The following is a 54,567-nucleotide window of genomic DNA, read 5'->3' on the forward strand; positions in this document are numbered from 1 at the left end:
TGGCCATTGGGTCGCAGGCGCTGGGTTTAATGCTGATTATTACATTGGAAACCGTAATGGGCGATGCAGCACGCCCCTGGCAAGGGGGTGTGCTGGCTGTCATGGTCGCTGCCGCACTGACGATCGCGTTAATAAGGCTGTACCGAAATAAGCGTTACCAAAAACAGATGGCTGAGCGTCGCCAAAGTGCTGATGAGACGGAGGAACGTTAGAAAGCGTTGCTTGTGTTTTTGGCGTTACGGTTCCAGATTAAGAGGAGTCCCGCGCTGGACAGTCGGGGCACTTAACATACTGGGAGCGACCAATAATATGATTAATAAGCGCGCATTAGCCACCGCCGTTGCGGCCTCGTCACTCGCTTTAGCGGGTATGGCTCAGGCGGAGGTCAAAGTTGGCTTCTTGGGCGGCTTTACCGGGGGAATTGAAAGCCTGACGCCACCCATTTTTGCGGGTGCTCAGCTTGCCGTTGAGCAGATAAATGAGCAGGGCGGTATCTTAGGTGGACAAACACTGGAGATGCCTTCAGGGGATACCACCTGTTCGGACGCATCAGCTGCGTCTAACGCCGCGGATCGTATGGTGAACTCTGAGCAAGTCACCGCGATTGTCGGCGCTTTATGTACAGGAGCAACGATTGCTGCTGCTAATAACGCAGCAATTCCAGGCGGTGTGTTGATGGTCTCACCCGCGTCAACGGCGCCCGCCGTTTCTGAGTTGGATGATAACGACTTGGTTTTCCGTACCGTGCCATCGGATGCCTTCCAGGGCGAAATGCTTGCCAAGCTATTGCTTGATAAAGGTATCGACTTTGTTGCGGTGACCTACGTTAACAACGACTATGGCCGTGGCTTGTCGGATGCCTTCAGTGACGCCTTTGAAGCGGGCGGTGGCGAAATAGCAGAAAACCTCGCACATGAAGATAACCGTGCCGACTACCGCTCTGAGCTTGGCTCGCTTTCTTCGAGTGGTGCAGACACGCTGGTCGTGCTGGCCTATGCCGATACCTCCGGCCAGACGGTACTGCGCCAAGCCTACGAAAGCGGCATGTTCACCCAGTATGTGGGTGCCGATGGCATGGTCGGTGATAGCTTAGTAGAAGCGATTGGCGCAGATGTACTAGATGGAATGATCGCCACACGTCCTGGCAGCCCTGACCTCCCCGGCACGGACATTTTCAATGAAGCGGCTGAAGCAGCGGGCATTGACCCTAGCGCTGTATTCGCTGCCCAGGCTTATGACGCGGCCTTCCTAGTAGCGTTGGCTATTGAGCAAAATGGCAGTGCCGAGCGTGAGGGGCTTTCTGAAGCGCTACGCAGTGTTTCCAGCGCGCCAGGTGAAGTAATACTACCGGGCGAGTGGGAAAAAGCGGTTGAGTTGATCGCAGCCGGTACAGAGATCAACTACGAAGGCGCTTCTGGCTCTCATGAATTTGATGAAAACGGCGACGTGCCCGGCGTTGTTGTGGAAATGGTGGTAGAAGAGGGCTCGTTCACTAGCAAAGGTTTGGTTGAACTCTAGTCAAATGGCGGTACTTGAGAAGTAACCAAAACGCCCCAGGCAGCGAGCTTGGGGCGTTTTTTAGCACTGTGAGTTTTTAGCACTGTGAGGACGTTAACCGTGGGTTTTAATTTTCTCTGGCAGCAGACCTTTCGGAGCAAAGCGCAGTACCAGGGTAATCAACATACCGATTACCAGAACCCTCGCTTGCAGTGCGCGACTATCCATATTGCTAGGCGCTTCCCAGCCGAAAGCGTTCTCCCCTAGCGTGACCACTAGTTGCATTAAAAATAGAGCCAGCGGTTCTGACATAATCCAAATGATATAAACCGCGACCGCCCCAAAAATGGTGCCAAGGTTATTACCTGGGCCACCTAAAATAACCATGACCAGCACCAGGAAGGTGTGATTGAGAGGCAAGTAGCCTTGAGGGTCAAACAGGCTGTTAAAAGTGCCCAGCATGCCGCCGCCAAGGCCCATCAAAATGCAGCCTAATACGAAAATCTCCAAGCGCCGCTTGTTGATATCTTTACCCATGGCCGCTGACGAGACTTCGTTATCGCGAATCGCACGAATCATTCTTCCCCAGGGGGCGTGGTAAGCCCGATGGAGTAAAAAGAAAATCACTGCGATCACGACAGCCGTCACTGAAAGATAAATCGCTCGGGAAAGCGTAAAGCCGAGTTCAGCTGGGCCGGGGGTAGGCCAAGGGAGAGGCGATACCGTGGCTGTGCCGCGTGTCAGCCAGTCGGAATTTTTCAAAAAAGCTTTGATGATTTCCGCGATACCTAGTGTGGCAATGGCGAGGTAGTCACTGCGTAGGCCAAGGCAAACGTGGCCAATAAAGTAGCCAACGCCGCCCGCCAACGCACCACCCACAATCCAGCCTACCCAGGCAGGTAAGCCAAATCCGCCAATAAAGCCCGCCTGAGACTGTATTTGGCTGGTCACTTCGCGAAGCAGGCTGATGACAATCAAATAGAGCACGATCCCGATCACGATGGCGAGCACGGTGCGTAGCCTTTTCGGTACGCCGAATCGGTCAAGCTTCGTCACTCCGACGACGATCAGGGTTGCCGCAATGCCATACAGCAGAACTTGGCCAAGTTCTCCCGGTAGCTCTGTCCCCCAGAATGCGTCATTCACCGGGACGCTAAATAGCATGGCGCAGAAACCGCCGAGCGCGACGAAGCCCATGACGCCAGCATTAAACTGCCCGGCATAGCCCCATTGAATCGTTAGGCCCAGGGCAAGAATGGCGTAACAAGCAGCCTCTACCAGCATACGCGTGCTGTACGCTGCGCCCATGGTGGCGTAAACCGCTAGCACAGCAGCTAATAGAGCGCCAAATAGCACTAGCTCGCGCAACGGAAAGCGCCGTTCAGGAGTGGCATCTTTGGGCGTGTAAGCAGGATTACGGTTTTTTGTGGAATGGTTCATTAGATCACCTTGCCTTTAAACAGGCCGGTAGGACGCCACACTAAGATGGCTACCAAAATAAAGAACGGCACCACAATTTTGTATTCAGTGCCTACAAAGGCGAGATTAGAGGGGAGCTCGAGCCAGGTAGGTAGACTGTCGCGGAACGGGCGCAGGAGAACATTCCAATTAAATACTGCCAGGGTTTCTGCAAAGCCGACGACAAAACCTCCTGCAATGGCCCCGTACGGGTGGCCTACGCCTCCGACAATAGCCGCCGCGAAAATAGGCAGTAGCAGGAAGAAACTTAGGTCGGGTTTAAACGTGACATCTAGTGACAACAGGGTGCCCGCAATTGCCGCCAGTGCGCCTGCAATCACCCATGTGACGGCCACAATGGTGTTGGTATTAATACCAGATGCCTGAGCAAGTTCCGGGTTGTCTGACATGGCGCGCATGGCTTTGCCAAGTCGCGAGCGATTGAGGAATAGGTGTAGGGCGACCACTGCCACTAACGTAATCACAAACAAATAAATCTGAGGCTCGGTAATCACGATGGGGGCTCGAACTCCCTCGAAAGGTAGCGCGATGCGGAAAATTTCCTTGCGGTCATCGACGTACAAGCTTTGACCACCGGTACCGGAAAATAGCCGGATAAATCCTTGGAGCATAAGTGTCACGCCCAGCGAGCCAATGACCATCACAATAGGCTTTACTCCATGGGCGCGTAGCGGCTTATAGAACGCCTTATCAATGCCCACTGCCAGTGCTGCAGTAAGCAGCATCGCTAACGGCAGCATGACGAGCGCTGTAGGTACTCCGATACTAGCGCCCACCGCTGGGAATGCGGTCGTTAGGAGCAGCACCATGAAGGCACCAAACGTCATTATGTCGGCATGGGCAAAGTGGGCAAAGCGCATAATGCTAAAAATTAACGTGACGCCAATGGCACCAATGGCATAAATAGAGCCAGTGACGCTACCTGCAATCACTACGTTATTGATAAAAAAGACCAGTTCGTTCACGCGTTTCTCTCCCGGGCTAGCCGCCCAAAAAGCTTTTGGCGACGTCAGGGTCAGCTAGCAACGCAGCCCCAGTGTCTGTAAAGCGGTTTTGTCCCGCCGCCAGCACAAAGCCTTTATCGGCAATGGCTAAAGCCTGTTTAGCATTCTGTTCCACCATCAAAATGCCCACGCCTGCGGCGTTAATTTTTTTAACCCGGTCAAAAATTTCATTCATATAAAGGGGCGACAAGCCAGCGGTTGGCTCATCCAGCAGCAGCAGGCTAGGTTCAGCCATTAGCGCACGGCCCATGGCGACCATTTGGCGCTGGCCACCGGAAAGCTCACCCGCGGGTTGGTGGCGCTTCTCAACGAGAGGGGGGAAGAAGTCGTAAACTTGCTCCAGCATGCGCTTTACGTTTTGAGGTTTAAGGTAGGCGCCCATCTCTAGGTTTTCTTTAACTGTGAGACTGGGGAAAACGTTTTTCTCCTGGGGGACAAAGCCCATACCACGCTCAACCAACTGATTAGGCGGGAGGTTATGGATCGGCTGGCCGTTAAGCAAAATCTCGCCCTGATTAACGTTCAACAGTCCAAATACTGCTTTTAGCATAGTGGATTTGCCAGCGCCGTTAGGGCCAACAATGACACCGACTTCATCGGCATACAGGGTCATATTGACCCCGTTAAGGATATTCATACTGCCATAGCCGCCGTGCACATCGCGTGCCTCGAGCAGTGGCTTTGGGGATGACGGTGTGGATGACATAGACGCGTCTCAGCTGGGCCGCACCGTGGTGAACAATGGCGACCATGTTGTTGTGGCTATTATTTAGGTGACAAACTCAGCGTTATCAAGCGGCATCAGTGCCGAAATAGGCTTCTATAACGGCTGGATTGTTTTGTATTTCTTCAATTGAACCCTCAACCATGACGCTGCCTTGTGCCAGTACAATCACTGGATCGCAGAGCCGCGAAATCATGTCCATATCGTGCTCAATCACCAGAAAGGTATAGCCCATTTCGCGGTTTAAACGTTCGATGTTGCCCATTAAGTCGCCGAGTAGTGTGCGGTTTACACCGGCGGCGATTTCGTCTAATAGCACGACTTTGGCATCGGTCATCATCGTGCGGCCAAGTTCTAGCAATTTTTTCTGACCACCCGACAAGTTGCCCGCAAGCTCGTTCCGTACATGATGCAAACCAACAAACTCAATGACTTCGAGTGCGCGGCGGCGCACCTCTGCCTCCTGGCTACGTACCAGAGCAGGCTTGAACCACGTGTTAAATAGACGTTCCCCTGCTTGATTGGGTGGCACCATCATCAAATTTTCCAACGCGCTCATTTGGCTGAACTCATGGGCGATTTGGAAGGTGCGTAGCAAGCCTTTGTGGAAACGTTGATCAGCGCTTAGCGACGTAATGTCCTCACCATCCAATAGAATGCGGCCACTATCTGGCGTCAGTGCGCCCGCAATTAAATTGAAAAGCGTGGACTTGCCTGCGCCGTTGGGGCCGATCATGCCGGTAATCGAACCTTTTTCAACCCGGATTGAGCAGTCATTGATAACGTGCAATCCGCCGAAGGCTTTGTTGACGTGTTGTACCTCAATAAGGGGAGTCATCGTGTCCTCGCGCCTTAGGCGACCTTGGCCGCCCGCGTTATTAGCATTATATTAAGTAGACTTACGTAGCCGCTGACTCAAGGCAAATGCACCCACAATGAGCAGCGCGCCGAGGCTTGGGATAACGTAACCTTCCACCTGTGGAATAGTGCGTAAAAATACAAACGACACCGCAGCAGGGCCAACAAAGCGCACCAGGAACCGCCAAGTTTTGAACCAAGTGATGTTGGTGCCAAGCTCTTTCATGACTTCACTTTGAGTCAGTGCCCAGCCTGCGAATAGAGCGATCAATAACCCGCCCAGCGGCATAAAGATATTGGTCAAAAGCTCAATAAATTCAAAAGCGCTGCGTCCAAATAGAGCGTGGGAAATCGTACCTTCTGCCCACACATTGAAGCTCACCACTGTCAGTAAGCCCATCGCCCAAGCAGCGACGACCATGATAGTGACCGCCTGGGGGCGCGTCATATCAAAACGTTCGACTAAGAAGGCCGCAACCGGCTCTATTAATGAAATAGATGAGCTAACTGCGGCCCCTAGCACCAGAATAAAGAAGACGCCGCCTACCAGAGCACCAAACGGCATGTCAGCAAATGCTAGCGGCAGAGTAACAAACATCAGTCCCGGGCCTTGGCCGGTTTCTAGCCCTGCACCAAATACCAGCGAGAAAATTGCTAACCCTGCCACCATGGCAACCGCAGTATCTACAAATGCCACGGCGATAGCGGTTCGGGTGAGAGAAGCTTCGCTGGACATATAAGCGCCGTAGGCCATGATGGCACCCATCCCAAGGCTCAGGGTGAAGAAGGATTGCCCCATCGCCTGTAACCAGCCTTCTAAGCTGAGATCAGCAATATTGAACGTAAACAGGAAGCTTGCTGCCGCTCTTACGTCTCCATTGATGACGCCGTAGATAAGTACCACGATGAGTATCACAAACAGCGCTGGCATCATGATGCGCAGCCCTGACTCGATCCCTTTATGAATCCCCATGCCGACAATTAACGCCGAGAAGGCGATAAACAGTGTGTGATAAAGCGTCATCAGGCCCGGAGACGCCAGCAACGCATCAAACCCAGCGCTAATCGTTGCTGCATCGGCACCGACTAATGAGCCGGTTAGCATCAGCCACGTGTAGTGCAATGCCCAGCCAGCAATGACAGAATAAAAACTCAAAATTAAAAAGGCGGAAGCAGCCCCCAGCCAGCCAATGGATTCCCAGGCACGGGAGGTCTTGTGTGTTTTAGTTAAGTGACGCATCCCCATGATAGGGCTTTGTCGACTGGTTCGACCAAGCATGGTTTCCGCAATCAAAATGGGGATGCCGACAGCAAAAATGGTCAGTGCGTAAATTAAAATAAACGCGCCGCCGCCGTTTTCCCCAGTCAGATAGGGGAAGCGCCAGAGGTTTCCTAAGCCGACGGCTGAGCCAACCGCTGCCAGCAAAAATGTGCCTTTGTGAGTCCAGACGTTATGACCGCTCATGTGGAGGAGTGTCCGTGTGGTAGTGAAAGGATGGGGATAAGCATCCAAACACTTGTATGAATTGTAGGTTGCCAGCGGCCCTAGGACGCACTGTTAATAGCGCTACTTTGCGATAGAACGCCTACGCTTACCAGCCTGCTAGCGTTAAGGCTGCGTTTATGAAGCCGCTTGGCGCAGGGGGCGGGGCGTGTGGGGTAATGCGAAGGCGGGAAATGAGCGAAGGAAGATCGTTATCGCACGTCATAAAAGAAGCCCGCACATGGCGGGCTTTCGGGGACTTGCTAGCGAGCATTGACTGGCGAGTGCTTACTTCTTGCTAGAACGCTTGCGCTCGTTTTCGGTCAGGTGCTTCTTGCGTAGACGAATATGGCTGGGAGTAACTTCAACCAGTTCATCGGAATCCAAGAATTCGATGGCCTGCTCAAGAGTGAACTTGATCGGCGGCGTCAACACGATGTTTTCATCGTTACCCGTTGAGCGCATGTTATCGAGCTTTTTGCCTTTGGTCGGGTTAACGACCATGTCATTGGCACGATTATTAATGCCAATCAGCATGCCTTCGTATACTTCAGTCGCGTGATCAATGATTAGCTTGCCACGTTCCTGCAAGGCGTAAAGTGCATAAGCAAGGGCTTTTCCACCGACCATGGAGACCAATACGCCATTGCGACGCTCGATAGAAGCATCGGGCTTTAGCGGGCCGTAGTGGTCAAAGCGGCTAGTCAGGATGCCGGTGCCTGAGGTCAAGGTTAAGAACTGACCACGGAAACCGATCAAGCCACGCGCCGGAATAATAAAGTCTAAACGAACACGACCCTTGCCATCAGGATTCATGTTAGTTAGCTCGCCCTTACGGTAGCCAAGCTCTTCCATGATGGAGCCTTGATGCTGCTCTTCACAGTCGATAATGACCTCTTCATAGGGCTCTTGCTTAACGCCGTCGATCTCTTTAATGATAACTTCTGGGCGGCCAACTGCCAGCTCGAAACCTTCGCGGCGCATGGTTTCAATCAATACCGACAAGTGCAGCTCACCACGGCCAGAAACTTTGAATTTCTCAGGAGTTTCGCCCTGTTCAACGCGCAGTGCCACGTTGTGGATCAGTTCTTGTTCCAAACGATCTTTAATATTACGGCTGGTGACGAACTTGCCTTCTTTGCCAGCGAACGGCGAGTCATTGACCTGGAACGTCATTGAAACGGTCGGTTCGTCAACAGACAGTGGCGGCAATGCTTCAATGGCACTGGGGTCACACAGCGTGTCAGAGATCGATAGATCTTCAATGCCAGTAACGCAGACGATATCACCTGCCGTCGCTTCCGTCGTTTGGACGCGCTCAAGACCCATATGAGTCATGACCTGACCGATTTTACCCTTGCGAGTAGAGCCATCAACGCTGATGACCGAAATTTGCTGGTTAGGCTTCACCGAGCCACGCTTGATGCGGCCAAGGCCGATTACGCCGACGTAGCTATTGTAATCCAGCGCGGAGATTTGCATCTGGAATGGACCGTCAATCTCAACTGCGGGAGGCTCAACGATATCGACAATTGCCTGGAACATGGGGTCCATGTTGTCAGCCAGCTCTTCTGGATCCATGCCAGCAATGCCGTTCAGCGCCGAGCAGTAGATGATCGGGAAATCAAGCTGATCGTCGGAAGCTCCCAAGTTATCAAACAGATCAAAAATCTGATCAATAACCCAGTCCGGGCGTGCGCCGGGACGGTCAATTTTATTGACGACGACGATCGGCTTCAGCCCCTGGGCAAATGCTTTTTGAGTAACGAAGCGAGTCTGCGGCATAGGGCCGTCAACGGCGTCTACCAGAAGCAGTACCGAGTCCACCATGGACATAACCCGCTCAACCTCGCCACCAAAGTCGGCGTGTCCAGGGGTGTCCACGATGTTGATGTGGTAATCCTTACCATTGCCATCTTGCCACTGAATAGCAGTGTTTTTGGCCAGGATGGTAATACCACGCTCTTTCTCCTGGTCATTGGAGTCCATGATGCGCTCTTGGCCTTCGGCCTTACGGTCGAGCGTTCCAGACTGGCTTAACAGCTTGTCTACCAAGGTAGTTTTACCATGGTCAACGTGGGCGATGATGGCAATGTTGCGAAGATTCTCGATCACGACGCGATCCTGCTAGAAAAATAGGGCGGCATTATAGGGTCTGGGCGCGGTCCACTACCAGTGCTGTCTTAAATAAAGGTGCAAGTCAATAACCTAAATATGGCAGTTTTCGCTCCAGCAGTGCTTCCGTTAAGATAGGCGTTTTCCCAGTTGGGGCAAGCACATGACCATCGGTAACCTGATGCGTTTGTTAAGCGATGGCGAGGTTCATTCCGGTGAACAATTAGGTGAAGCGCTGGGCGTTTCCCGAGCCGCCGTATGGAAACAACTAAAAAAATTAGACGCGCTGGGCGTTGAACTGGTGGCTGTGAAAGGTCGAGGTTATCGACTTGCCTATCCGTTAGAGCCGCTGGATGGCGCAAAAATTGTGGAGCGTTTGCCCGCTAGTGCTCGCCATCTCTTGGCCAGGCTATTCATTGAAGATCAACTGCCATCGAGCAATGAATATGTGCGCGAGCGCTTTGCGCAGGGAGCGGGGCACGGTGAGGTATGCTTTGCTGAGTTACAAACCGCAGGTCGTGGTCGGCGCGGGCGCGTATGGTCTACGCCTTGGGGGCAGAGCTTGATGCTTTCGCTTGGCTGGCGTTTTGAATCAGGGGTTAATGCCCTAGAAGGGTTGAGTCTTGCGGTTGGCGTGGTGGTTGCTCAAGTGCTGGAGCAGTATGAGGTTTCACCCAAATTAAAATGGCCTAACGATATATTACTGGCAGAAAAAGGTAGTGAGCTTGGCAAGCTGGCCGGTATTTTGATTGAAGTCACTGGGGATGCAGCAGGGCCCTGTGAAGTAGTCATTGGAATTGGCATGAATCTGTCGCTACCCGATAGTCTGCGTGCCACTATTGATCAGCCTGTGGCAGCGCTGTTTGATGCAAAAACGGGCATTTCACGCAATCAGTTAGCCGCAGATATGGTATCTGGGTTATTGGATATGCTGGCAGGCTTCGAAAGCGAAGGATTTTCCCGTTGGCGAGACGAATGGAACAGTCGCCATGCCTATGCAGGGTTACCGATTCGTATTATTCAGGGTGAGCGCTCAAGCGATGCAGTGGCTAGAGAGGTAGATGAGAGTGGTAATCTTTGGGTTACCGAAAATGATCACTCGCGACGCCTGTCGGGCGGTGAGATCAGTGTACGCAGGCGCCTATGATTTTGGATTTGGATATCGGCAATACGCTATCGAAATGGCGTTTAAAAGATGCCGAAAGTAGTGAAATACGTTCACGAGGTGCTGTGTGGACACGAGAAGAATGGCGGCCTGGGGCAGATATTCCGAATCTTGACGTAGTAGAGGCGGTACGCATTTCCAGTGTCGCTAGAGCTGCCGTGCTAGAGGAGACCGTAGCCTTACTGCGTCGCCAGGTGCGCCAAGTATATGTTGCGCGTTCAACCCCTGAAGCATTGGGTGTTGTTAACGGCTATGAAGAGGCCGGACGGCTGGGTGTAGATCGTTGGATGGGCGCGCTGGCAGGCTATCAATTGGCGGGCGGTTGCTGTGCAGTCGATTGCGGTAGTGCGATCACTATTGATTTTGTATTGCCTGGCGGTGTCCATCTCGGAGGGTTTATTGTACCCGGATTACGATTAATGAAAGAGAGCCTCAAATTAGGCACCCGCAACGTAGCAATTGACCCAGAAAGTGAAGCTGATGCGTTACTGGAGCCGGGGAGGCGCACGGTAGACGCTGTCAATCACGGTATCTATATGGCGGCGGTCAGTGCGATTAACAGAATTTACAGTGAAGTATGCGATCAGCAGGGGATTGCACTGCCGATGCTATTGACCGGTGGTGATGCCAGAGTGATTTCGCGCGGTGTTCAAGTGCCCCATGCGGTATGGCCGGATATGGTGTACGGGGGGTTGGAAGCTAGCTTTCCGCTGACCTTTGCGGAGCGTGCTGGGAAAATGTCGGGTGCACCTGGAGTGCCTGAGCCTGTTTCGTTAGAAAAAATTCGCGCAGGTCTTGCATTCTCAATGCTGCTTTGACAGAATGCAGCGCGTTCCAAGGCACAAGCCACGTTAAATATTAGTGTGCAAGTGTTGATAGGCTCACAAGCTTTGATAAATAAAAGGTTTGCAAGCTTGACACTGCTTTGGAGGCTGGCATAATGTGCCGCCACAGCTGGAGAGGTTCCCGAGTGGCCAAAGGGAGCAGACTGTAAATCTGCCGCGAAAGCTTCGAAGGTTCGAATCCTTCCCTCTCCACCAGTTTTATCGAGCAGTGGCTATGTCATTGCTTGGGAATGAAAGGTCGGTAAGCGGGCTTAGCTACTGTATCTCGTGCAGCGGACTGTCATTCCAAAGGCAAGTTCGGCGGGCGTAGTTCAATGGTAGAACCTCAGCCTTCCAAGCTGATGGTGCGGGTTCGATTCCCGCCGCCCGCTCCAGTTTGATGTATTTGGCTCATGTAGCTCAGGGGTAGAGCACACCCTTGGTAAGGGTGAGGTCGACGGTTCAATTCCGTCCATGAGCTCCATATTGCAGAAAAGCGAGCTAAGCTCGCTTTTTTTGTTTTCACTTGTCAGTTTTGATGAGTGTTGAGGGTTGTCAGGCGGGAAGTTATCCGCTAATATGGCGCCCGCTGTTGCGCAGGCATTTTTTGCGCACATGACGATACAGGCCAGTAGCTCAATTGGCAGAGCAGCGGTCTCCAAAACCGCAGGTTGGGGGTTCGATTCCCTCCTGGCCTGCCAACCTTCCCCAGGTTGGTATGTCTTTTTCTAGAATTCCTTTGTCGCTCGCTGCACCCTTGGGAGTCTCGTTTTTATGAAGCCTAGTTCCGTAAAACATGGCGAAGAGGTGCAACAGTCGCGCCATGACGGGCTCAAGTGGGCGGCGGTTGTGGCGCTGCTTGTCGTTGCAGTTGTTGGTAACACCTATTTCGCTGATATTGGCCTGCTCTACCGCGTATTGGGTGTGGTGGTGTTGTGTGCGATTGCGGGTTTGATCGCGCTGACCACTGCTAAAGGTCGCGATTTAGTAGAGCTTGCCGTCAGCGCCAAGAAAGAGATACAGCGCGTTGTATGGCCGACTCGCCCCGAAACCATTCAGACCACAGCTATTGTGCTGGCGGCCGTTGTGGTGGTGGGTCTGATGCTGTGGTTGATCGATACTCTTCTTGGCTGGGCGATGTCCGGCGTCATTGGTTAGGAGCTTTCATGTCCAAACGTTGGTATGTCGTCCACGCTTATTCCGGCTTTGAAAAGCATGTCATGCGCTCGCTTATTGAGCGTGTGAAGATGTATGGCATGGAAGATCGCTTTGGCGAAATTCTAGTGCCAACGGAAGAAGTCGTCGAAGTGCGTGACGGTAAGCGCCGTAAGAGTGAGCGCAAATTCTATCCAGGCTACGTGTTGGTCGAGATGGAAATGGCCGACGAAACCTGGCATCTCGTCAATGAAACTCCGCGTGTAATGGGGTTCATTGGTGGCACGAAAGAGAAGCCTGCACCTATTACTTCGCGCGAAGCAGACGCTATTTTGCGTCGCGTGAAAGACGGTACTGACAAGCCGCGGCCTAAAACCATGTTTGAGCCGGGTCAGTCAGTTCGTGTTGTTGATGGTCCGTTTGCTGACTTCAACGGTGTTGTTGAAGAAGTGAACTATGACAAGAGCCGTTTGCAGGTCAGCGTGTTGATCTTCGGGCGTGCAACACCTGTGGAGCTTGAGTTCTCCCAGGTGGAAAAAGAGTAAGCTTAATTAAGAGGCGGGGTGGCGTGCATTGCATGCCATCCCTGCATTATGTGAAGCAGCTAAGCGCTGCTTTATATGTACCGGGGAGCCGTAAGGCGCTATCACCCAACTGGAGTAATTATCATGGCCAAGAAAGTACAGGCTTATATCAAACTGCAGGTTGCTGCAGGTAAAGCCAATCCTAGTCCGCCCGTCGGCCCTGCGCTGGGTCAGCACGGCGTGAACATCATGGAATTCTGTAAGGCGTTCAACGCGGCTACTCAAGAGATTGAGCCTGGTCTGCCGACGCCTGTCGTGATCACCGTTTACTCTGACCGTAGCTTCACGTTCGTCACCAAGACGCCACCTGCTGCCGTACTGCTGAAAAAAGCAGCGGGCATCAAGTCCGGTTCTGGTGAGCCGAACAAGAAGAAGGTTGGTACCGTGACGCGTGAGCAGCTTGAAGAGATCGCTAAAACGAAAGAGCCAGATATGACGGCTTCTGATCTCGATGCCGCGGTGCGCACCATCGCTGGCAGCGCTCGTAGCATGGGCCTAAATGTGGAGGGTCTCTGATCATGGCTAAACTAACTAAGCGCGCGAAAGTTATTCGCGAGAAAGTAGACCCGAACAAAGCTTACTCTCTTGAAGAAGCGGTTGCGCTGCTCGCTGAGCTGTCCACTGTTAAATTCAAAGAGTCCTTGGATGTGGCGATCAACCTTGGTGTTGATCCGCGTAAATCTGACCAAGTTGTACGTGGTGCTACTGTCATGCCTAACGGTACTGGCAAAGACGTACGCGTGGCGGTTTTCACCCAGGGTGCTAATGCCGATGCTGCTAAAGAAGCAGGCGCTGACATCGTAGGTATGGAAGATTTGGCTGAGCAAGTCAAAAAAGGCGTAATGGATTTTGACGTCGTGATTGCTTCTCCAGATGCTATGCGTGTTGTCGGTCAGTTGGGTCAGATTCTTGGTCCACGCGGCCTGATGCCTAACCCGAAAGTTGGCACCGTTACACCTGACGTTGCCACGGCGGTTAAAAATGCTAAGGCAGGCCAGGTGCGTTTCCGTACAGACAAAAATGGCATTATCCATACAACATTGGGTAAGGCTGATTTTGAAGCCTCTGCTGTTCTGGGTAACCTGGAAGCGTTGGTCGCTGACCTTAAGAGGCTCAAGCCGAGCTCTTCTAAAGGTATCTACTTTAAGAAAGTCACCCTGTCCACTACCATGGGTCCAGGTTTGACTATCGACCATTCTGCGTTGGTATAAGCAGGTAGTTGTACGTTTTTTGTTAGAACCGAGCAAGAACTTTGCGGTCCCCTGTTAATGCGTAAGCCAGGCAGGGCACCGTCAAAGACCGCAGGTGCCGCACCTTTTAAGAGTGCGGCTTAATCGCCCTAAAGGCGCCTGCGCAGATGGTGTGGCCGCCAGTTGGTTGAGGTTTTTAGCCAAACCGCTTTCTGGTGAGCACCATCCCCTAAGGCTTCCAGCGTTGTTTTCGCTGGAAGAGATGGTAACCACCGGGGCCTGTTGTGGGTTCCGGCACGAAGGAGTGATCACTGTGCCACTAGCACTTGAAGGCAAGAAAGCGATTGTTGCCGAGGTCAGTGAAGCGGCCAAGGGCGCACTCTCCGTCGTAGTTGCCGATTCTCGCGGCGTTACAGTCGGTAAAATGACCGACCTGCGTAAGCAAGCGCGTGAGAATGGCGTCCAGCTGCGTGTTGTTCGCAACACTCTGGCACGCCGCGCCCTCGAAGGTACTCAGTGGGAGTGCCTGAACGAGAGCTTTGTTGGTCCTACTCTGCTGGCTTTCTCTACTGAGCACCCGGGCGCTGCCGCTCGTTTGTTCAAAGAGTTTGCGAAGCAAGATCAGAACTTCGAAGTGAAGGCGCTGGCCTACGAAGGTGAGCTGATTCCGGCTGCTGACATCGATCGTCTGGCAACCCTACCGACTTACGACGAAGCAATTGCTAAGTTGATGTCGGTAATGAAAGAAGCCTCCGCTGGCAAGCTGGTTCGTACTCTGGCCGCCCTGCGCGACCAGAAGCAAGAAGAAGCTGCATAAGCAGGCCTTTTTGCAAGCAGTCTGCGCTGCATAAGCAGAGCGCTGCTTGGACCATGCAATGAATCCTGAGCACTCGGTAGACCGAGGCTCCCGCAAAGTTAGGAATGAGACAATGGCACTGACCAAAGACGATATCATCAATGCTGTAGCCGACATGTCCGTAATGGAAGTTGTCGAGCTGATCGAAGCAATGGAAGAGAAATTCGGCGTTTCTGCAGCAGCAGCCGTAATGGCTGGCCCGGCTGCAGGCGGCGAAGCAGCTGCTGAAGAACAGACTGAATTTGATCTGGTACTGACCTCTGCTGGTGACAAGAAAGTTAACGTCATCAAAGCAGTTCGTGAAATCACTGGTCTTGGCCTGAAAGAAGCCAAAGGTGCAGTTGATGGCGCGCCGGCTACCATCAAAGAAGCAATGTCTAAAGAAGACGCTGAAGCAGCTAAGACCAAGCTGGAAGAAGCGGGCGCAAGCGTCGAGCTCAAGTAATTCTTGTGCTGACGGCTTTACGCGCTGCGTAAGCTTCCACGGCTGGCGGCGGGCTTATCCCGCTGCCGGCCTTTTTCTGTTGTATCATGTTGCTCGGCAGCATTGCAGCAGAAAGGCTGCGGTAAGAAGCAGCAAAACAGTAAGACCGTTGTTGTGAAGCGTAAGTTGTGAAGCGTAAGTTGTGAAGCGCGAGTGATAACGAAGCGCTAGCAGCACTACTGTAACACTGTTATCTATCAAGATTTTTGACGGCGAGCTACCGATTTAGGAGCTTGCTGTCTGCGTCTGAAACGCCCGCGGGGCAGATGACCACGCATCGGTCACCCATGGTGAACAAGCTGGGGAATACAGATGGCTTACTCATATACTGAGAAAAAACGCATCCGCAAGGATTTCGGCAAACTGCCCCAAGTGATGGATGTGCCTTACTTGCTGGCCATCCAGCTTGATTCCTACTACGACTTTCTCCAGCAGGATCGTTCGCCCGACGAGCGCCACGAGATTGGTCTGCACGCGGCGTTCAAGTCCGTGTTTCCGATTGAAAGCTTCTCTGGGAATGCGGCGCTGGAGTATGTCAGCTACCGTTTCGGCACGCCGGCGTTCGATGTAAAGGAGTGTCAGCTGCGTGGCGTGACCTATTCCGCCCCGCTGCGTGTCAAGGTTCGCTTGATCATCTATGATCGCGACTCCTCGAACAAGGCAATCAAGGATATTAAAGAGCAGGAAGTCTACATGGGGGAAATCCCCCTGATGACCGAGAATGGTACCTTTGTCATCAATGGTACTGAGCGGGTTATCGTTTCTCAGCTCCACCGTTCGCCCGGTGTGTTCTTCGATCACGATAAAGGCAAGAGTCACTCCTCTGGTAAGCTGCTCTATTCTGCCCGAGTGATTCCTTATCGTGGTTCCTGGCTGGACTTCGAGTTCGATCCTAAAGACAACGTCTTTGTACGTATTGACCGTCGCCGGAAGCTTCCAGCGTCGGTGTTGATGCGTGCCCTGGGAATGAGCACCGAAGAGATCCTTGAAGAGTTTTTCGAGACCAGCAAATTTAGTATTGAAAAAACTGGCTTCTTCGTAGAGCTGGTACCGTCACGCCTGCGCGGTGAAACAGCTACTTTCGACATTAAAGATGGCGAAGGTAATGTCATTGTTGAAGAAGGGCGTCGTATTACCCAGAAGCACATCCGTCAGCTTGAAAAAGCTGGCCTAGAGCGACTGGAAATACCGATGGAGTACCTGTTTGGTAAAACGTTGGCCAAAGATCAGATCGATACTAAAACTGGCGAGCTGATCTGTCCGTGTAATACCGAAATTACGCCAGAAGTACTTGAGCGTATGGCTCAGGGTGGCATCACCCACATCGAAACGCTCTACACGAATGATCTCGACTGTGGTTCGTTTATTTCCGATACGCTTAAACTGGATGCCACAGGCTCCGCGCTTGAAGCGTTGGTCGAAATTTATCGCATGATGCGCCCTGGTGAGCCGCCCACCAAAGAAGCTGCTGAGACGCTATTTAATAACCTGTTCTTCAGCGAAGATCGCTACGACCTGTCAGGCGTTGGTCGTATGAAGTTTAACCGCCGTCTGCGTCGTGATACCGACACGGGCTCTGGCGTACTGGATCGCAAAGACATCCTCGATGTTCTGCGTGAGCTGATCAATATCCGTAACGGCTTTGGCGACGTTGATGATATCGATCACCTGGGCAACCGCCGTATTCGCTGTGTTGGTGAAATGGCTGAAAACCAGTTCCGCGTTGGCTTGGTTCGCGTAGAGCGTGCAGTGAAAGAACGTCTTTCCATGGCGGAAAGCGAAGGCCTGATGCCGCAGGATCTGATCAACGCTAAGCCGGTGGCGGCAGCGGTGAAAGAGTTCTTCGGTTCTAGCCAGTTATCTCAGTTTATGGATCAGAACAACCCGCTTTCCGAGGTTACCCACAAGCGTCGTGTGTCTGCACTCGGCCCAGGTGGTTTGACCCGTGAGCGTGCCGGTTTCGAAGTGCGCGACGTACATGCCACGCACTACGGTCGCTTGTGTCCGATCGAAACGCCGGAAGGCCCGAACATCGGTCTGATCAACTCGTTGGCGACATACAGTCACACCAACAGCTACGGCTTCCTCGAAACGCCGTACCGTAAGGTTAATTCCTGTCAAGTGACTGACGATATCGTTCACCTGTCGGCGATCGAAGAGGGTGATTTCGTTATTGCCCAGGCGTCAGCTACTGTGGATGAGTCCAACAGGCTGAGTGACGACTTGGTTCAGGTGCGTCATCGTGGTGAAACCACGTTTATGCGTCCTGAGCAAGTGACGCTAATGGACGTTTCACCGCGTCAGGTTGTTTCGGTAGCGGCCGCACTGATTCCGTTCCTGGAGCACGATGATGCTAACCGCGCCTTGATGGGGGCGAACATGCAGCGTCAGGCGGTACCGACCTTGCGCGCTGACAAGCCGCTAGTGGGTACTGGTATGGAGCGCTTCGTTGCACGTGACTCCGGTGTTTGTGCCGTCGCACGTCGTGGTGGTGTGATCGACTCCGTTGACGCACGTCGTGTCGTGGTACGGGTACATGAAGATGAGATCATCGGCGGTGAAGCCGGTGTTGATATCTACAACCTGACCAAGTACACCCGTTCAAACCAGAACACCTGTATGAATCAGCGCCCCATTGTGCGGCCTGGTGACAACGTAGCTCGTGGCGATATTCTTGCCGACGGCCCGTCTGTTGATATGGGTGATTTGGCGCTAGGCCAGAACATGCGCATCGCGTTCATGCCCTGGAATGGTTATAACTTTGAGGACTCTATCCTGCTGTCTGAGCGGGTGGTTCAAGAAGACCGCTTTACCACGATTCATATTCAGGAACTGACCTGCGTATCTCGCGATACCAAGTTAGGGCCGGAAGAGATCACCGCCGATATTCCTAACGTTGGTGAGTCCGCGCTGGGTAAGTTGGACGAAGCGGGTGTTGTTTACATCGGTGCTGAAGTTGGCCCCGGCGATATCCTGGTCGGTAAGGTAACACCGAAAGGTGAAACCCAGCTGACGCCGGAAGAGAAACTGCTGCGTGCTATCTTCGGTGAGAAAGCATCTGACGTTAAAGATACCTCGCTGCGCGCGCCGACCGGCATGAAGGGTACCGTCATCGACGTCCAGGTATTTACCCGTGACGGCGTTGAAAAAGACTCTCGTGCGCTTGCTATCGAACAGATGCAGCTGGACGAAGTGCGTAAAGATCTTCAGGAAACCTATCGTATCGCTGAAGACGCTACCTTTGAGCGCCTGAAACGCACGTTGGAAGGTCAGGCTGTTAATGGCGGCCCGAATCTGAAGAAAGGCGATGTACTTGACGAGGCTTACCTCGACGAGCTACCGCGTCAGCAGTGGTTCAAGCTGCGCATGCAGGATGAGGCTTACAACGAACTGTTGGCCCAGGCTGATGAGCAGCTCGAAAACCGTCGTAAAGAGATGGACGAGCGCTTTGAAGATAAGAAGCGCAAGCTGACCCAGGGCGATGATCTCGCACCGGGCGTGCTTAAAATCGTCAAGGTTTACATGGCGGTTAAGCGTCGCATTCAGCCCGGCGACAAGATGGCTGGTCGTCACGGTAACAAAGGTGTTATCTCGGCAATCATGCCCATCGAAGATATGCCGTTCGATGAGAAGGGCGAGCCGGTTGATGTGGTGTTGAACCCGCTGGGTGTACCGTCGCGGATGAACGTCGGTCAGATTTTGGAAACACACTTGGGTATGGCTGCCCGTGGTTTGGGTGTCAAAATCGACGCGATGTTGCGTGATGCCCGTGGTCAGCAAGTTGCTGAAATTCGCGACTTCCTGGGCCAGATATATAACACGCCGGGAACCCGTGTTGAGGATATCGATTCGTTAAGCGATGAAGAAATCATTGCACTAGCGAAAAACCTCAAAGGCGGTGTGCCTATGGCAACGCCGGTGTTCGATGGTGCTAAAGAGCATGAGATCAAACACCTGCTGAAGCTTGCTGACATTCCTGAGTCTGGCCAGATGACGCTGTACGATGGCCGTACTGGCGATGCGTTTGACCGCTCGGTGACCGTTGGCTACATGTATATGCTCAAGCTGAACCACTTGGTAGACGACAAGATGCACGCGCGCTCTACCGGTTCTTACTCGCTAGTGACTCAGCAGCCGCTGGGTGGTAAGGCGCAGTTCGGTGGTCAGCGCTTTGGTGAGATGGAAGTGTGGGCGCTGGAAGCTTACGGTGCCGCGTATACGCTGCAAGAGATGCTCACCGTCAAGTCGGACGACGTCGAAGGCCGCACCAAGATGTATAAAAACATCGTGGATGGCGACCACACCATGCAGGCAGGCATGCCGGAATCCTTCAACGTACTCGTGAAGGAAATCCGCTCGCTGGGCATCGATATCGAGTTAGAGAGCTAGGAGCCGTCCCATGAAAGATTTGGTGAAAGTACTCAAATCGCAATCTCAGTCCGAAGAGTTTGACGCGATCAAGATTACCCTGGCGTCGCCGGACATGATTCGCTCCTGGTCGTTTGGCGAGGTGAAGAAGCCCGAGACCATCAACTACCGTACCTTTAAACCGGAGCGGGATGGTCTGTTCTGCGCCAAGATTTTCGGCCCAGTCAAAGACTACGAGTGTTTGTGCGGTAAGTATAAGCGCATGAAGCACCGCGGCATCATCTGTGAGAAGTGTGGCGTCGAAGTCACCAAGGCTGCCGTGCGCCGTGAGCGGATGGGCCACATTGAGCTGGCATCGCCAGTTGCTCACATTTGGTTTTTGAAGTCACTGCCGTCCCGTATCGGCATGTTCCTCGATATGACCCTGCGTGATATCGAGCGCGTGCTGTACTTCGAAAGCTTTGTCGTCATCGATCCCGGTATGACTACGCTGGAGCGTGGTCAGTTACTCAACGATGAGCAGTACTTTGAAGCGCTAGAAGAGTTCGGTGATGACTTCGACGCCCGCATGGGTGCCGAAGCTGTCCAAGAACTGCTGAAAGATATTGATCTGGAAGAAGAGATTAATCACCTGCGTGAAGAGATTCCGCAGACTAACTCTGAAACTAAGATTAAGAAGCTTTCAAAGCGCTTGAAGCTACTTGAAGCGTTCTACCACTCCGGCAACGCGCCGGCGTGGATGGTCATGGAAGTGCTGCCTGTGCTGCCGCCGGATCTTCGTCCGTTGGTACCGCTGGACGGCGGCCGCTTCGCGACTTCAGATCTGAACGACCTTTACCGTCGCGTCATCAACCGTAACAACCGCCTGAAGCGTCTGCTTGATCTTAATGCGCCGGATATTATCGTGCGCAACGAGAAGCGTATGCTGCAGGAGGCGGTGGATGCGCTGTTGGATAACGGCCGTCGTGGTCGTGCCATTACAGGTTCTAACAAGCGTCCGCTGAAATCCCTTGCCGATATGATCAAAGGTAAGCAGGGTCGTTTCCGTCAGAACTTGCTAGGTAAGCGTGTTGACTACTCTGGCCGTTCGGTTATCACCGTGGGGCCGACCTTGCGTCTGCACCAGTGTGGCTTGCCGAAGAAAATGGCACTGGAGCTGTTCAAGCCGTTTATCTACTCCAAGCTGCAGTCGTTGGGCTACGCCTCAACGATCAAAGCAGCGAAGAAGATGGTTGAGCGTGAATTGCCTGAGGTGTGGGACATCCTTGCCGATGTTATCCGCGAGCACCCGGTACTGCTTAACCGCGCACCGACGCTCCACCGTCTTGGTATCCAAGCGTTTGAGCCGCTGTTGATCGAAGGTAAAGCGATCCAGCTGCACCCGCTGGTATGTGCCGCCTACAACGCCGACTTTGACGGTGACCAGATGGCGGTACACGTACCGCTGACCCTGGAAGCCCAGCTTGAAGCGCGTGCGCTGATGATGGCCACCAATAACGTGCTGTCGCCCGCCAACGGCGAGCCGATTATCGTGCCGTCGCAAGACGTTGTTCTGGGTCTGTATTACATGACCCGCGAAAAGATCAACGCCAAGGGCGAAGGCATGGTGTTCTCTGACCTTAATGAGGTAGAGCGCGCCTTTGGTACTCAGTCAGTATCGCTGCACGCTCGCGTGAAAGTGCGTCTGGACGAAGTCGATGTCGAAGAAGAGACCGGCGAGCGTAGTTTCCATCGCCGCATCTACGACACGACGGTTGGCCGTGCGCTACTGTTCCGCATTCTGCCGGAAGGTGTGCCGTTCTCGCTAATCGATCAGCCGATGAAGAAAAAGGCGATCTCTAGCTTGATCAATGAGGTGTACCGTCGTGCGGGCTTGAAGCCGACGGTTATCTTCGCTGACCAATTGATGTACACCGGTTTCCGTTTGGCAACGTGGTCGGGCGCCTCTATCGGTGTTAACGACTTCGTTATTCCTGATGCGAAAACCGAGATTGTTGACGCTGCAGAAGCCGAAGTTAAAGAGATCGAAGATCAGTTCTCTTCTGGCCTGGTAACCGCCGGTGAGAAGTACAACAAGGTTATCGATATCTGGTCGAAGGCCAACGATAAAGTTGCCAAAGCGATGATGGTGGGTATCTCTAAAGAGACCGTTATCGATCGTGAAGGCAACGAAGTTGAGCAAGACTCGTTCAACAGCGTCTTTATCATGGCTGACTCTGGTGCGCGTGGTTCTGCCGCCCAGATCCGCCAGCTGGCGGGTATGCGTGGTTTGATGGCTAAGCCGGATGGCTCGATCATCGAAACGCCGATCGTCGCCAACTTCCGTGAAGGTCTGAACGTACTCCAGTACTTCATCTCGACCCACGGTGCTCGTAAAGGTCTTGCGGATACGGCTCTGAAAACGGCTAACTCCGGTTACCTGACCCGTCGTCTAGTTGACGTTGCCCAGGACTTGGTCATCACTGAGACCGACTGTGGCACCGAAAACGGCCTGACCCTGCACCCGATCATCGAGGGTGGCGACATCATTGTACCGCTGTCTCAGCGTGTACTTGGTCGTGTCGTTGCGATTGATGTTATTGATCCAAGTAATGATGAAGTGCTTATTCCGCGCGGCACATTGCTGGACGAAAAATGGTGTGCATCGCTAGACACCATGGGTGTCGACGAGATTATTGTTCGTTCTACCATTACTTGTGACACTGCCCACGGCGTGTGTGCCTCCTGTTACGGGCGTGACTTGGCGCGCGGCCATCAGGTCAACATTGGTGAGTCTGTCGGTGTTATCGCCGCACAGTCCATCGGTGAGCCGGGTACCCAGCTGACCATGCGTACGTTCCACATCGGTGGTGCGGCATCGCGTTCATCGGCAGTCGACAGCGTTCAGGTCAAGCATGGCGGTAAAGTGCGTCTCCACAACATCAAGCATGTAGAGCGGGCCGACGGCAAGTTGGTCGTTGTCTCTCGTTCCAGTGCACTTGCTGTTGCTGATGACCATGGCCGCGAGCGTGAGTACTACAAGCTACCTTACGGTGCCGAGCTGTCTGTTCGTGACGGTGATGTCGTTGATGGCGGTGCGATTGTCGCGAAGTGGGATCCGCACACTCACCCGATCATTGCCGAAGTAGAAGGTAAGGCGCAGTTTATCGACCTTGACGAAGGTGTCACCATGCACCGTAGCGTCGACGAAATGACTGGTCTGTCGTCTATTGAGGTTATCGAGTCGGCAGCCCGTCCGATGGCAGGCCGCGATAAGCGCCCGATGGTGATGCTGAAAGATGCTGCTGGCGAGTACGTGTCGGTGTCTGGATCGAATACGCCGGTACAGTACCTGCTGCCGGGCAACTCGATTATCTCCGTCGATGATGGCTCTACCATTGGTGTAGGTGAGGTTGTTGCACGTATTCCGGTAGAGGCGTCTGGTAACAAAGATATTACCGGTGGTCTGCCGCGTGTTGCCGACTTGTTTGAGGCGCGCAAGCCGAAAGAGTCGTCGATCTTGGCGGAAATCAGTGGTGTTATCAGCTTTGGCAAAGAGACAAAAGGTAAGCGTCGTTTGACGATTACGCCGGAATCTGGCGATCCGTTTGAAGCGTTGATCCCGAAATGGCGTCAAATCGCTGTCTTCGAGGGTGAAACCGTTGAGAAGGGTGAAGTAATCTCGGATGGTCCGAGCAACCCCCACGATATCCTGCGGTTATTGGGCGTGGCGGAACTGGCCAAATACATCACCGCCGAAGTGCAAGATGTATACCGCCTCCAGGGTGTAGGCATCAACGATAAGCATATCGAAGTCATTGTTCGCCAGATGCTGCGTAAGGTAGAGATCTCTGATTCAGGCGACTCTGACTTTATTACTGGCGATCAAGCTGAACTCGTCCGCGTGCTAGAACAGAATGCGCGTCTCGAGAAAGAAGGTAAATTCCCGGCCAAGTATCAACGCTTGCTGCTGGGTATCACTAAGGCCAGCTTGGCCACTGAGTCGTTCATTTCAGCGGCGTCGTTCCAGGAAACGACACGTGTACTGACCGAGGCAGCGGTAACCGGCAAGCGCGATTATCTGCGCGGCCTGAAAGAAAACGTGGTGGTTGGACGTCTGATTCCGGCAGGTACCGGTCTGACTCACCACGCAGAGCGTCGTCGCAAGCGCGAAGACGTTGAGCGTCTGTTCAATCCATCGGCTACCGAAGTTGAACAGGAGCTTGGTGCTCAGTTAACCGCCCTTGATTCAGATGATGAGCTGTAATCGACGGTAAGGAAAACGAGTAACAACGAGTCGCTGGCCCTTATGGTGCAGTCTTGCTGGTTAAACCGCCAGCAAGACTTGACGCCACCTAGGGTCAGCCTTTAGAATGCGCAGCCTTTAACAGTGGGGTGGGTGCGCCCGCATCCGCTGCCCGTATTTGTTGAAAGGCTAGGCAACCATTGGAGTCAGCTAAACACCATGGCAACGATTAATCAGCTAGTGCGCAAGCCGCGCAAGCGCCCCGTCACTAAGAGTGACGTACCTGCGCTACAGGCATGCCCGCAAAAGCGTGGCGTTTGTACGCGCGTTTATACTACTACCCCTAAGAAGCCGAACTCGGCCTTGCGTAAGGTTTGCCGTGTGCGCCTTACCAACGGTTTCGAAGTGTCTTCTTACATCGGTGGTGAAGGTCACAACCTGCAAGAGCACTCTGTTGTTCTGATTCGCGGCGGCCGTGTAAAGGATTTGCCAGGTGTGCGTTATCACACTGTTCGTGGCGCACTTGACACCTCCGGCGTACAGAACCGTAAGCAGGGTCGTTCTAAGTACGGTACCAAGCGTCCGAAGTCCTAAGGCGTCTTGTTGCAGCGTCTTGGGGCGCTTGCGTTGTTACCTTAATATGAATATGACGGTCTGATAAGAGTAAGGTCGGGCGGCGCTAATAGCGCAATTGGTCCCGGGTTTACCTGAAGGATCCTTAATTGAGGGCTTATCATGCCTAGAAGAAGAGTTGTAGCTAAACGCGAAATCCTGCCGGATCCTAAGTTCGGAAGTGAGCGTCTGGCGAAGTTCATGAACCACCTGATGGTCAGCGGCAAGAAGTCCATAGCTGAGCGCATCGTCTACGGTGCGTTGGACAAGGTTGCCGAGCGTAGTAATGAAGAGCCGCTGGAAATCTTCGACAAAGCGCTGGAAACCATCCAGCCGATGGTCGAAGTAAAGTCGCGCCGTGTTGGTGGTGCGACCTATCAGGTGCCGGTCGAAGTTCGTCCTTCGCGTCGCCAAGCCTTAGCAATGCGCTGGTTGGTGGACGCTGCGCGTCGCCGCGGTGAAAAAACGATGGTTCAGCGCCTGGCAGGTGAGATGCTGGATGCCGCTGAAGGCAAAGGCTCGGCTGTTAAGAAGCGTGAAGATGTGCACCGTATGGCAGAAGCCAACAAGGCCTTCTCTCACTATCGTTTCTAAACTCGGCGTTTCTGAGTTTGTGTTTGTTTTTGCTGGTTGTGCTGCGCTAAAAGTTTTTTTCGCCATGCTGCAACACACTGCCGCTATCGTTGTCGATGGCGGCGGTGGAATACGCAAAATAAACACTGCTGAATTAACGAGCATCGCCAACTAACGGGAGCTTCACCGTGGCACGCAAGACTCCACTTAATCGTTATCGCAATATCGGTATCGTCGCTCACGTTGACGCGGGTAAAACCACGACAACTGAGCGCGTACTGTTCTATACCGGTCTTTCCCACAAAGTGGGTGAAGTACACGACGGTGCTGCGACGACAGACTGGATGGAGCAGGAGCAGGAGCGTGGTATTACTATCACCTCTGCTGCTGTAACCACCTTCTGGCAGGGTATGAGCAAGCAGTTTGACGAGCATCGTATCAATATCATTGATACGCCAGGGCACGTTGACTTCACTATCGAAGTTGAGCGTTCTCTGCGTGTTCTTGATGGTGCGGTCGTTGTGCTGTGTGGCTCTTCCGGTGTTCAGCCGCAGACTGAAACTGTATGGCGTCAGGCCAATAAGTATGAAGTTCCGCGCATGGTCTTCGTTAACAAGATGGACCGCACTGGCGCTGATTTCTTCATGGTTGTTGACCAGCTGAAGGAGCGCCTTGGCGCTAACGCTGTGCCGATCCAGATTAACTGGGGCACAGAGGAAGACTTCAAAGGCGTTATCGACCTGATTCAGATGAAGGCCATCCTGTGGGATGAGGCCAGTCTGGGTATGAATTTTGATCTTGTTGATATTCCGGCAGAGCTGCAAGAAACTGCTGAGAAATATCGCGAGCAAATGATCGAAGCTGCTGCCGAAGGCTCTGAAGAGCTGATGGACAAGTACTTGGAAGGCGGTGAGCTGACGGTTGAAGAGATCAAGGCTGGTCTTCGCGCGCGTACGTTAGCGAACGACATTGTTCTGGTTACCTGTGGTTCTGCATTTAAGAACAAGGGTGTTCAGGCAGTGCTCGACGGCATTATCGAATACATGCCTTCGCCGACTGAAGTTAAAGCGATCGAAGGTGAGCTAGACGATAAAGACGGTACCATCGATACTCGTGTAGCCGATGACAGCGCTCCATTTGCGGCGTTGGCGTTTAAGATTGCTACCGACCCCTTCGTCGGTACTTTGACCTTTATTCGCGTCTATTCGGGCGTTCTTAAATCTGGTGACGGCGTTTATAACTCCGTTAAACAGAAGAAAGAGCGTGTTGGCCGTATCGTTCAGATGCACGCCAACTCCCGCGAAGAGATTAAAGAGATTCTGGCGGGTGATATCGCGGCGTGTATCGGTCTGAAAGACGTGACCACGGGCGACACTCTGTGCGATATCGATAACAAAATTGTTCTCGAGCGTATGGAATTCCCTGACCCGGTTATCTCGGTGGCTGTTGAGCCGAAGTCGAAGGCTGATCAGGAAAAGATGGGTATCGCACTGGGTAAATTGGCCCAGGAAGATCCTTCCTTCCAGGTGAAGACCGACGAAGAGACCGGCCAGACCATCATTTCTGGTATGGGTGAGCTGCACCTCGATATTATCGTTGACCGTATGCGTCGCGAGTTCAAGGTTGAAGCCAATATCGGTAAGCCTCAGGTCGCCTATCGTGAAACTATTCGCGGCAGTGTTGAGCAGGAAGGTAAGTTTGTACGTCAGTCGGGTGGTCGTGGTCAGTATGGTCACGTTTGGCTGCGAATTGAGCCGCTGACTGGTGCAGAAAAGGGTGAAGGCGAAGACGAACTGTTCTTCAAGTTCAACTCTGAAATCGTAGGTGGTGCGGTTCCCAAGGAATACGTGCCTGCGGTTGAGAAGGGTGCCTACGAACAGCTCAAAAACGGTGTCATCGCGGGTTACCCGATGATCGACGTTAAAGTAACGCTGTTTGATGGTTCCTTCCACGACGTGGACTCTAACGAGACTGCGTTCAAGATTGCTTCTTCTATGGCAGTGAAAGAAGGTGCCAGGAAGGCCAAGGCCGTGCTGCTGGAGCCGGTGATGAAGGTCGAAATCGTGACCCCCGAAGAGTTTATGGGTGACGTCATGGGCGACCTGAGCCGTCGTCGCGGTCTGGTGCAGGGTATGGATGACTCTTCCGCAGGTAAAGTCATTCGTGCAACGGTGCCACTGGGTGAGATGTTCGGTTATGCAACCGATCTGCGCTCACAAACCCAGGGCCGCGCGAGCTACTCTATGGAGTTCGCGAAGTACGAGGAGGCGCCCTCCAGCGTCGTTGAAGCCGTCATCAATCAAAACGGTTAACCGTTAGCTAACGTAAAGAGGTTATAGCAGTGGCTAAGGAAAAATTTGAACGTTCCAAACCGCACGTCAACGTCGGCACCATCGGTCACGTCGACCACGGTAAAACGACCCTGACAGCGGCCCTGACCCGTGTGTCTGCTGAGGTTTTCGGCGGCGACTGGCGTGAGTTTGATACCATCGATAACGCTCCTGAAGAGCGCGAGCGCGGTATCACCATCGCGACGTCTCACGTTGAGTATCAGTCTGAAGAGCGCCACTACGCGCACGTTGACTGCCCAGGACACGCTGACTACGTCAAGAACATGATCACCGGTGCTGCGCAGATGGACGGCGCAATCCTGGTATGTTCTGCTGCTGACGGCCCGATGCCGCAGACGCGTGAGCACATCCTGCTGTCTCGTCAGGTTGGCGTTCCGTACATCGTTGTGTTCCTGAACAAAGCGGACATGGTCGATGATGAAGAGCTGCTTGAGCTGGTTGAGATGGAAGTTCGCGAACTCCTCGACGAGTACGACTTCCCGGGTGACGACACGCCGATCATCACTGGTTCTGCGCTGATGGCTCTGAACGGTGAAGATGAGAACGGCATGGGTACTACTGCTGTTGCGAATCTGATCAAAGCTCTGGATGAGTACATCCCTGAGCCGGAGCGTGCTATCGACCAGCCGTTCCTGATGCCGATCGAAGACGTGTTCTCTATCTCTGGCCGCGGTACTGTTGTTACCGGTCGTGTAGAGCGCGGTATCGTTAAAGCAGGCGAAGAAGTGGAAATCGTGGGTATCCGCGATACCACTAAAACTATCGTTACCGGTGTTGAAATGTTCCGTAAGCTGCTCGACGAAGGTCGTGCAGGTGAGAACGTTGGCGCCCTGCTGCGTGGTACTAAGCGTGATGACGTCGAGCGTGGCCAGGTTCTGGCTAAGCCGGGCACCATCAACCCGCACACTACCTTCGAAGCAGAAGTTTACGTACTGTCCAAAGAAGAAGGTGGTCGTCACACGCCTTTCTTCAAGGGCTACCGTCCCCAGTTCTACTTCCGTACCACTGATGTAACGGGTACTTGTGAACTGCCGGAAGGTGTTGAAATGGTAATGCCGGGCGACAACGTTAAGATGGTTGTTACCCTGATCGCTCCGATCGCTATGGACGACGGTCTGCGCTTCGCAATTCGCGAAGGTGGTCGTACCGTTGGTGCTGGCGTTGTTGCAAAAATCATCAAGTAAGCTTACTTGATTGATTGATCAAGGGGGCTCTTGCGAGCCCCCTTTTCTGCGCACCAATAGCAAATGTTTGACATGGGCTTTTGGCGTGCCTATAATGCGCATCCTTTGAATGCGTGGGTAGACGGCTCGCGCCGTCGACATCCATTGGAGTTTAGGGCAAATGCAGAACCAAAAGATTCGCATTCGGTTGAAAGCGTTCGACCATCGCCTGATTGATCAGTCCACAGCGGAAATCGTTGAAACCGCTAAGCGTACTGGTGCTCAGGTTCGTGGTCCGATCCCGCTGCCGACCAACCGCGAGCGTTACACCATTCTGATTTCACCGCACGTCAACAAAGATGCGCGTGACCAGTATGAGATTCGTACGCACAAGCGTGTGCTCGATATTGTTGAGCCAACCGAGAAAACTGTTGATGCATTGATGAAGCTCGATCTCGCCGCTGGCGTAGACGTGCAAATCAAGCTCGACTAATTACACTAGACACTCGCGGCCCAGCGCTCATTAATTTTTAGAATGAGCAGCAGCCGCCGCGCCGTGAGGCGCCACACAATGTGCTAGTGGAATGCTCTGGAAAGGGCAGCCATAGCGGGTGATAGCCCCGTACACTATAGGAGACTGAGTATGACTATCGGTTTAGTCGGTAAAAAGGCCGGGATGACCCGTGTCTTTACCGAAGATGGCGCTTCCGTGCCCGTGACCGTTATTGAAGTTGATCCTAACCGTGTAACGCGCGTTAAGACTCTCGAGTCTGACGGTTACGCAGCGGTTCAGGTCACCACAGGTTCTCGTAAAGCCAAGCACCTAACCAAGGCGCAAGCTGGTCAGTTTGCCAAGGCGGGTGTTGAGGCTGGTCGTTCACTAATGGAATTTCGTCTTGCAGAAGGCGAAGAATCTCCAGAAGTGGGTGGCGAACTCACCGTATCCCTCTTCGAAGCTGGTCAAATGATTGATGTGACCGGCACCTCTAAGGGTAAAGGCTTCCAGGGTGCTGTTAAGCGCTGGAATTTCCGTACCCAAGACAACACGCATGGTAACTCCCTGTCGCACCGCGCGCCGGGTTCTATCGGCATGTGTCAGACTCCGGGTCGCGTATTTAAAGGCAAGAAAATGGCCGGTCAAATGGGTAATGCCCGTTGCACCGTACAGAGCCTTGAAATCGTCCGTGTCGACGCCGAGCGTAACCTGCTGCTGATCAAAGGTGCTGTTCCGGGCGCGACCGGTAGCGATGTTATCGTTCGCAGCGCCGTGAAAGCTCGCTGAAGGGGATAATTACCAATGAATCTGAATCTTGCTGCAGGCACGGGTACCGTTGAAGTAGCCGATGCCACTTTTGGCAAAGAATTCAACGAAGCGCTGGTTCACCAGGTGGTAACCGCCTATTTGGCTGGTGGCCGTCAAGGTACTCGCGCTCAAAAGAACCGTTCCGACGTACGTGGTGGTGGTAAGAAGCCGTGGCGTCAGAAGGGTACCGGTCGTGCACGTGCCGGTACTATCCGCTCTCCGCTATGGCGCAGCGGCGGCGTAACTTTCGCGGCGCGTCCTCAGGACCATAGCCAGAAAGTAAACCGCAAAATGTACCGTGCGGCGATGCGTTCCATCCTGTCTGAACTCGTTCGTCAAGAGCGTCTTATCGCTGTTGAAGAGTTCAGCGTTGAAGCGCCGAAGACCAAGCAGGTAGCTGCCAAGCTGAAAGAGCTCAACCTTGAGAAAGTGTTGATCGTCACTGAAGAAATTGACGAGAAGCTCTATCTGGCCGCACGCAACCTTCCCCACGTTGACGTGGTGGATGTCGCTGCAGCTGATCCGGTGAGCCTAGTGGCCTTTGATAAGGTTCTGGTCACCGTCTCCGCCCTGCGTAAATTCGAGGAGAAGCTGGCATGAACCAGGAGCGCGTATTTAAGGTTCTGCTTGGACCGCACGTGACCGAAAAGGCCGCGATGGCAGCCGAGCGCAACCAGTACGTTTTCAAAGTGGCATCTGATGCTACTAAGCCCGAGATCAAGAAAGCCGTTGAAGCACTATTCGGCAAGAAGGTCGGCAGCGTTCAAGTATTGAACGTGAAGGGTAAAACTAAGCGTACTGCTCACGGCGTTGGCCTGCGTAAGGGTTACCGCAAAGCGTATGTGACCCTGGCTGCGGGTGAAACGCTCGAAGACTTCTCTGGCGCCGAATAAGGGCAGGAGTACGGATAATGGCAATCGTCAAGACCAAACCCACATCCGCCGGTCGTCGCCACGTCGTTAAGATCGTTGGTGAGGAACTGTACAAAGGCCGTGCTTATGCACCGCTTTTGGAGAAACAGTCCAAGTCCGGTGGCCGTAACAACTACGGTCGCATCACCACCCGCCACGTGGGCGGTGGTCACCGTCAGCACTACCGGTTGATCGACTTCAAACGCACCAAAGATGGCATTCCAGCCACCGTTGAGCGTCTTGAGCACGATCCGAACCGTAGTGCGCATATTGCACTACTGAAATATGCAGATGGTGAGCGTCGTTACATCATTGCACCGAAAGGTGTCAGCGCGGGTGACGTGCTGGAATCTGGTGTAAACGCGCCCATCAAAAAAGGCAATGCTTTGCCGCTGCGCAATATTCCGCTTGGTTCTACCGTTCACGGTATCGAACTGAAGCCGGGTAAAGGCGCGCAGATTGCTCGCAGTGCCGGTACTAGCGCTCAGCTGGTTGCTCGTGAAGGTAACTACGCCACCTTACGTCTTCGCTCTGGCGAAATGCGCAAAGTGTTGGCTGAGTGCCGCGCAACTCTGGGCGAAGTGAGCAACTCCGAGCACAGCCTGCGTCAACTTGGCAAGGCCGGTGCGAAGCGCTGGAGAGGCGTGCGTCCGACTGTTCGCGGTGTCGCGATGAACCCGGTGGATCACCCGCACGGTGGTGGTGAAGGCCGCACCAGTGGTGGTCGTCACCCGGTATCCCCATGGGGTGTGCCGACTAAGGGTCACAAGACGCGTAAGAACAAGCGCACCGACAAGCTGATTATCCGTCGTCGTAACAAGACGCGTTAATCGAAATTGCCAAGAACTTAAGAGGTAACGGCTGTGCCACGTTCACTAAAGAAAGGTCCCTTCATTGACCTTCATCTTTTGAAGAAGGTAGAGGCTGCAGTGGAGAAGAACGATCGCAAACCAATCAAGACTTGGTCGCGTCGTTCGATGATCCTGCCCAACATGGTAGGTCTGACTATTGCGGTCCATAACGGACGCCAGCATGTCCCGGTGCACGTCTCCGAGGAAATGGTGGGTCATAAACTTGGCGAATTCGCTGCTACTCGCACATATCGCGGGCATGCTGCGGATAAGAAAGCCAAACGGTAAGCCAGAGAGGATTAAGAGATGGAAGTCACAGCTAAGCTGAGTGGCGCTGCTTTATCCGCACAGAAGGCCCGTTTGGTGGCTGACCAGGTGCGCGGTAAACCGGTCGCCGAAGCTATTGACCTGCTGACCTTCTCACCGAAGAAGGCTGCCAAACTGGTCAAGAAAGTGCTTCAGTCCGCCATCGCGAATGCGGAAGAAAATAACGGCATGGACATCGACGAGCTGCGTGTCTCGACCATCTGTGTCGATGAGGGCGTGACGCTCAAGCGTATCAAGCCGCGCGCCAAAGGCCGTGCGGATCGTATCTTGAAGCGCACCTGCCACATCACCGTCAAGGTAGCCGAGAAGTAGGAGTCGACCAGATGGGTCAGAAAGTCAATCCAACAGGCATTCGACTGGGCATCGTCAAAGACCATGCTTCTGTCTGGTATGCCGAGCGCGGCGCTTATGCCGATAAGCTCAATAATGATCTCGAAGTGCGCAGCTTCCTGGATCAGCGTTTAAAGAACGCTTCCGTAAGCCGCATTCACATCGAGCGTCCGGCTAACAATGCCCGCATCACCATTCACACTGCCCGTCCGGGTATCGTGATTGGCAAAAAAGGTGAAGATGTCGACCGTTTACGTCGCGATCTAACCGAGATGATGGGTGTTCCGGTCCATGTGAACATCGAAGAAGTTCGCAAGCCGGAGCTGGATGCCAAGCTAGTCGCTGCTAACGTAGCGGGTCAGCTTGAGCGTCGCGTAATGTTCCGTCGTGCTATGAAGCGCGCGGTACAGAACGCAATGCGTCTTGGCGCTGGCGGCATTAAGATTCAGCTGTCAGGTCGTCTGGGTGGTGCCGAAATCGCACGTACCGAATGGTACCGCGAAGGTCGCGTTCCGTTGCACACGTTGCGTGCGGATATCGACTACGCCACTTACGAAGCTCACACCACCTACGGCGTCATCGGCGTCAAAGTGTGGATCTTCAAGGGTGAAATCCTCGGTGGTATTGAGGAAGTACGTGCCAAGGCTAAGCAACAGCAGCCTGCCGGCAACGCGCCCAAGAAGAAAGGTTCCAGGTAAGGGGAGAGCGAGTCGATGTTACAGCCCAAGCGTATGAAATTCCGTAAGATGATGAAAGGCCGCAACCGTGGCCTGGCGCATCGCGGAAGCAAAATCAGCTTCGGGGAGTACGGTCTCAAAGCAACGGGTCGTGGCCGCATCACTGCGCGCCAGATCGAAGCAGGCCGTCGTGCGATCACACGTCACGTTAAACGTGGCGGTAAAATTTGGATCCGCGTCTTCCCTGATAAGCCGATCTCTAAGAAGCCGCTCGAAGTTCGTATGGGTAAAGGTAAAGGTTCCGTTGAGTACTGGGTAGCCCAGATCCAACCGGGTCGGGTCCTGTACGAAATTGAAGGTGTATCTGAAGAGCTGGCCCGTGAAGCATTTGAATTGGCCGCACAGAAGATGCCCTTGTCCACCACCTTTGCTAAACGGACGGTGATGTGATGAAAGCCCAGGAAATTCGTGAAAAGTCCGTAGGAGAGCTGCAAGAGCAACTCCTCGAACTACTCCGCGAGCAGTTTAACCTGCGCATGCAGAAGGCCACTGGCCAACTGAGCCAGACTCATCTGCTCAAGCAGGTCCGCCGGGATATCGCCCGTGTGAAGACTATGCTCAACGAGAAGGCAGGTGAATAAGATGGCCGAAGAGAAAAAAACACGTACGCTCACCGGCAAGGTGGTGAGCGATAAGATGGATAAATCCATCGTCGTTATGATCGAGCGTCGTGAGCGTCACCCGATCTACGGAAAATACGTCAAGCGCTCCACCAAGCTGCACGCCCATGATGAGGCGAACCAGGCTAAGGCAGGCGATACGGTTTCCATTCAGGAGTGCCGTCCGCTTTCCAAGAAGAAAGCTTGGACGCTGGTCGAGGTGGTTGAACAAGCTAAGGGTTAATCCCCCTAGCCTGTTCTACCAGTGCAGTCAGATTAGGTTTGGAGAAAACCGATGATTCAGACTCAGACAATGCTGGATGTCGCCGACAACAGCGGAGCGCGCCGGGTGCAATGCATCAAGGTGTTAGGCGGTTCACACCGTCGCTACGCTCGCGTTGGTGACGTCATTAAGGTAACGGTGAAGGAAGCGATTCCGCGCGGTAAGGTCAAAAAAGGCCAAGTGCTGAAAGCGGTAGTCGTTCGCACCCGTAGTGGCGTCCGTCGTAGTGACGGTTCGCTGATCCGTTTCGATGGAAATGCGGCAGTTTTGTTGAATAACACCAACGAACAGCCGATCGGCACGCGTATCTTCGGGCCGGTAACTCGTGAGCTTCGTAATGAGAAGTTCATGAAGATCATTTCCCTAGCGCCTGAAGTGCTGTAAGGAGCGAGGCGGATATGCAAAAGATCAAACGTGACGATGAAGTCATCGTCATCGCCGGGAAGGATAAAGGCAAACGTGGCACTGTTAAGCGGGTACTAGAAAACCGCTTCGTGGTGTCCGGTGTGAATATGATTAAACGTCACACCAAGCCTAATCCCATGGCGGGAAATCAGGGCGGTATCGTCGAGCGTGAGGCTCCGATTCACGCGTCCAACGTAGCCATCTTCAATTCGGAGACCGGTAAGGCGGATCGCGTCGGCTTCCAAGTTAAGGAAGACGGTACCAAGGTACGTATCTACAAGTCGACGCAGACGCAGATCGACGCCTAACGCGAGTCGGGTAGCAAAATGGCGAACTTGAAAGAACGTTATCAAAACGAGGTCGTGGCACAGCTCAAAGAGCAGTTCAGCTACGCCAACGTAATGCAGGTACCCCGGATCACGAAAGTGACTCTGAACATGGGTATCGGCGAAGCGGTCAGCGATAAAAAGTTGATCGACAATGCCATCGGCGACCTGGAGAAACTCTCCGGTCAAAAACCGTTGGTGACCAAGGCACGCAAGTCCATCGCGGGCTTCAAGGTGCGTGAAGGTTGGCCGATCGGTGTCAAAGTTACACTGCGCTCAGCGCGTATGTGGGACTTCCTGGACCGTTTGGTGAACATTGCGATTCCCCGCGTGCGTGACTTCCGTGGTCTCAATCCGAAGTCTTTTGACGGTCGCGGCAATTACTCAATGGGTGTGCGTGAGCAGATCATCTTCCCAGAGATCGAGTATGATAAGATCGATCGCATCCGGGGGCTGGACGTCACTATCACTACTACCGCCAACACCGACGAGGAAGGTCGTGCGCTACTAGCGGCACTGAACTTCCCGTTTAAGAAATAAGGGTTGGATCATGGCTAAGAAAAGTATGATAGAGCGCGAGCTCAAGCGTACTCAGCTAGTCGAGAAGTATGCGGCTAAGCGCGCAGAGCTCAAGAAAATCATCTCGGACGTGAACGCTTCTGAAGAAGAACGTTTCGAGGCGACGCTGAAGCTGCAGCAACTGCCGCGCGACTCAAGCCCGGTGCGTCAGCGTAACCGCTGCCGCGTGACTGGCCGTCCGCACGGTTTTTACAACAAGTTCGGCCTTGGCCGTAACAAGCTGCGTGAAGCCGCCATGCGTGGCGACGTCCCTGGCCTGAAAAAGTCCAGCTGGTAACGTCACGTCGAATCATCAGGAGCGCACATTAAATGAGCATGCAAGACACTCTGGCGGATATGTTTACTCGTATCCGCAATGCGCAGATGGCCACCAAGGAGACGGCTACCATGCCGTCCTCCAAGCTGAAAGTGGAAGTGGCCCGCGTGTTAAAGGAAGAAGGCTACATTACCGACTTTACGGTGGCTGAAGGCGTTAAACCCGAGCTGACCGTTACTCTCAAGTACTTTGAGGGTAAGCCGGTTATTGAGCACATTCAGCGGGTTTCCAAGCCGTCTCTGCGCCAGTACAAGGGCAAGGACAACCTGCCTAAGGTCGCCGATGGTCTGGGTATCGCGATTGTCACCACCTCTAATGGTGTCATGACCGATCGTGCCGCGCGCCAAGCAGGCGTCGGTGGCGAAGTCATCTGCACCGTATTCTAGGAGGCTGGAATGTCCCGCATAGCGAAATATCCGGTTAAAGTGCCTGCTGGTGTCGAGATTAAAATCGACGCTGGCCAGCTGACCGCCAAAGGCGGCCAGGGCACGCTATCTATGCCCATTCACCAGGACGTGGTGATTGGTCAAGAAGATGGCCAGCTGACCTTCGCCCCGAGTGAGTCTGCCAAGAGCTGGGCAATGGCCGGTACTACCCGCGCCTTGGTTCAGAACCTGGTAACGGGCGTATCAGAGGGTTTCACAAAAACTCTCGAAATTGTAGGCGTCGGTTATCGTGCCCAAGCTAAGGGCCAGACGCTCAATCTTTCACTGGGCTTCTCGCACCCGGTCGACTATGAACTGCCTAAGGGTGTCTCAGCGGAAACGCCGAAGAACACCGTGATCGTGCTGAAAAGCGCGGACAAGCAGATGCTCGGCCAGTGCGCCGCGGAAATCCGCGCCTTCCGTCCCCCTGAGCCGTATAAAGGCAAGGGTGTTCGGTACGCCGACGAGCAGGTGCGTCGCAAAGAAGCCAAGAAGAAGTAAGGCAGGGTTATGAACGCGAAGAAAGAATCTCGTCTCCGTCGTGCCCGCCGCGCTCGCGCAAAGATCCGCGAGCTGGGCGTGTATCGCCTGTGCGTCAACCGTACCCCGCGTCACATCTATGCGCAGATTATCTCGCCGGATGGTGGCAAAGTGCTAGCCAGTGCTTCTACGCTGGACAAAGCACTGCGCGAGGGTGCGACCGGCAACGCAGAAGCCGCCTCTAAGGTTGGCGCTCTGATTGCTGAACGCGCTAAAGAAGCAGGCATCACCCAGGTGGCCTTCGATCGTGCTGGCTTTAAGTATCACGGTCGCGTTAAGGCTCTGGCCGACGCCGCTCGTGAAGGCGGCCTGGAATTCTAAAGGGTTTTACGATGGCGAAGAACGAACAGCAAAGCGGTGATCTGCAAGAGAAGTTAGTGCAGGTTAACCGCGTCGCCAAGGTGGTCAAAGGTGGTCGTATTTTCGGCTTCACCGCGCTGACCGTCGTTGGTGATGGTAAAGGTCGTGTCGGTTTTGGTCGTGGCAAGGCGCGTGAAGTGCCTGTTGCGATTCAGAAAGCGATGGATCAAGCTCGTCGCAACATGGTCAAGGTTAACCTTGCAGGCCATACGCTTCAGTACCCGATAAAAGCCCGTCACGGTGCTTCTAAGGTGTACATGCAGCCGGCCTCTGAAGGTACCGGTATCATCGCTGGCGGTGCCATGCGCTCTGTACTAGAGCTCGCTGGTGTCCATGATGTACTGGCCAAGTGCTACGGTTCCACCAACCCGGTTAACGTGGTACGAGCGACTGTTAAAGGTCTCTCCTCCATGCAAGCACCGGAAGACATTGCCGCTAAGCGCGGTCTGTCTGTCGAAGCGATCACGGGGTAAGGCACCATGGCAGCAACGATCAAGGTTACCCAGATCCGCAGCACCATCGGCGTTTTGCCCAAGCACAAGGCTACTATGAAGGGCCTGGGTCTGCGTCGCATCGGTCATACGGTTGAGCTGGAAGACACCCCTGCCGTACGCGGCATGATCCACAAGGTTAACTACCTTGTGCGCGTTGAGGGAGAGTAATCCATGAAACTCAATACCCTGAGCCCAGCACCGGGCTCCAAACACGCTGAAAAGCGCGTTGGTCGTGGTATCGGCTCCGGTCTTGGTAAGACCGGTGGCCGTGGCCACAAAGGTCAGAAATCTCGCAGTGGCGGCAGCGTCAAGCCTGGTTTCGAAGGCGGTCAGATGCCATTACAGCGTCGTTTGCCGAAGTTTGGCTTTACGTCTGCTAAGTCTTTGGTATCTGAAGAAGTACGTCTGGCTGAACTTGCCAAGGTTGCCGGTGACGAAGTCACTATGGAAACTCTGAAGCAAGCCAACGTGCTAAAGGATGCGACGCTTCACGCGAAGATCATCCTTTCTGGCGAACTGAACAAGGCGGTTACCGTTCGTGGTATCAAGGTCACCAAAGGTGCCCGTGAAGCGATCGAAGCCGCCGGCGGCAAGGTAGAGGACTAAATGGCCAAGTCAGGAAATATGCCGGCGATGGGCAGCGGTCTGAGTGAACTGTGGGCGCGTTTGCGCTTCGTGCTCCTCGCCATCGTGGTGTACCGTATTGGTGCCCACATTCCCGTTCCCGGTATCAATCCTGACCAGCTTGCTGCCTTGTTTAGGGAGCAACAGGGCACCATTCTAGGCATGTTCAACATGTTCTCGGGTGGCGCCCTGGAGCGCATGAGCGTCCTCGCCCTGGGTATAATGCCCTACATTTCGGCGTCGATTATCATGCAGCTCATGACTGCGGTCTCCCCTCATCTTGAGCAGCTCAAGAAAGAGGGTGAGGCCGGCCGCCGCAAGATTAGCCAGTACACGCGCTACGGCACGGTGATACTGGCTTTCGTCCAGGCTACCGGTATGTCCGTCGGTCTGGCTAGCCAAGGCATCGCATACAGCGCTGACTTTAGCTTCTTTTTCACCGCCGTGATTACATTTGTATCAGGCGCGGTGTTTATGATGTGGCTAGGTGAGCAGATCACCGAGAAGGGCATCGGCAATGGTATTTCGCTGCTGATCTTCGCGGGGATTGTCGCTGGGCTGCCCAGTGCCGTTGGGCAAGCGTTCGAGCTTGCTCGTAATGAAGGTGCCTGGAATGTTCTTCCGCTGTTAGCGCTGTCAGTGCTAGGTATTGCTACCGTTGCGTTTGTGGTGTTCATTGAGCGCGGTCAACGCCGCTTGAAAGTGAACTATCCCAGGCGACAGGTCGGCAATAAGATGTATGCAGGCCAAAGCAGCTACCTGCCTTTGAAAGTGAATATGGCTGGTGTTATTCCAGCAATCTTCGCCTCCAGTATTTTGCTCTTCCCGGCCTCTATTGGTCAGTGGGTAGGTGCTGGCGAAGGAATGGAGTGGTTACAGCGTGCATCACAAGCGTTAGGTCCCGGCCAACCGCTTTACATCTTGCTTTTCGCGGCGGCAGTGGTATTCTTCTGCTTCTTTTACACAGCGCTGGTCTTCAACCCCAAGGATGTGGCTGACAATCTTAAAAAGTCAGGCGCCTTCCTGCCGGGCATTCGCCCCGGCGAGCAGACCGCTCGCTATATCGATAAAGTAATGACTCGTCTTACTTTGTTCGGTGCCTTGTATATCACTGCGGTTTCCTTGATGCCCCAGTTCTTGATTGTTGCGTGGAACGTACCGTTTTTCTTCGGTGGAACTTCGCTTCTGATCGTGGTTGTGGTCATCATGGACTTCATGGCCCAGGTGCAGTCGCATCTCATGTCGCATCAATATGACTCGGTGATGAAGAAGTCCAACCTGAAAGGCTACGGTAGCGGCGGCATTATGCGCTGAGGCGCGCCGTTGCGATTTGGAGAGAACGATGAAAGTTCGAGCTTCCGTAAAGAAGATGTGCCGTAATTGTAAGATCATTCGTCGCAATGGCGCTGTCCGCGTCATTTGCATCGAACCGCGGCACAAGCAGCGCCAGGGTTAATACCTGGGTTGTTTTTAAGCGGGTGCCGGCATACCCCTTGCCATAAGGCTTATAAAGGGGTATGCTGTTGCGCCTTTTGTAGATGAATAAACGAGCAAGCCGCTCAAATTTCGGAGTAAGCTGATGGCCCGTATTGCAGGCGTCAATATCCCGGACAACAAGCATGCGGCGATCTCGCTGACCTATATCTTCGGGATTGGCCGTACCCGCGCTCAGCACGTTTGTGCTGCTGCCGGTATCGCGCCTACTACCAAGATCCAGGATCTGTCTAGCGATGAGCTGGATACCCTGCGTTCTGAAGTTGGTAAGTACACCGTAGAAGGCGACCTTCGTCGTGATGTTACGCTTAACATTAAGCGTCTCATGGACTTAGGCTGCTACCGTGGTCTGCGTCATCGTCGTAGTCTTCCGCTGCGTGGTCAGCGGACTAAGACTAACGCGCGTACCCGTAAGGGCCCGCGTAAGCCGATCCGCAAATAACACGCAGGCTCTTTAATAGAGAGCTGACGTTAAGACAGGAATAGACATCAACATGGCTAACCCGCGTAGTAACCGTAAAAAGGTTAAAAAGCAGGTAGTGGACGCCGTAGCGCATATCCACGCCTCTTTTAACAACACGATCGTGACGATCACAGACCGCCAGGGCAACGCTCTTTCTTGGGCGACAGCCGGTGGTTCGGGTTTTCGTGGTTCTCGCAAGAGCACCCCGTTCGCTGCTCAAGTGGCAAGCGAGCGTGCAGCAACTGCTGCAGCCGAGTATGGTGTGAAAAACGTAGACGTGCTGGTCAAAGGCCCCGGTCCCGGCCGTGAATCCGCCGTGCGCGCTCTCAATGCCGCCGGCTTCCGCGTGCAAAGCATCACTGACGCGACGCCCATTCCCCATAATGGCTGCCGTCCGCCTAAGAAACGCCGCGTTTAAGGAGACAGATTCATGGCTCGTTATATTGGACCGAAGTGCAAACTGTCTCGTCGTGAAGGCACCGACCTCTTTTTAAAGAGCGGTGTTACTCCCTTCGAGAAAAAGTGTAAATCCGAGCAAATCCCGGGTGTACACGGCCAGCGTCGTCAGCGTCTTTCCGACTACGGCTTGCAGCTTCGTGAGAAGCAAAAAGTACGCCGTATGTATGGCGTACTCGAAAAGCAGTTCCGCAACTACTACAAAGAAGCCGCTCGCCTGAAAGGTGCGACTGGTGAAGTATTGTTGCAGTTGCTTGAATCCCGACTGGATAACGTCGTCTACCGCATGGGCTTTGGCTCGACTCGCTCTGAAGCGCGTCAGCTGGTCAGCCACAAGGCGATTTCCGTGAACGGCCGCACCGTTAACGTTGCTTCCTACCAAGTGAAGCCCGGTGACGTTGTTTCTGTTCGCGAAAAGGCGAAGAACCAAGCACGTATTCAACACTCGTTGACCATTGCGGCCAACCGTGGCGATATCGCTTGGATCGAAATCGACGCCAAGAAGATGGAAGGCACTTTCAAGGCTCTGCCTGAACGCGGTGACCTGACTGCCGACATCAACGAAAACCTGATCGTCGAGCTGTACTCCAAGTAAGCAGTTTGATTTACATTTCTGCTTCTTGAGACCTGGGCGGGGTAGCAAAGCTAACCGCCCAGATGCTCTTGAGTAGTGTGCTCTAGAGTACTCAGTATCCGTTTGGCAGCCTGAAAGGTGTTCATATGCAGCGTTCAGTGACAGAGTTTCTTCGTCCTCGTGACATCAAGGTCGAAGAAATCAGCGCACATCATGCCAAAATCGTTCTCGAACCGTTCGAGCGCGGCTTTGGTCACACCCTGGGGAATGCACTTCGTCGCATTCTGCTTTCGTCCATGCCCGGCGCTGCCGTGGTAGAGGCTGAAATTGCCGGTGTAGAGCACGAATACAGTGCGCTCGAAGGGGTGCAGGAAGATGTCATCGAAATCCTCCTGAACTTGAAAGATGTTGCGATCAAGATGCACAGCCGCGATGAGGCGGTGCTCTCGCTGAACAAGCAGGGCCCAGCTGTCGTCACCGCTGGCGACATTGCGCTTGATCATAGCGTCGAAATCGTCAACCCGGATCACGTCATTGCTCATGTCAATGAAGGTGCCGAGCTGAAAATTCAGCTTAAGGTAGCGCTGGGTCGTGGTTACGAACCGGCTGACGCTCGTGGCTCTGATGAAGAGACACGTGCAATTGGCCGCCTGCAGCTGGATGCCACCTTCAGCCCTGTTCGCCGTGTTTCCTATTCGGTTGAAGCCGCTCGTGTTGAGCAGCGCACCGACCTCGATAAGCTAATTATCGATCTGGAAACCGACGGTACACTGGATCCGGAAGAGGCTATCCGTCGCAGTGCGACCATTCTGCAAGAGCAGCTGGCCGCCTTCGTCGACCTGGAAGCTGATAAAGAGCAGGAAGTCGAAGAGGAAGAGGATCTTGTTGATCCTATCCTATTGCGCCCCGTAGACGATCTTGAGTTGACAGTTCGCAGCGCTAACTGCCTAAAAGCCGAGAATATTTACTATATTGGTGATCTTATCCAGCGCACTGAAGTTGAGCTGCTGAAGACGCCTAATCTTGGTAAAAAGTCTTTGAATGAAATCAAAGACGTATTGGCAGCGCGCGGCTTGTCCCTCGGCATGCGGTTGGAAAATTGGCCACCCGCTAGCCTGAAGGACGACAAGGCCTCCGCGTGAGTGTCGACTCGAGTCCCAGTTTGGTAAGGAATTACAACCATGCGTCATCGTAAGAGTGGTCGTCATCTGAATCGTACCAGCTCGCATCGTCAGGCCATGTTTAAGAACATGTCTGTCTCGCTGGTCGAACATGAAGTCATTAAGACAACCCTGCCTAAGGCCAAGGAATTGCGTCGCGTTATCGAGCCGCTAATTACCCTAGCCAAGCAGGATAGCGTTGCAAATCGTCGTTTGGCGTTTGCCCGTACGCGCTCCAAAGAAGCCGTCGGTAAACTGTTTAACGAGCTAGGTCCGCGTTATGCCGAGCGTCCGGGTGGTTATATCCGTATTCTCAAGTGCGGTTACCGCACAGGCGACAACGCGCCTATGGCGTTCGTTGAGCTAGTTGACCGTCCGGTTGTTGAAGAAGCAGCTGCAGAAGAGTAAGTCTTTGCGTTGTTGCTCAACAAAAATGAAAGCCGACCCGTTAGGGTCGGTTTTTTTTGGTCTATTCATTGCGTTTTCAACTTATATACTGCTTTCTTAATTCACTTGCCGAGTTACCGTGCTAGTCTTAGATTTCTTAGTATGGCAAGTAGATTGATGGTTGGTAGTGTGACATCACAGCAAAACAAGAAAGGGGCATGTATGGCAACAAGGGGAATATGCGCAACGATAGTCACGCGTTGGTGGCTTCCGCTGTCTTTAATGGTAGTGCTGCTAGGCGCGATATCGAGTGCTCATGCAAATCCGCGTTATGCTGGCATGGTTGTGGATTTGGAAAACGGAGAGGTCTTGTACGCCGAGAATGCCGATGAGCGTCGCTACCCCGCATCGTTAACCAAAATGATGACGCTTTATCTTATGTTTGAAGCATTGGAAAGTGGTCAGCTTAGTCTTAATCAGCCGCTTCCTGTGTCTGCTCAAGCTGCCGCCATGCCTGCTGTAAAACTGTGGCTTTCTGCAGGAAGTACGATTCCTGTTGATTCTGCTATTCGTGCGTTGGCGGTGCGTTCTGCGAATGATGTTGCTGTCGTGGTTGCTGAGGCGTTAGGTGGTAGTGAGCAACGCTTTGCTCAGTTGATGACCGCAAAAGCTCGCGAGCTAGGCATGAATGCCACTACATTCCGCAATGCCTCTGGTCTACCTGATGACCAGCAAGTCACCACGGCACGGGATATGGTGACGCTCTCTGTACGCGTGATGCAGGATTTTCCACAGTATTACCACTACTTTGGGCTGCAGGAGTTCACCTATCGTGGAACCCGGCACACCAGCCATAATCGCTTAGTGAAAAACTACCCCGGTGCAGATGGCCTTAAAACTGGCTTTATTCGCGCGTCAGGTTTCAACGTGGCGACAACGGCTGTTCACGGGGATCGCCGCTTAGTAGGCATCGTAATGGGTGGTTTTAGTGGAGCTTCTCGTGACACTCATATGGCGAATTTGTTAGACCGTAGCTTTGCTCGTGCAGCGCTGCGTGACCAGCAAACGTGGCTGGCGAATACTAATTTTTCTAGCGAGTTTATGGCTTTTTCTGGCACGCCTAGCCAACGTCCCGTACCGACACCGCCAGCCTCTAATCGTCCTGTCATGGCGAGTAATGAATCGGCTGTGAATAATTTAACGGCTTCCAATCATTTGGCAGCGACAACACTTTCTCCTTCACCAGCGTCTGCCCCAGCTGTTGAAATTGAAGATCGTCTTGCGCGTTCCATGGAGGCACCGACAGAAACTTCTGTCACCCGTACACCAGATCCGGTGAATGCTTTTATTGAACGTGAGCGCGAGTTGGCGGCTACGCCACAGCGGTCTGTTACCGCTGGTGGCTGGGGTATCCAGGTAGGAGCCTTTAGCCAAGCGGCGCGAGCAGAGCAGTTGGCACGGCAGGCTGCCCAACGCCTCCCTCATGAAGTGGGTGGACGGGTTGCTATCGATACCTTAGGTGGTCAAACGCCGGTATTCCGTGCTCGTGTTGTCGCTTTGGATGAAGCGCGCGCCAGACGCGCCTGTAGAACGCTCCAAGCGCAGGGGATGGAGTGCATGGTGGTCAACGCAAGCTTGTAAAGCCACGTTAGATACGCAACCCCGCCAGTGACACATTGGCGGGGTTTTTTATTAGTTATTTAATCCCGGCTGATAAAGTGTCTGTAGGGTAAAGGAGAGCGTCGTGACAACGTCGTTAAAAGGTATCCTGTGCATGTGTTTAGGGGTTCTGTTCTTAGCGCTTGGTGACGCTGTATCGAAGTGGCTAGGCGAAGTACATTCGCCACTACAGATTATTTTCTTTCGTACACTCGTGTCATTACCGCTCATTGCCCTGTTAGCGCATTTTGCGGGAGGGTTGCGCAAGTTGTATACCAAACGTCCCCGTGTACACCTTTTAAGAGGATTAATTTATACCGCTACAATGGTGTGTTTTGTCTGGGGACTAACCCTATTGCCACTCGCAGAGGCTACGGCAATCGCTTTTGTGGCACCTTTGTTTGTAACGTTGCTTTCAGTGCCGTTACTTGGCGAGCGGATTGATCCACCCGTATTAATAGCGTCGTTAGTTGGCTTTGCAGGCGTGCTGATTGTGGTTCGCCCCGGTGGTGATGCTTTCCAGCTCGGTACGCTAACCCTCTTGGGAGCCGCTTTCTTTTATGCGCTAATGATGATTACTGCGCGGCGCTATGGCGCTCGGGAGCACCTGTGGGCAATGGTGTTCTATATGACGTTAGTGCCCTTTATCGTCACTACGTTGAGTTTGCCCTGGGTTTGGCAAACCCCAGAGCCTTGGCACTGGCTTGGTTTTTTGGCTGCCGGTGTTTTGGGTATTGGAGCGACTGCGTTTATTACGCTGGCATTTCGCTTTGCCCCTGCGGCGATTGCCGCTCCATTTGATTACACGGCGATGCTGTGGGCGGTGCTGCTCGGCTGGTGGTTCTGGGGAGAGCTGCCCGATTTGTGGGTATGGGTGGGCAGCGTGCTGATTATGGGTAGCGGATTAGCAATTGCTTACCATGACCGTCGCACGACGCTGAAACCCCGCCCAACGGCTTAAAACGCGGCTGTTACTAATCGTCGTATGCGTCAAAAGAGGCTTGTGGTCATTACTTTTTGATCTGGGTCAGCAAAGTAGATAGCTGAGCAAGACAGGCTGTTTGAGCTGGTTATAATCCGGCACTTTCATCACTGCGCCCGTGCGCCATCGTCCTGATAACGGTGACTGTCTATGCAAGCTCCCGAATTACTTTCGCCTGCCGGTACCTTTAAAAATATGCGTTACGCGTTTGCCTATGGGGCAGATGCCGTTTATGCAGGTCAGCCGCGCTACTCCCTCCGGGTGCGTAACAACGATTTTAAAATTGATAATCTGCATCGTGGCATTGAGTATGCACATGCCCGAGGCAAGAAATTCTATGTTGCTTCCAACATTGCTCCGCACAATAGCAAACTGACAACGTACCTACGGGATATGGAGCCTGTCATTGAGGCCGAACCCGATGCGTTGATCATGTCAGACCCAGGTCTGATTATGATGGTTCGCGATCGTTGGCCAGATCAAGAAATCCACCTATCGGTGCAGTCCAATGTCGTCAATTGGGCCGCCGCTCAATTCTGGCAGCGCCAAGGTATTCGCCGCATTATTTTGTCGAGGGAGCTATCCCTTGAAGAAATTGGCGAAATACGCGCAGAGTGCCCTGGCTTAGAAATAGAAACCTTCGTTCATGGTGCGCTATGCATTGCCTACTCAGGGCGCTGCCTGCTGTCAGGCTATTTTAATCACCGCGACCCCAATCAAGGCACTTGTACGAATGCATGTCGTTGGAAATATAACACCATAGCAGCCACCCAAGATGATACGGGTGACCTGTTGCCGGCTCAGCATGGAGGTGAAACGACGGTAGCTGACCAGGACGAGCTCTCAGCGTTGATTGAAGATGTCACTCGCCCTGGCAAGCTGATGCCTGTGTATGAAGATGAGCACGGCACCTACATTATGAATTCTAAGGATTTGCGTGCAGTACAGCATGTAGCGCGTCTGACAAAAATGGGGGTAGCATCGCTTAAGATCGAAGGACGAACAAAGTCTCATTACTACGTCGCACGAACCGCACAGGTTTACCGCCGCGCCATCGATGACGCCGTTGCTGGCCGCCCCTTTAATATGGGGTTAATGGATGAGCTGGAGAACTTAGCGAACAGAGGGTATACCGAAGGCTTCTATCGCCGCCATGTGCACGATGAATTTCAAAGTTATCAGCAGGGTAGCTCCATCGGTGTGCACCAACAGTTTGTCGGTGAAGTGCTGGGCTACGATCCTGTTCGTGGCTGGTTGGACATCGAGGTCAAAAACCGCTTTGAAGTGGGGGACAGCATGGAGCTCATGCTGCCAGGTGGAAATCACCGCTTCGTGCTTGAACATATGGAGAACGTTCGCGGTGAAGCCCAGCGTGCTGCACCTGGCTCAGGGCACCGAGTTCGCCTCCCCGTGCCAGGTATTAGCATTGGCCCTGAACAGAGTGAATTTGCGCTTTTAATGCGCGATCTGGGGTCGCCCCGAAAAAACCAATCCGTATCATTAGGCACTGCTATTAGCTAAACGCGTAGACATTCATCGCCAGTACGCCATGTTCCACGCTGTGGTGTAACTGAGTTCCATCTCCGCCTGCCCCCATGGCCACCAGTAAGGGCTGGAAGTGTTCTGGGGTCGGGTGGTTTTCCTGCGCTTTTGGAGCACGCTCCCAGTGGAGCAACGCTTGGCGATCATTGGCTTCAATATGTTCGCTAACCCACTGGGAAAACTCATTTACCCAGGCGGGAGCGGGGCTCCCTTGGGGAAGAATTTCATATAAATTATGGGTTAGGCTGCCCGAACCAATAATCAGAACCCCTTGTTTTCGTAAGGTAGATAGACGCTCGCCTAGCGTGACTAGCGCATCATTTTCCCAACGCACAGGTAGCGATAGTGAAACGACGGGGATATTGGCCTCTGGAAACATCAGCGAAAGTGGTACCCAGGCGCCGTGATCAAGGCCGCGCTCAACGCGCTCAGCACCCAATAATACTGCAATTTGTTCCGCCAATTCAGGGTTGCCAGGGACTGGATACTGGCATTCAAAAAGGGCTTGTGGAAACCCGCCAAAATCATGAATCGTTTCTGGTTGTGCGCTAGTACTGACCTTGAGCGTGAGGCTCTCCCAGTGGGCTGATACGACGACCACCGCGCGAGGGGAAAGGCGCTTCCCCAGTTCGCGTAGGAAAGCGTGGGCCGGCGTTTTATTCAGTGCCAGCATGGGTGAGCCATGAGAAATAAACAGGCTGGGTAGCATCTTAGTACCTCCGTTAGCCTATAGCGGTCTAATGATGCCCGCACAAGCCGAAGCCAATGCGGGCAGAGCGGTTAAGCGAGTTTGCGGCTGACAACAGCGCTACCGCCACCTAAGCCTGCCTGTACCACGAGAGCAATCGTCCAGAAAATTGGGAATTCCCAGCCTCCACCCGCGTTCGAGAACAGCCAACCGTTGCCCACGTGTACCGTGGCTGCACCTAGCAACACGGGCACTAGAGCAAGGCTTATCCAGCGAGTATAGATCCCCAGTAAAAGCGCAAGGCCACCCCCTATTTCGGCAGCAATAGTGAAGTACGCAAGAACACCCGGTAAGCCCAAAGATTCAAAATAGCCGACGGTGCCTGGCAGGGTGAAGACAAATACCTTAAGCAAGCCGTGAGCTAAGGCCATCACGCCCAAGCTGATGCGCAGCAAGGCGGTGGCATGGAGAGTAAGGGGTGAAGTGTTAACAGTGGTCATTGCCGTCTCTCTTAGTTGCGAGCATCACGTTGGATGCGATAGCGCTACTTTACGGATAAAAGACACTGAGATAATCCACTGTTACTGCACTTCACTGTTGCGATAAAGGCGACAATCCGAGCTCGATTTCCCATGCTGGTGGGTCACCCCATGCTGCCGTTAATAACTCAATAAAGCGCTCTACTTTGGCAGGTAAATAGCGTCGGGCTGGGTAAATCGCATGGATATCTAGCAAAGCAGGGGTTAAATTCTGCAAGATGGGTACTAGGCGCCCGTTCGTAATGCTATCAGTCACTAAAAAGCTGGGCTGTTGCGCTATCCCTAAGCCTGCTTCAGCAGCATGCGTCAGCATATCCCCATTATTACTCTCTAGGGGGCCAGAAACACTAAGTAGTTGATGACCAATCCTCCAATCGCCACTGTTTTGGCCGCTTCGGTAGCGAAGGCAGCGGTGAGATGCCAAGTCGTTACTAGTCAGCGGCGTGCCATGCTGAGCGAGGTAATCAGGTGACGCGCAAAACAGCATCCGGCACTTGGTGAGCCGCCGCGCCACTAAGCTAGAGTCGGGTAGGTTGCCAATGCGAATGGCGACATCGTAGCCCTCTTCCAGCAAATCAACGCGGCGGTCGTTTAGATCCAAACGCACCTCAAGCCCTGGGTGCGTCTGCATAAACTGTGCAACCAGCGGCGAAAGATAGCGTGTGCCGAAGCTCATCGGGCCATTGATGCGCAACTGCCCGCTTACCGTACTGGTGCCACTGCCGATTTCTGCCGCTGCCTCGTCTAAAGCGATCAAAATGCTTTGTGCACGAACGAGATAGCGTTCGCCCGCTTCAGTAAGATGTAGCCGCCGAGTGGTACGCTGAATAAGCCGAGCACCTAATGCCTCTTCAAGCGCCATTACTTGGCGAGATATCCGAGTGCGGGAAAGATCTAGCGCTTCGGCCGCGCGGGTGTAGCTACCCATCTCAGCGACCTTTACAAACGCAGCAATATGGTCGAGCTGGTTCATTGCGCGTGGAACGCCTGTGCAGCCAGGCGGGGGTCTGGCTGGCCACAAATAGCAGAAATAACCGCAACACCGTTTGCCCCAGCAGCTTTCACGTGAGCCATGTGTTCAGCTTTTAACCCGCCAATCGCGACACATGGGAGTTGGCAAGCATTGGCAAGCTGTGCCAGCCCATCAAAGCCAATTGGCTGGGCGTGGTCTTGTTTACTGCCCGTCGCAAACACAGGCCCTAAACCGACGTAATTGAGCAACTCGATGGGAGCCTTCTGAAGTTGGGCTAGAGTGTTAATTGAAAGCCCGATAATGGCGTGCTGGCCGAGTGTGGTTCGCGCTTCTTGAACAGCCGTGTCGCTTTGCCCGACATGTAAGCCATCGGCCTGACTGGCTACAGCCACGCTCAGGCGGTCATTAATGATCAGTGGAACGCCGCTACCTGCTAACAGCGCTTTGAGACGTTTGGCCTGGGCGATCATGTGCTCGTCACTAGCGTGTTTATCACGCAGTTGCACCATGGTAATGCCACCCTGTACAGCAGCTTCAACCGTTTTTTCCAGGCCCATGCCAGCGCATAGACCCGTATCGGTGACTAAATAGAGCGAAAGATCAAACGGCATGCACCGCCTCCCATTGAGCAAGAGTCGAAAGGTCGTCAGGGGATAACTGATACAGCGCGTCCAATAGCGCCACTTGGAAACTGCCAGGGCCTTGAGCCTGCTCGCCTGCGCGGCTTCCAGCGATGCTGAAACACGCCAAAGCGGCCAGGCTGGCCGCCAGCGGCTGCTCGCGGTTTGCGGCCACAAAGCTTGCCACCAGCGCACTCAATCCGCAGCCCAAGGTAGTCACACGTGGCATGAGTGCGTGCCCACCTTTAAGCCGATAATGATCCGTGCCATCGGTGATGAAATCGCTCTCGCCAGTGACCGCCACCACGCAGTGATGCCGCTGTGCTAACGCAATGGCTGCGGTTGTAGCTTCTTGGGTGCTAGCAGTCGCATCGACTCCACGCCCTTGGCTGGCGAGTCCGTTAAGTGATTGAATTTCTGAGGCGTTGCCACGAATAACGCTAGGCTGATAAGCCAGCAGCGTCTCGCAAACACGCAGGCGAAATGTGGTAGCACCAACAGCTACAGGGTCAAGCACCCACGGAATATCGTTTTCATGAGCAATGCGCGCGGCAATTACCATGGCGTCAGCCCAGGGAGAGGAAAGGGTGCCAATATTGATGGATAGCGCGCCAGACATAGCCGTGAACTCAGCCACTTCTTCTTGAGCATGCAGCATGGCGGGGGAAGCACCTGTCGCCAATAGCAAGTTAGCGGTGCTATTCATCGCCACATAGTTGGTAATGCAATGTACCAGCGGTGTGGCAGCGCGCAGATCGCGGAGATAATCGCCGAGTGGGCGTGAAGGCATAATATCCTCCCGGCTGGGAGGTGATGCAGTTGCACCACGACTCCCTACGCCGGTGTTATCCGGTTCAGGTTCAAAGGGTGCTTCTCAGCCCGTTAAGCAAGGGCGCCCCTGTCGTGATGGTACTATCCTTGGCTTAGATCAATCTGTAAAGCCTGGGAAACGCTATGAGCAAATATCAACGAAACGAGATGCGTGTTCCGTAGGTGAGCATCTCATCAGGCGTTATCGCTTTACCCTCGACACCAATCATTTCATCGCCACACTGGTCGGCAAACGTAAGCACACCATGAGTGAGGCCAAGTTGACCAAGTGTGTCGCGAATTTCACCGGTGCCCAAAAACGTGCTGACATGGCCCTGGGCATTGGTTAAATCAGAAACACCATTAGCGTGATGGAAGCGAACCTTATAGATACCGTCCATTGATTCAACTTCCACAATCGGTGAAAAGCCATTGTTTATGGCATGGGCTAACTGCTTTAACGTTAGGTGGTCGCCGAGGGTCATATCAATCGAGGTCATGACAAACTCCAAGTGGCTGCCTTCAATGGGGCATCACAATATTCTCTACAGAAACGTAACAGATATCGGAATTAACAATCATCCAATGTCATAAAGGTTAAGATTTTTTAGTGTAGAAGATTTGCATAAAAATTCCAGAAGTTCATACCCTGTGCGGCCTAATAAACAGCGTCTAGTGCATGCTGCCGCAGCGTGATGAGTGGAACAATTTCGAGTGTTTTTTCATGGGTACCAGAAAGGACAACCGGTGGGGCTAGCCCGACCTGGGCAGCCTCTTGCCAACGGCTGGCACAGATGCACCAGCGGTCACCCGGTTTTAGGCCCGGAAACCCATATTCTGGGCGTGGAGTCACTAGATCATTGCCTTGGGCTCTTGAAAACGTTAAAAATTCTTCGGTTACCATCGCGCATACGGAATGTGTGCCAGCATCGTCAGGCCCGGTGCGGCAAAAACCATCGCGGTAAAAACCGGCTTTAGGGTCATGGCAGCAAGGGGTTAATGGTTCACCCAGCACGTTGCGGTCACGAGACATGTTGGCTCCTCTTTCATAGACGCACAGAGAGCGGGCCAGAAACATCTAAACGGAGCCCACCATTACGGTACTAATACAGCATGTTGATGTAAGGTATTCGAATCAGGAATTGATAAGCCGCATACTATAAAACTGACTGACCATTACAGGTTGTTAAAGTTTTGTACAGGTTTTGAGATTCGTCAACGTCTTTGTTTGAATACGCGTCTATGTGAATACGTACTTGTGGAAATACATCCCTGTAGAAATACGTACTTGTGAAAGGAGAAGCTTATGTCGTTTCAAGGCGAACAACATCCCGGAGTCGTGTCCGTTGCGCCGCAAACCCAAGGGTTTCGCTTAAATCACACGATGTTGCGGGTGAAAGATCCCGAACGTGCGCTAGCGTTCTACTCCAAGGTATTTGGAATGCAGGTACTACGCCGGCTGGATTTTGAAGAGATGCAATTTTCGCTCTATTTTCTAGCCAATCTCGAAATCAGCGATAACGTGCCGGAAGATACTCAAGCACGCACTGCCTGGACCTTCAGTCAGAAAGGCTTGCTGGAGTTGACGCATAATTGGGGCACAGAAGATCAGCAGGATTTTGCCTATCACGATGGTAACGCTGAACCCCAAGGGTTCGGTCATATCTGCTTTAGTGTGCCTGACCTAGACGCTGCTCAAGCATGGTTTGATGAACATGAGGTGACATTCGTCAAGCGCGCGGACCAGGGCAAGATGAAAGACGTTATCTTTGTCAAAGATGCAGATGGCTACTGGATCGAGGTGATTCAGGCAGATCGCATGGCGGCCAAGGGCGACTAACATGGCCCACTTGCTGTTTCGGCTGCGCCATGTGACCGATGAAGAGGCGTTAGAAGTACGCCAATTGCTAGATGAGCAGGGCTTTGATGTCTATGAAACCCAGGCAGGATTTTTTCGCCTGGGTGTCGATGCAATTTGGCTGCGTAATACCGCTCAGCGCGAGGACGCTGAAGCGGCATTGGCGGCATATCAGGAAAAGCGTCAAGCCAAAGCCCGGCGAGAGCACGAAGAAGCGGTTGCCAGTGGCAATGCGCCAACATTATGGCGGCGCTTCCTCGCCCACCCCGTGCAAGTTGTACTGGTAATGGTCGCCGTGGTGCTGATCGCCCTATTAACGCTGCTGCCGTTTATTGGCTTGGTAAACTAAATGTGTAAAACGGTTTTGTAGATTGGCTTTTCAAATTAGTTTTTCAGATTAGTTGGGTAGATTGACAGCAGCTAAATGTCCGCGCTTTAGATAAAGCTGCACGCCTTCATTACCCGCACGTAACTGAGGTGCCGCACCTACTGGGTAGCGGCACCAACTGCCGGTAGCATATTCCTGCCCATCACTGAGCAGAGAGCCTTCCAGTACAAACAGCTCTAAACCACCGGCAAGTGGTGGATAAGATACCAGTGTATCGGCTTCCCAACGTTCTAGGCTGACCCGCTCTGGACCATACTGTTTTGAACTATAGGTATGCAGCATTTTGTAAGTAATACCTGGCCGCCGGTCAGGCTGCCAGGGAAGCCTATGGGCCGGCACGGCCAGTTGCAAAATATCGTTTTCATCAAACTGGTGTAGCTTAACCAGAATAAGCGCACCTTCTTCCCCTATTTGCGGAGTATGGCCAGTGCCAATCGGGTTGCGTAAGTAGCTGCCTGCCGGGTAGCGGCCATGCTCATCGGCAAAGACACCTTCTAGTACTAAAATTTCTTCACCGCCACCATGAGTATGGCGGTTGAACTGGCTGTTGGGCGCGTAGCGTACCAAGCTGGTGGCTCTGGCGACTTCGTCGCCAATGCGGTCTAGCATCATGCGCTCTACACCCGCGCTGGGGGAGTCCACCCAATGGTACTGATCCGGCGTGACACTGGCAAAGTGGCTAAAATCGGCATTCAGGCGCATGGTGTTGGCTCTTTACAGGGGGGAATTTACAGAGGTGAAAATTTACAGCAGTAGTGCAAGTCTCCCCATCCCTGGGACAAAATGCAACGCAAAAAAATACCGCCCTGCGGCGGTATTCAATAGTTAACTTTTTGGCTTAATGCTCATGACCATGATGATCGTGTTCATGAGCATGATCGTCATGACCCGGCTGAGCCAATGCTGAGTGCAGCACGTTCGCATTATGACGCATCATGCCTAGGTAAGTGCTGGCATCGCCTTCACTGGCCAGTGCATCGGCATACAGCGTGCCAGCAATCGGTAGGCCGGTTTCTTCGGCAAGCTGATTAATGATTGCTTGGTTGGTCATGTTCTCATGGAACAGGGCCTGCACGTTTTCCTGTTCGATGACATCCACAAGCGCGGCCATGCTGGCGCCGCTGGGGTCAGCCTCGGTAGAAAGGCCGACAGGGGAAAGAAAGTTCACCCCATAAGCGTTTGAGAAATAGCCAAACGAATCATGGCCGGTAATCACGCTGGCAGAAGCGGGAATATCGCTCAACAAATCACGAATTTCACGATCAGCCTCGTCTATTTCTGCTAAATAGCGCTCAGCATTCGCTTGATAACTTTCAGCATTGGCGCTGTCTGCTTTGATTAAGCCATCGCGAATATTGGCAACGTAGACCTCTGCTTGCCGTAGGTCCTGCCATGCATGTGGGTCATCATCACCGTGGTCATGGTCGTCGTGCCCGTGGTCATGGTCGTCGTGCCCGTGGTCATGGTCGTCATGCCCGTGGCCGTGGTCATCGTGCCCCTCTTCTTCATGGCCATGCTCGGCAAAGGCGCGGGGTTGAATGCCGTTGGTTGCGGTGACCAGGGCACCCGTATAGTCGCTCGACTCAATCAAGCGCTCCATCCAACCCTCAAACAGCAGTCCGTTAAAGACCACCATATCTGCGCTGGCCAGCGCACGGGCATCGCCTGGGCTTGGCGAATAAACATGCGCATCGCCGTCAGGGCCGACAAGCGACGTCACTTCAACATGCTCTCCGCCCACGTTTTCGACCATGTCGGCCAAGATAGAAAAGCTAGTAACCACCTGGACGCGTTCGTTAGCCATTGCCGCAGGCAATGCCAGCATGGCTGAAACACCCACCCACCAGCGCGATG

General features: G+C 53.4%; 64 protein-coding genes, 4 tRNA genes and 1 riboswitch (2 of these 69 only partly in view). Of the genes, 53 read left to right on the forward strand and 15 right to left on the reverse strand.

Annotated features, from left to right (window positions below; all coding sequences use genetic code 11):
- A protein-coding gene (locus B6A39_RS00775; RefSeq protein ID WP_083000427.1) for a hypothetical protein crosses the window boundary here: on the forward strand, positions 1-212 show its 3' portion. It extends 34 nt beyond the left edge of the window; the window shows 212 of its 246 coding nt (coding positions 35-246); the start codon falls outside the window, past its left edge; the stop codon is at positions 210-212.
- A gap of 97 nt (positions 213-309) precedes the next feature.
- Complete coding sequence (locus B6A39_RS00780; RefSeq protein WP_083000430.1) at positions 310-1,518, forward strand: ABC transporter substrate-binding protein; 1,209 nt, start codon at positions 310-312, stop codon at positions 1,516-1,518.
- Between the two features lie 93 nt (positions 1,519-1,611).
- Here B6A39_RS00780 and B6A39_RS00785 read toward each other — a convergent pair whose 3' ends face one another.
- The 6 genes from B6A39_RS00785 to typA form a co-directional block, all read right to left on the reverse strand.
- The gene (locus B6A39_RS00785; RefSeq protein WP_083000432.1) at positions 1,612-2,937 is read right to left on the reverse strand and encodes a branched-chain amino acid ABC transporter permease; all 1,326 of its coding nucleotides are present in this window, start codon (positions 2,935-2,937) and stop codon (positions 1,612-1,614) included.
- On the reverse strand, positions 2,937-3,941 hold the full coding sequence (locus B6A39_RS00790; protein WP_083000434.1) for a branched-chain amino acid ABC transporter permease: 1,005 nt from the start codon (positions 3,939-3,941) through the stop codon (positions 2,937-2,939). Before B6A39_RS00790 ends, B6A39_RS00785 begins: the two co-directional genes overlap by 1 nt.
- Positions 3,942-3,957: 16 nt before the next feature.
- Positions 3,958-4,686 (reverse strand): ABC transporter ATP-binding protein, encoded by a 729-nt coding sequence (locus tag B6A39_RS00795; protein ID WP_083000436.1) that lies wholly within the window; start codon positions 4,684-4,686, stop codon positions 3,958-3,960.
- Positions 4,687-4,771: 85 nt separating this feature from the next.
- Positions 4,772-5,542, reverse strand: a complete 771-nt coding sequence (locus B6A39_RS00800) for an ABC transporter ATP-binding protein (protein WP_083000439.1) — start codon at positions 5,540-5,542, stop codon at positions 4,772-4,774.
- A gap of 51 nt (positions 5,543-5,593) precedes the next feature.
- Positions 5,594-7,027, reverse strand: coding sequence for a sodium-dependent transporter (locus B6A39_RS00805; protein ID WP_083000441.1), 1,434 nt, complete (start codon positions 7,025-7,027; stop codon positions 5,594-5,596).
- Between the two features lie 306 nt (positions 7,028-7,333).
- On the reverse strand, positions 7,334-9,160 hold the full coding sequence (typA, locus tag B6A39_RS00810; protein ID WP_083000443.1) for a translational GTPase TypA: 1,827 nt from the start codon (positions 9,158-9,160) through the stop codon (positions 7,334-7,336).
- 163 nt (positions 9,161-9,323) lie between these two features.
- On the opposite strand from typA, the gene B6A39_RS00815 reads away from it, so the two are divergent.
- The 49 genes from B6A39_RS00815 to trhP all read left to right on the forward strand — a co-directional run bounded on the left by B6A39_RS00815 (position 9,324) and on the right by trhP (position 46,816).
- Positions 9,324-10,307: a biotin--[acetyl-CoA-carboxylase] ligase gene (locus B6A39_RS00815; RefSeq protein ID WP_083000446.1), complete on the forward strand. Its 984-nt coding sequence runs from the start codon at positions 9,324-9,326 to the stop codon at positions 10,305-10,307.
- Complete coding sequence (locus B6A39_RS00820; RefSeq protein ID WP_083000448.1) at positions 10,304-11,143, forward strand: type III pantothenate kinase; 840 nt, start codon at positions 10,304-10,306, stop codon at positions 11,141-11,143. Before B6A39_RS00815 ends, B6A39_RS00820 begins: the two co-directional genes overlap by 4 nt.
- A 138-nt stretch (positions 11,144-11,281) precedes the next feature.
- Positions 11,282-11,365: transfer RNA gene (locus tag B6A39_RS00825), tRNA-Tyr, on the forward strand.
- Positions 11,366-11,470: 105 nt separating this feature from the next.
- Positions 11,471-11,544, forward strand: a tRNA-Gly gene (locus B6A39_RS00830).
- A gap of 14 nt (positions 11,545-11,558) precedes the next feature.
- Positions 11,559-11,633, forward strand: a tRNA-Thr gene (locus B6A39_RS00835).
- A gap of 141 nt (positions 11,634-11,774) precedes the next feature.
- Positions 11,775-11,850: transfer RNA gene (locus B6A39_RS00840), tRNA-Trp, on the forward strand.
- A 73-nt stretch (positions 11,851-11,923) separates the two neighbouring features.
- On the forward strand, positions 11,924-12,307 hold the full coding sequence (gene secE, locus B6A39_RS00845; RefSeq protein WP_030074218.1) for a preprotein translocase subunit SecE: 384 nt from the start codon (positions 11,924-11,926) through the stop codon (positions 12,305-12,307).
- A gap of 8 nt (positions 12,308-12,315) precedes the next feature.
- Positions 12,316-12,849, forward strand: coding sequence for a transcription termination/antitermination protein NusG (nusG, locus tag B6A39_RS00850; RefSeq protein ID WP_009723912.1), 534 nt, complete (start codon positions 12,316-12,318; stop codon positions 12,847-12,849).
- A gap of 123 nt (positions 12,850-12,972) precedes the next feature.
- The gene (gene rplK, locus B6A39_RS00855; RefSeq protein ID WP_009098963.1) at positions 12,973-13,404 is read left to right on the forward strand and encodes a 50S ribosomal protein L11; all 432 of its coding nucleotides are present in this window, start codon (positions 12,973-12,975) and stop codon (positions 13,402-13,404) included.
- Positions 13,405-13,406: 2 nt separating this feature from the next.
- On the forward strand, positions 13,407-14,099 hold the full coding sequence (rplA, locus tag B6A39_RS00860) for a 50S ribosomal protein L1 (protein WP_030074217.1): 693 nt from the start codon (positions 13,407-13,409) through the stop codon (positions 14,097-14,099).
- 292 nt (positions 14,100-14,391) lie between these two features.
- A complete protein-coding gene (gene rplJ, locus B6A39_RS00865; RefSeq protein WP_009723910.1) occupies positions 14,392-14,895 on the forward strand; it encodes a 50S ribosomal protein L10 in 504 nt (167 codons plus the stop codon).
- Between the two features lie 112 nt (positions 14,896-15,007).
- Positions 15,008-15,379 (forward strand): 50S ribosomal protein L7/L12, encoded by a 372-nt coding sequence (gene rplL / locus B6A39_RS00870; protein WP_030074215.1) that lies wholly within the window; start codon positions 15,008-15,010, stop codon positions 15,377-15,379.
- Between the two features lie 351 nt (positions 15,380-15,730).
- Complete coding sequence (gene rpoB / locus B6A39_RS00875; protein WP_083000450.1) at positions 15,731-19,807, forward strand: DNA-directed RNA polymerase subunit beta; 4,077 nt, start codon at positions 15,731-15,733, stop codon at positions 19,805-19,807.
- 10 nt (positions 19,808-19,817) lie between these two features.
- Positions 19,818-24,032: a DNA-directed RNA polymerase subunit beta' gene (gene rpoC / locus B6A39_RS00880; RefSeq protein ID WP_083000452.1), complete on the forward strand. Its 4,215-nt coding sequence runs from the start codon at positions 19,818-19,820 to the stop codon at positions 24,030-24,032.
- A 198-nt stretch (positions 24,033-24,230) separates the two neighbouring features.
- Complete coding sequence (gene rpsL, locus B6A39_RS00885; protein WP_009098973.1) at positions 24,231-24,605, forward strand: 30S ribosomal protein S12; 375 nt, start codon at positions 24,231-24,233, stop codon at positions 24,603-24,605.
- A gap of 141 nt (positions 24,606-24,746) precedes the next feature.
- Positions 24,747-25,217, forward strand: coding sequence for a 30S ribosomal protein S7 (gene rpsG / locus B6A39_RS00890; protein ID WP_009098975.1), 471 nt, complete (start codon positions 24,747-24,749; stop codon positions 25,215-25,217).
- Positions 25,218-25,384: 167 nt separating this feature from the next.
- Entirely contained in the window at positions 25,385-27,508 is a 2,124-nt protein-coding gene (gene fusA, locus B6A39_RS00895; protein WP_083000454.1) for an elongation factor G, read from the forward strand.
- Between the two features lie 29 nt (positions 27,509-27,537).
- Positions 27,538-28,731, forward strand: coding sequence for an elongation factor Tu (gene tuf / locus B6A39_RS00900; RefSeq protein ID WP_009723905.1), 1,194 nt, complete (start codon positions 27,538-27,540; stop codon positions 28,729-28,731).
- A gap of 160 nt (positions 28,732-28,891) precedes the next feature.
- Positions 28,892-29,203 (forward strand): 30S ribosomal protein S10, encoded by a 312-nt coding sequence (rpsJ, locus tag B6A39_RS00905; protein ID WP_009098983.1) that lies wholly within the window; start codon positions 28,892-28,894, stop codon positions 29,201-29,203.
- A 150-nt stretch (positions 29,204-29,353) separates the two neighbouring features.
- On the forward strand, positions 29,354-29,992 hold the full coding sequence (gene rplC / locus B6A39_RS00910) for a 50S ribosomal protein L3 (RefSeq protein WP_009723904.1): 639 nt from the start codon (positions 29,354-29,356) through the stop codon (positions 29,990-29,992).
- Between the two features lie 15 nt (positions 29,993-30,007).
- Positions 30,008-30,613 carry a 50S ribosomal protein L4 gene (gene rplD / locus B6A39_RS00915; RefSeq protein ID WP_009723903.1) on the forward strand — a complete coding sequence of 202 codons (606 nt, stop codon included), beginning with the start codon at positions 30,008-30,010 and terminating at the stop codon, positions 30,611-30,613.
- The gene (gene rplW, locus B6A39_RS00920; protein WP_009723902.1) at positions 30,610-30,906 is read left to right on the forward strand and encodes a 50S ribosomal protein L23; all 297 of its coding nucleotides are present in this window, start codon (positions 30,610-30,612) and stop codon (positions 30,904-30,906) included. Before rplD ends, rplW begins: the two co-directional genes overlap by 4 nt.
- Positions 30,907-30,923: 17 nt before the next feature.
- Positions 30,924-31,754 (forward strand): 50S ribosomal protein L2, encoded by an 831-nt coding sequence (gene rplB / locus B6A39_RS00925; protein ID WP_009723901.1) that lies wholly within the window; start codon positions 30,924-30,926, stop codon positions 31,752-31,754.
- Between the two features lie 33 nt (positions 31,755-31,787).
- A complete protein-coding gene (gene rpsS / locus B6A39_RS00930; protein ID WP_009098993.1) occupies positions 31,788-32,063 on the forward strand; it encodes a 30S ribosomal protein S19 in 276 nt (91 codons plus the stop codon).
- 18 nt (positions 32,064-32,081) lie between these two features.
- Entirely contained in the window at positions 32,082-32,414 is a 333-nt protein-coding gene (rplV, locus tag B6A39_RS00935; protein ID WP_038480386.1) for a 50S ribosomal protein L22, read from the forward strand.
- Positions 32,415-32,425: 11 nt separating this feature from the next.
- Complete coding sequence (gene rpsC / locus B6A39_RS00940) at positions 32,426-33,130, forward strand: 30S ribosomal protein S3 (protein WP_038480389.1); 705 nt, start codon at positions 32,426-32,428, stop codon at positions 33,128-33,130.
- 15 nt (positions 33,131-33,145) lie between these two features.
- Positions 33,146-33,559: a 50S ribosomal protein L16 gene (gene rplP / locus B6A39_RS00945; protein ID WP_007112000.1), complete on the forward strand. Its 414-nt coding sequence runs from the start codon at positions 33,146-33,148 to the stop codon at positions 33,557-33,559.
- The gene (gene rpmC, locus B6A39_RS00950; protein ID WP_009723898.1) at positions 33,559-33,750 is read left to right on the forward strand and encodes a 50S ribosomal protein L29; all 192 of its coding nucleotides are present in this window, start codon (positions 33,559-33,561) and stop codon (positions 33,748-33,750) included. The genes rplP and rpmC overlap by 1 nt, the downstream gene beginning before the upstream one ends.
- A 1-nt stretch (position 33,751) precedes the next feature.
- Complete coding sequence (gene rpsQ, locus B6A39_RS00955; protein WP_009723897.1) at positions 33,752-34,012, forward strand: 30S ribosomal protein S17; 261 nt, start codon at positions 33,752-33,754, stop codon at positions 34,010-34,012.
- A 51-nt stretch (positions 34,013-34,063) separates the two neighbouring features.
- On the forward strand, positions 34,064-34,435 hold the full coding sequence (rplN, locus tag B6A39_RS00960; protein WP_009723896.1) for a 50S ribosomal protein L14: 372 nt from the start codon (positions 34,064-34,066) through the stop codon (positions 34,433-34,435).
- 14 nt (positions 34,436-34,449) lie between these two features.
- On the forward strand, positions 34,450-34,764 hold the full coding sequence (gene rplX / locus B6A39_RS00965) for a 50S ribosomal protein L24 (RefSeq protein ID WP_009723895.1): 315 nt from the start codon (positions 34,450-34,452) through the stop codon (positions 34,762-34,764).
- A gap of 18 nt (positions 34,765-34,782) precedes the next feature.
- Positions 34,783-35,322, forward strand: coding sequence for a 50S ribosomal protein L5 (rplE, locus tag B6A39_RS00970; protein ID WP_009723894.1), 540 nt, complete (start codon positions 34,783-34,785; stop codon positions 35,320-35,322).
- A 10-nt stretch (positions 35,323-35,332) separates the two neighbouring features.
- Complete coding sequence (gene rpsN, locus B6A39_RS00975) at positions 35,333-35,638, forward strand: 30S ribosomal protein S14 (protein ID WP_009723893.1); 306 nt, start codon at positions 35,333-35,335, stop codon at positions 35,636-35,638.
- Positions 35,639-35,670: 32 nt separating this feature from the next.
- Positions 35,671-36,063: a 30S ribosomal protein S8 gene (rpsH, locus tag B6A39_RS00980; protein WP_009723892.1), complete on the forward strand. Its 393-nt coding sequence runs from the start codon at positions 35,671-35,673 to the stop codon at positions 36,061-36,063.
- 9 nt (positions 36,064-36,072) lie between these two features.
- On the forward strand, positions 36,073-36,603 hold the full coding sequence (gene rplF / locus B6A39_RS00985) for a 50S ribosomal protein L6 (protein WP_038480399.1): 531 nt from the start codon (positions 36,073-36,075) through the stop codon (positions 36,601-36,603).
- A 9-nt stretch (positions 36,604-36,612) separates the two neighbouring features.
- The gene (gene rplR / locus B6A39_RS00990) at positions 36,613-36,963 is read left to right on the forward strand and encodes a 50S ribosomal protein L18 (protein ID WP_009723890.1); all 351 of its coding nucleotides are present in this window, start codon (positions 36,613-36,615) and stop codon (positions 36,961-36,963) included.
- An 11-nt stretch (positions 36,964-36,974) separates the two neighbouring features.
- Positions 36,975-37,475, forward strand: a complete 501-nt coding sequence (rpsE, locus tag B6A39_RS00995; RefSeq protein WP_009723889.1) for a 30S ribosomal protein S5 — start codon at positions 36,975-36,977, stop codon at positions 37,473-37,475.
- Positions 37,476-37,481: 6 nt separating this feature from the next.
- The gene (gene rpmD / locus B6A39_RS01000; protein ID WP_009723888.1) at positions 37,482-37,664 is read left to right on the forward strand and encodes a 50S ribosomal protein L30; all 183 of its coding nucleotides are present in this window, start codon (positions 37,482-37,484) and stop codon (positions 37,662-37,664) included.
- Positions 37,665-37,667: 3 nt separating this feature from the next.
- Positions 37,668-38,102, forward strand: a complete 435-nt coding sequence (rplO, locus tag B6A39_RS01005; protein ID WP_030074208.1) for a 50S ribosomal protein L15 — start codon at positions 37,668-37,670, stop codon at positions 38,100-38,102.
- Entirely contained in the window at positions 38,103-39,434 is a 1,332-nt protein-coding gene (gene secY / locus B6A39_RS01010; RefSeq protein WP_038480406.1) for a preprotein translocase subunit SecY, read from the forward strand.
- Between the two features lie 28 nt (positions 39,435-39,462).
- On the forward strand, positions 39,463-39,576 hold the full coding sequence (rpmJ, locus tag B6A39_RS01015; protein ID WP_009099023.1) for a 50S ribosomal protein L36: 114 nt from the start codon (positions 39,463-39,465) through the stop codon (positions 39,574-39,576).
- 123 nt (positions 39,577-39,699) lie between these two features.
- Positions 39,700-40,056, forward strand: a complete 357-nt coding sequence (rpsM, locus tag B6A39_RS01020; RefSeq protein ID WP_009723884.1) for a 30S ribosomal protein S13 — start codon at positions 39,700-39,702, stop codon at positions 40,054-40,056.
- A gap of 52 nt (positions 40,057-40,108) precedes the next feature.
- Positions 40,109-40,495 (forward strand): 30S ribosomal protein S11, encoded by a 387-nt coding sequence (gene rpsK / locus B6A39_RS01025; RefSeq protein WP_009723883.1) that lies wholly within the window; start codon positions 40,109-40,111, stop codon positions 40,493-40,495.
- 12 nt (positions 40,496-40,507) lie between these two features.
- Complete coding sequence (rpsD, locus tag B6A39_RS01030; RefSeq protein WP_009723882.1) at positions 40,508-41,128, forward strand: 30S ribosomal protein S4; 621 nt, start codon at positions 40,508-40,510, stop codon at positions 41,126-41,128.
- Between the two features lie 125 nt (positions 41,129-41,253).
- Entirely contained in the window at positions 41,254-42,249 is a 996-nt protein-coding gene (locus B6A39_RS01035) for a DNA-directed RNA polymerase subunit alpha (RefSeq protein WP_009723881.1), read from the forward strand.
- A gap of 39 nt (positions 42,250-42,288) precedes the next feature.
- A complete protein-coding gene (rplQ, locus tag B6A39_RS01040) occupies positions 42,289-42,675 on the forward strand; it encodes a 50S ribosomal protein L17 (protein WP_009723880.1) in 387 nt (128 codons plus the stop codon).
- A gap of 201 nt (positions 42,676-42,876) precedes the next feature.
- A complete protein-coding gene (locus B6A39_RS01045; RefSeq protein WP_083000456.1) occupies positions 42,877-44,295 on the forward strand; it encodes a serine hydrolase in 1,419 nt (472 codons plus the stop codon).
- Positions 44,296-44,398: 103 nt separating this feature from the next.
- Positions 44,399-45,274 (forward strand): DMT family transporter, encoded by an 876-nt coding sequence (locus tag B6A39_RS01050; protein WP_232318740.1) that lies wholly within the window; start codon positions 44,399-44,401, stop codon positions 45,272-45,274.
- Positions 45,275-45,445: 171 nt separating this feature from the next.
- Complete coding sequence (trhP, locus tag B6A39_RS01055; RefSeq protein ID WP_083000458.1) at positions 45,446-46,816, forward strand: prephenate-dependent tRNA uridine(34) hydroxylase TrhP; 1,371 nt, start codon at positions 45,446-45,448, stop codon at positions 46,814-46,816.
- Here trhP and B6A39_RS01060 read toward each other — a convergent pair.
- From B6A39_RS01060 to B6A39_RS01090, 7 genes are all read right to left on the reverse strand, one after another.
- Positions 46,809-47,546 carry a DODA-type extradiol aromatic ring-opening family dioxygenase gene (locus B6A39_RS01060; RefSeq protein ID WP_083000460.1) on the reverse strand — a complete coding sequence of 246 codons (738 nt, stop codon included), beginning with the start codon at positions 47,544-47,546 and terminating at the stop codon, positions 46,809-46,811. The genes trhP and B6A39_RS01060 overlap by 8 nt on opposite strands.
- Before the next feature lie 71 nt (positions 47,547-47,617).
- A complete protein-coding gene (locus B6A39_RS01065; RefSeq protein ID WP_083000462.1) occupies positions 47,618-48,025 on the reverse strand; it encodes a DoxX family protein in 408 nt (135 codons plus the stop codon).
- A 91-nt stretch (positions 48,026-48,116) separates the two neighbouring features.
- Positions 48,117-49,037, reverse strand: a complete 921-nt coding sequence (locus B6A39_RS01070) for a LysR family transcriptional regulator (RefSeq protein ID WP_083000464.1) — start codon at positions 49,035-49,037, stop codon at positions 48,117-48,119.
- Positions 49,034-49,648: a thiamine phosphate synthase gene (gene thiE, locus B6A39_RS01075; protein ID WP_083000466.1), complete on the reverse strand. Its 615-nt coding sequence runs from the start codon at positions 49,646-49,648 to the stop codon at positions 49,034-49,036. The genes B6A39_RS01070 and thiE overlap by 4 nt, the downstream gene beginning before the upstream one ends.
- Entirely contained in the window at positions 49,638-50,447 is an 810-nt protein-coding gene (gene thiM, locus B6A39_RS01080; RefSeq protein ID WP_083000468.1) for a hydroxyethylthiazole kinase, read from the reverse strand. Before thiM ends, thiE begins: the two co-directional genes overlap by 11 nt.
- 24 nt (positions 50,448-50,471) lie before the next feature.
- Positions 50,472-50,567, reverse strand: a riboswitch (TPP riboswitch).
- A gap of 55 nt (positions 50,568-50,622) precedes the next feature.
- Positions 50,623-50,967, reverse strand: a complete 345-nt coding sequence (locus tag B6A39_RS01085) for a hypothetical protein (protein ID WP_083000470.1) — start codon at positions 50,965-50,967, stop codon at positions 50,623-50,625.
- Positions 50,968-51,125: 158 nt separating this feature from the next.
- The gene (locus B6A39_RS01090; RefSeq protein ID WP_083000472.1) at positions 51,126-51,500 is read right to left on the reverse strand and encodes a DUF2237 family protein; all 375 of its coding nucleotides are present in this window, start codon (positions 51,498-51,500) and stop codon (positions 51,126-51,128) included.
- 273 nt (positions 51,501-51,773) lie between these two features.
- Between B6A39_RS01090 and gloA the strand changes: the two genes are divergently transcribed.
- Positions 51,774-52,307 (forward strand): lactoylglutathione lyase, encoded by a 534-nt coding sequence (gene gloA / locus B6A39_RS01095; protein WP_083000474.1) that lies wholly within the window; start codon positions 51,774-51,776, stop codon positions 52,305-52,307.
- Between the two features lies 1 nt (position 52,308).
- Complete coding sequence (locus B6A39_RS01100) at positions 52,309-52,674, forward strand: DUF6164 family protein (RefSeq protein WP_083000476.1); 366 nt, start codon at positions 52,309-52,311, stop codon at positions 52,672-52,674.
- Between the two features lie 48 nt (positions 52,675-52,722).
- Here B6A39_RS01100 and B6A39_RS01105 read toward each other — a convergent pair whose 3' ends face one another.
- On the reverse strand, positions 52,723-53,415 hold the full coding sequence (locus tag B6A39_RS01105) for a cupin domain-containing protein (protein WP_083000478.1): 693 nt from the start codon (positions 53,413-53,415) through the stop codon (positions 52,723-52,725).
- 136 nt (positions 53,416-53,551) lie between these two features.
- On the reverse strand, positions 53,552-54,567 hold the 3' portion of the coding sequence (locus B6A39_RS01110) for a metal ABC transporter solute-binding protein, Zn/Mn family (protein WP_083000480.1). 16 nt of this gene lie beyond the right edge of the window; the window shows 1,016 of its 1,032 coding nt (coding positions 17-1,032); the start codon falls outside the window, past its right edge; the stop codon is at positions 53,552-53,554.

The sequence above is a fragment of the Halomonas sp. GT genome, assembly GCF_002082565.1.
In the GTDB taxonomy this organism is placed as follows: domain Bacteria; phylum Pseudomonadota; class Gammaproteobacteria; order Pseudomonadales; family Halomonadaceae; genus Vreelandella.

Excerpts from the sequence above, each read along its gene's own strand:
- rpmJ (WP_009099023.1), top strand. The coding sequence starts at position 39,463 with ATGAAAGTTCGAGCTTCCGTAAAGAAGATGTGCCGTAATTGTAAGATC.
- rpsL (WP_009098973.1), top strand. The coding sequence starts at position 24,231 with ATGGCAACGATTAATCAGCTAGTGCGCAAGCCGCGCAAGCGCCCCGTC.
- rpoB (WP_083000450.1), top strand. The coding sequence starts at position 15,731 with ATGGCTTACTCATATACTGAGAAAAAACGCATCCGCAAGGATTTCGGC.
- rplC (WP_009723904.1), top strand. The coding sequence starts at position 29,354 with ATGACTATCGGTTTAGTCGGTAAAAAGGCCGGGATGACCCGTGTCTTT.
- B6A39_RS00815 (WP_083000446.1), top strand. The coding sequence starts at position 9,324 with ATGACCATCGGTAACCTGATGCGTTTGTTAAGCGATGGCGAGGTTCAT.
- rplL (WP_030074215.1), top strand. The coding sequence starts at position 15,008 with ATGGCACTGACCAAAGACGATATCATCAATGCTGTAGCCGACATGTCC.
- rplP (WP_007112000.1), top strand. The coding sequence starts at position 33,146 with ATGTTACAGCCCAAGCGTATGAAATTCCGTAAGATGATGAAAGGCCGC.
- rpmD (WP_009723888.1), top strand. The coding sequence starts at position 37,482 with ATGGCAGCAACGATCAAGGTTACCCAGATCCGCAGCACCATCGGCGTT.
- gloA (WP_083000474.1), top strand. The coding sequence starts at position 51,774 with ATGTCGTTTCAAGGCGAACAACATCCCGGAGTCGTGTCCGTTGCGCCG.
- rplK (WP_009098963.1), top strand. The coding sequence starts at position 12,973 with ATGGCCAAGAAAGTACAGGCTTATATCAAACTGCAGGTTGCTGCAGGT.
- secY (WP_038480406.1), top strand. The coding sequence starts at position 38,103 with ATGGCCAAGTCAGGAAATATGCCGGCGATGGGCAGCGGTCTGAGTGAA.
- rpsK (WP_009723883.1), top strand. The coding sequence starts at position 40,109 with ATGGCTAACCCGCGTAGTAACCGTAAAAAGGTTAAAAAGCAGGTAGTG.
- B6A39_RS01085 (WP_083000470.1), bottom strand. The coding sequence starts at position 50,967 with ATGACCTCGATTGATATGACCCTCGGCGACCACCTAACGTTAAAGCAG.
- rpsN (WP_009723893.1), top strand. The coding sequence starts at position 35,333 with ATGGCTAAGAAAAGTATGATAGAGCGCGAGCTCAAGCGTACTCAGCTA.
- B6A39_RS00800 (WP_083000439.1), bottom strand. The coding sequence starts at position 5,542 with ATGACTCCCCTTATTGAGGTACAACACGTCAACAAAGCCTTCGGCGGA.
- B6A39_RS00805 (WP_083000441.1), bottom strand. The coding sequence starts at position 7,027 with ATGAGCGGTCATAACGTCTGGACTCACAAAGGCACATTTTTGCTGGCA.
- rpsJ (WP_009098983.1), top strand. The coding sequence starts at position 28,892 with ATGCAGAACCAAAAGATTCGCATTCGGTTGAAAGCGTTCGACCATCGC.
- thiM (WP_083000468.1), bottom strand. The coding sequence starts at position 50,447 with ATGCCTTCACGCCCACTCGGCGATTATCTCCGCGATCTGCGCGCTGCC.
- rpsD (WP_009723882.1), top strand. The coding sequence starts at position 40,508 with ATGGCTCGTTATATTGGACCGAAGTGCAAACTGTCTCGTCGTGAAGGC.
- rplD (WP_009723903.1), top strand. The coding sequence starts at position 30,008 with ATGAATCTGAATCTTGCTGCAGGCACGGGTACCGTTGAAGTAGCCGAT.
- rplO (WP_030074208.1), top strand. The coding sequence starts at position 37,668 with ATGAAACTCAATACCCTGAGCCCAGCACCGGGCTCCAAACACGCTGAA.
- B6A39_RS00785 (WP_083000432.1), bottom strand. The coding sequence starts at position 2,937 with ATGAACCATTCCACAAAAAACCGTAATCCTGCTTACACGCCCAAAGAT.
- rplV (WP_038480386.1), top strand. The coding sequence starts at position 32,082 with ATGGAAGTCACAGCTAAGCTGAGTGGCGCTGCTTTATCCGCACAGAAG.
- rpsM (WP_009723884.1), top strand. The coding sequence starts at position 39,700 with ATGGCCCGTATTGCAGGCGTCAATATCCCGGACAACAAGCATGCGGCG.
- rpmC (WP_009723898.1), top strand. The coding sequence starts at position 33,559 with ATGAAAGCCCAGGAAATTCGTGAAAAGTCCGTAGGAGAGCTGCAAGAG.
- B6A39_RS01065 (WP_083000462.1), bottom strand. The coding sequence starts at position 48,025 with ATGACCACTGTTAACACTTCACCCCTTACTCTCCATGCCACCGCCTTG.
- B6A39_RS01105 (WP_083000478.1), bottom strand. The coding sequence starts at position 53,415 with ATGCGCCTGAATGCCGATTTTAGCCACTTTGCCAGTGTCACGCCGGAT.
- rplE (WP_009723894.1), top strand. The coding sequence starts at position 34,783 with ATGGCGAACTTGAAAGAACGTTATCAAAACGAGGTCGTGGCACAGCTC.
- rplR (WP_009723890.1), top strand. The coding sequence starts at position 36,613 with ATGAACGCGAAGAAAGAATCTCGTCTCCGTCGTGCCCGCCGCGCTCGC.
- trhP (WP_083000458.1), top strand. The coding sequence starts at position 45,446 with ATGCAAGCTCCCGAATTACTTTCGCCTGCCGGTACCTTTAAAAATATG.
- B6A39_RS00820 (WP_083000448.1), top strand. The coding sequence starts at position 10,304 with ATGATTTTGGATTTGGATATCGGCAATACGCTATCGAAATGGCGTTTA.
- thiE (WP_083000466.1), bottom strand. The coding sequence starts at position 49,648 with ATGCCGTTTGATCTTTCGCTCTATTTAGTCACCGATACGGGTCTATGC.
- B6A39_RS01090 (WP_083000472.1), bottom strand. The coding sequence starts at position 51,500 with ATGTCTCGTGACCGCAACGTGCTGGGTGAACCATTAACCCCTTGCTGC.
- rplB (WP_009723901.1), top strand. The coding sequence starts at position 30,924 with ATGGCAATCGTCAAGACCAAACCCACATCCGCCGGTCGTCGCCACGTC.
- rpsC (WP_038480389.1), top strand. The coding sequence starts at position 32,426 with ATGGGTCAGAAAGTCAATCCAACAGGCATTCGACTGGGCATCGTCAAA.
- rplX (WP_009723895.1), top strand. The coding sequence starts at position 34,450 with ATGCAAAAGATCAAACGTGACGATGAAGTCATCGTCATCGCCGGGAAG.
- rplF (WP_038480399.1), top strand. The coding sequence starts at position 36,073 with ATGTCCCGCATAGCGAAATATCCGGTTAAAGTGCCTGCTGGTGTCGAG.
- secE (WP_030074218.1), top strand. The coding sequence starts at position 11,924 with ATGAAGCCTAGTTCCGTAAAACATGGCGAAGAGGTGCAACAGTCGCGC.
- nusG (WP_009723912.1), top strand. The coding sequence starts at position 12,316 with ATGTCCAAACGTTGGTATGTCGTCCACGCTTATTCCGGCTTTGAAAAG.
- rpsG (WP_009098975.1), top strand. The coding sequence starts at position 24,747 with ATGCCTAGAAGAAGAGTTGTAGCTAAACGCGAAATCCTGCCGGATCCT.
- rplN (WP_009723896.1), top strand. The coding sequence starts at position 34,064 with ATGATTCAGACTCAGACAATGCTGGATGTCGCCGACAACAGCGGAGCG.
- rpsH (WP_009723892.1), top strand. The coding sequence starts at position 35,671 with ATGAGCATGCAAGACACTCTGGCGGATATGTTTACTCGTATCCGCAAT.
- rplA (WP_030074217.1), top strand. The coding sequence starts at position 13,407 with ATGGCTAAACTAACTAAGCGCGCGAAAGTTATTCGCGAGAAAGTAGAC.
- rpsQ (WP_009723897.1), top strand. The coding sequence starts at position 33,752 with ATGGCCGAAGAGAAAAAAACACGTACGCTCACCGGCAAGGTGGTGAGC.
- B6A39_RS01035 (WP_009723881.1), top strand. The coding sequence starts at position 41,254 with ATGCAGCGTTCAGTGACAGAGTTTCTTCGTCCTCGTGACATCAAGGTC.
- B6A39_RS01060 (WP_083000460.1), bottom strand. The coding sequence starts at position 47,546 with ATGCTACCCAGCCTGTTTATTTCTCATGGCTCACCCATGCTGGCACTG.
- rplW (WP_009723902.1), top strand. The coding sequence starts at position 30,610 with ATGAACCAGGAGCGCGTATTTAAGGTTCTGCTTGGACCGCACGTGACC.
- B6A39_RS01045 (WP_083000456.1), top strand. The coding sequence starts at position 42,877 with ATGGCAACAAGGGGAATATGCGCAACGATAGTCACGCGTTGGTGGCTT.
- B6A39_RS00780 (WP_083000430.1), top strand. The coding sequence starts at position 310 with ATGATTAATAAGCGCGCATTAGCCACCGCCGTTGCGGCCTCGTCACTC.
- rpoC (WP_083000452.1), top strand. The coding sequence starts at position 19,818 with ATGAAAGATTTGGTGAAAGTACTCAAATCGCAATCTCAGTCCGAAGAG.
- B6A39_RS01100 (WP_083000476.1), top strand. The coding sequence starts at position 52,309 with ATGGCCCACTTGCTGTTTCGGCTGCGCCATGTGACCGATGAAGAGGCG.
- B6A39_RS00795 (WP_083000436.1), bottom strand. The coding sequence starts at position 4,686 with ATGTCATCCACACCGTCATCCCCAAAGCCACTGCTCGAGGCACGCGAT.
- rpsE (WP_009723889.1), top strand. The coding sequence starts at position 36,975 with ATGGCGAAGAACGAACAGCAAAGCGGTGATCTGCAAGAGAAGTTAGTG.
- B6A39_RS01070 (WP_083000464.1), bottom strand. The coding sequence starts at position 49,037 with ATGAACCAGCTCGACCATATTGCTGCGTTTGTAAAGGTCGCTGAGATG.
- rplQ (WP_009723880.1), top strand. The coding sequence starts at position 42,289 with ATGCGTCATCGTAAGAGTGGTCGTCATCTGAATCGTACCAGCTCGCAT.